We start from the raw sequence: 44,132 nt of genomic DNA, 5'->3' as shown, positions 1-44,132 counted from the left end.
GCATGTAGCGTGCAATCTGATGGGAACGGCGTCGCGATCTGTTCACTCATTGGCGCGCTCAGAGAAAACCTCATTTTACATAAGATATATTATCGGACTGGCGGATTTCTGTTCCTTCAGAGATGCTTACGTGCCGTCCGACGGGCATTGTCACCCGCTCAGCAACAGTCGCTCGCGGTGCCGCTGATCCCGCTCGGCCCGCCACGCGTGAAACTGCGCCAGAACGCTTTCGGCGTCCATACCAGTTCGTCGCTGATGGGCCTCAATGCGGACGCGTAGGCGTGCCGGCCAAGCCGTGCTGTTTCGGATCAGGGTGGCCTGCACCCAGCGAGGCACGTAGCTGAGCAGCTTCTCCAGAATGTGGCGCTCGCGAAACGGCAGATGAGCGCCCGACATCAGGCGGCTGACGGGCTCGTCGGCGAGGAGCGCTACCACCGCGCTGAGAATGTGAGCTCGGCCGTAAGGCGAAAGCTCATGGTAGGGCTGTTCGTCCCAGGTCTGTGGTTTGTGCTCCGGCATGATCGGCAGCACGGGGCAGTCGACCAGGTTAATGTAACTGGTCCTGAAGAGGCTCGGCGCCAGCAGCGCCCGGGTGAGATCGCGCAGCACGGTGAGGAACTGGCGGGCGGGCACCGGCTCCATCCCCGGCAAGCATGCGGGATGCCCGAGCAGCGCCTTGCGGACCTCCCCGTCAAACGCAAACAGGATCGAAAGCGCCGCAGCCGTCTCTTCCGGCTCGAAATACGCCGCTGGTGTCGGCTGCGTCCAGCGGCTTGCCCTTAGCGGGGTGCCGCAATCGCCGCACACGAACTCGATGCCATTCGACCAGATGAACCGCGGCGCGTGTCTCGGCCGACAACGCCGACAGTAATCCTGTCGCCAAGCGCGATGCTGGTGACAGAAGACGATCGGCAGCGCCGCCTCTGCGTCCAGGTAAGCTCCGCCCGCCTCGTGCGCTTCGGCAAGGCAGTAGCGGCACCAGGCGAGATCGAGTTCGCCTCGCGCTCGGCCGAAACCGTCGATGCTTGGCAACCAGTCCACCGCCAGCCCTGGCCAGCGGCGCTTGACCCCGAGATTGAGCACGACATCCAACGCGACCCGAAGACCGGCTGCGACGCTTCTCGCCTCGTGCGGATCCCAGCGGACATCCGGCTGCGCCTTCGGACCGGCCGTCCATAGTGCCTCCCGAAGCTCGGCGACCGATACATCGTAGAAGGCCGCGGTCCGTCCGAGCCAGGATGACGGCAACTCGTCGGAACGAGGACGCGGCGCGAACGGCAGCGCTCCCGCCACGGCTCAAGCAGCCGCCGTCGCCCGCCCGCGTCCACGGCGCTGGGCTAACGCCTTCATGCTGACGGAGGGAAGCACAAGGTCGTCGGCGTCGAGGTCACTCACTTCGATACGCTCGGTGCCGTTCTCGATTGCCCGCACAGCGAGCGTTTCGACGAGCCGGAAGATGCGGCCGGTGTTCCCGTCGCTGAGGTCGAGGATAGCGGTGCGGCATCGCTCCTCCTCCAGCTGAGATGGCTTGCGCAGAGGCAGGATCGCGGCGAGCGTGACCATCAGCAGCCGAAATGGCTCGTCGTTCTGCCACCGGACCAGCTCGACCGCGTCGAACCGCTCGGCCAGTGCCGCATCCGTGAGCAGCGCCGCGCGCGCCTCGTGGTTGCCGGTGCAGACGAGCGGAATCTGCAGGTCGTTGGCCAGATAGCGAAGCGTGTTGAGGAAGACGCGCTGCTGCCGTGGCGTGCAGGCCAGCATGTGGTTGATCTCGTCCAGGATCAGCATACGAGCACCCACCTGCCCCATGATCCGGCGGGTGAGCTGCCGGGCTCGCTGGACGTCGCCGCGCCCCGCAAAGCCGGCGCCAAGCTTCTCGAGAACCTCCCCGTAGAACTCGCCATCGGTCGGCTGTGGCGGCAGCTGAACGGCCACGACCGGGATCGTCGCCGTTCCCGTTGTGTCGTTGAACCCGCGCGGGTTCTCCGCCTCGAAGCGCTCGACGATGCGGGACTTCCCCATCCCGGTCTGGCCGTAGATCAGGAGGCACGGCATGCGCGTGCGCGGCGGGTAGCGTAGCATCGCATCCAAGGTCTTGCGCACGGTTTCCGCCTTCGGGAAGCCGAGCCAACGATCCATGCGGATCCAGGCAATTCGCTCCTTGTCGGCCCACATCGCACGCTCGCGGTAGTCCTCGGCAAGATGCGACAGATCGCTCATCTGGGCATCTCCTCGACGAGGTACGGTAGCGCCTGCCGATCACCGCCCTTATCCGTTCCCGAGGCACCCGGCAGAGCTGTGGCTCTGTCCTCCTCAATGGTGGGCTTGCCGCTGCTTCTGGCGCGCCGTGCATCAGCCAAGGCTGCCCTTGTCCTCTGGAGCGCGAGCCGTGCGGCCTTCGTCTTGTGAGCGGCTTCCGCTACGATCAGCCGCTGTGTCTCGACCGCCTGGAAGATCAGCGTCTCGTCGACCGCTTGCTGACCACGCTCGCGCAGGGTGCGAACCGCCTCCTTCTGTTCCCAGCGGGTGATCGCCGGCCGCCGGAGGTCACGATAGGGCACCTCGAGGTGCTCGCCATGCGGGAGCTCGAGCCAGATGCGAGAAAGGTCACGCGGGTCCCACCGGATCGGCATGGCCTGCCCGGGTCGCGTGTACCAGCAGGACAGCGCGTCATCCCAGTAGTGCGTATGGAACAGTTCGATGCCGTGCGGGGTCACCGCGCGTAGTTCGCAAGGCAGGAAGTCGAAGAGGAAGCTGGCGCGATCGACCGGCAGCCGCGCCAGCTCCGGCCGCCGTTCCATCGCTTCGGCCCAGGCGAGCGCCGGCGGGATGCCGATGCCGCGGTGTCGCTCTGCATGGTACGGCCCAATGATCTGTGCGGCGAGCCAGCTCTCCAACTCGCCCAGCGTCATGCACGCTTGGGCTTCGGAGTCGTATTCGCCTCGCTCCGCCACGTTGGAGAACGTCGTGCCGGGCAGAAGATGGACAGCGCCCATCACTGTCCCGATCAGCCGCTCGATATGGCCACCGAAGTGCGGACGCCGAACCGGACGATACTCGAGCGAGATCGAGTGGGCACGGCAGCCCCGTTTCAGAGCGTCGGAGCGGTGCTCGCGCGCATTGTCGAGGTGTAGCCGATCCATGAGACCCTGATTGTCCCAAGGTGCCTCCATGCCGCGCTCGGCCAACCAGGCGGTCTTGGGGAGAACGGCTTGGCGCATGCACATGCCAACCGACACGGCCGAGGGTGCAAGCATATCGAGGTGGAACCCCGGTACCGTGCGGCTCGCGATATCGATCATCAGCGTGAGCCACGGCCGACCGATGGGCTTTCGATACAGATCGTCGACGACGATCACGTCGACCAGCGTGTGATCCGATTGCACGAGCTCCAGCGCGTAGCTGGCATCCAACACGCCTCGCGTCGGCTCCCACTTGTCAGCGGCGGCTTTGGACCCTTGCCTACGGGCCGTGACGGTCTGGGGAGGCAGTCTGTCCAATCGTGCTTGGATTGCCTTGGTGCTGGGCACCTTCAGCCCGATCTTCTGCGCCTCATGTCGGAGCCAGCGGCGGAGCGCCTGCACGTTCGGCTTCTCGAGGGTGAGATAACACTCCGCGATGCCTCGGGCGATCAACTGCTCGGCAGCAGATGAGAGCCGCCGCTCTCCCCTCTCCCGCCCTCGCGGGCGCGGCAACAGCGAAGCGGCAACGGGCGACGCCCGATAAAGCTGGAGAAGCTCATGAAAACGGGCGCGACCCAGCCCAAGCTTATCCAGCGCTTCGGCGGCTGCGTTGCCCGGGATGCGGGTCAGCGCAGCAAGTGGGCGGATGATCTTCTCGCGGCGGTGCGCTTCTGCCCAATTAGCGTCGCTCGCCGTCTTCAGGTCCGCGGTTCGCATGGTACGACGCCTCGGCTGATCCAGCCTGGCAAGCGTCCGCTCTTTTGGGGAGAATGTCCACCATTTCAGGAGTGGACTGACGCCGGGCGACGCTCGCCGTGTGCGTCCACCGTTTCAGGACAACCGACATCGGCGTGGAGTGCTCTTCGAACCGGCTAAGGCCTAAACTGGAGAACATTCAGGTAGCGCCGATACGTAAGGGTCTGGACGACGTGATGCGACAGCTTCACGTTGATGTCGGCTCCGCGCGGACCGGCGACCAGCAGAACCGTTGGTTGAGGTTGGTGGCAATTGGGGTCATCTTCGTCGAGGTCGTGCTATGGACGTTGCTAGCGGGGCCGATCTTGCGGCGACGCCGAATAGCTGGCGATGGCCGGAAAGCATGGCGGCGCGGACGCTTGGCGGGTCCGCATTAGAGGGCGCGCGCCGATCGTCGACGGTGGACGGGCCTGACACCTGAAACGCGATGGTGGCGGGCGCGGTGATCGGCCGGGGCAACGAGGAAGCGCTTCAGCGCTGCCAGCGAGCGGCGAACAAGGTGGGCGAGCCAGCGCGATGCACGGCCAGGGTCAGTCCGGAGGAGCGGAGGGCGACGGACTGAATGATTATCAACGACAGCAGCGCGGCGAAGTCGCGTCGACCAGGCAAGCCAACCGAAGCGGCGCTGGCGTCTAATCCGGCGCGGATCGCGGGCACGATCGCGCCTCTCGCGCAGTCAGGAGAATGACGGGGCGGCGGGCCAACCCGCCGCCCCGTCAGTTCAGTAATTGTAGCTCGACCCGTAATAGCCATAGACCTGTTGGCCGTAGGCCCGATCGAATGCCGGCTCGTTGCCGGCGCTGTAGCGCGGGCCGCCTTCAAGCTGTTCCTTGGTAAGATTGACGACATAGCCGCCCTTGTCGGTGTCGTAGGTGAGCTGATCCCAGGGGAGTGGGTGATAGTCGTCGCCCATGCCCAGGAAGCCGCCGAACGACATGACGGCATATTCGGCCTTGCCCGACCGCTTATCGACCATGAAGTTGTAAACCGAGCCGAGCTTGTTGCCCTCGCGGTCATAGACGGCGGTGCCCTCGACCTTGTTGGAGGCGATCAGACGATCGGTTTCGTCGGTTTCAACATTGTTGTCAGCCATGCAAATTCTCCTTCCTTGGCCAGAACGAAGGAGCCCGGCAGGGTATCCGACCGAACGGTTGCAGCCGGACGGATTGCGAACCCGGTGCATCGCTCTTGGGTGTGCCGCTATCTAACTATCCGACGAGCGCCTGCGCCGATCTACGCAACAGAGCCGGTCATGATGTCCTGCCCTCGTCAATCTTGGTTTCAGCGCGTGCGTCGCGCAGGATTTTCATGCCGCCCTAGATCGCGATGAGGGCGGTCGCGAGCCCGACCAGCAGGTCGGGCCAGTTGCTTCCAAGCCAAAACACCAGCACGCCGGCGATCAGGATGCCCCCTTTCGAGATAATGTCGTTGAAGCTGAAGGTGGTGGCGGCGCGGAGGTTCACGTCCTTCTGCTTTAGCCGCTGAAGCAGCCGCAGGCAGATGTAGTTCACGACGCCGGCAACCGCCGACATGACCATCATCGTCGGCCCGATCGGTTCGCTGCCTTGATTATAGCGGCGGCCGACGTTGATCAGGTTGCCGCCGGCGAAAACCAGCAGCATGACGCCCGACGCGGTCGCGGCGCGCCTCTTCCAGGTCTGCCCGTGGCTGAGCGCTATGAGACTGAGCGCGTACACGGCCGTGTCCGACAGGTTGTCCACGCCGTTCGCGATCAGGGCGCTGGAGTCCGCAAAGAACCCGGCGGCGAAGAAGCCCGCCGCGATGGCGACGTTCAGCAGCAGCACGATCTAGAGCGTGCGTCGTTCGTCCGGTGCTTGACGATCGGTAGCGGCAGCCATCCTATAATCTCCATGAGCGTCAGCAGTGCGAGGGCGCCGACGAAAACGTTGAATTGACGGCGGGGATTCGAGTTTCCCTGCGGATTGCGAAGTGTCATAGCCGGCATCAGAGTGCGGCTTATGAGGCAAGCTCGCCGACCAACGTCGGGCGCCATCGTTTGGTCTGTCCTCTTTACTCAGGTGCGATCAAGCTTTCAGCCGATCCTGTAGCCGGCTTTCGACTTGGCGGATGTGGCGGCGCGGTTGCAGGAGCAGTGATTTAATTTCCGACGACCGATGGACCGCACATCGTGACGCCCGGACTGCGGGAAGACGAGCATGACAAAGATGTCTCAGGAACCGACCCTCGACGCGACGGCTCGATTGCTGCGCGATCCGTACCGCTACATCGCGACACGGTGTCGCCGGTTCGGGTCCGACGCCTTCCAAACCCGGCTTCTGCTCCGGCCGACCATTTGCATGAGCGGCCCCGAGGCCGCCGAGTTCTTCTACGACGAGGCGCGGTTCGCGCGTCAGGGCGCGATGCCCGAGCCGGTTCGGGCGACGCTGCTCGGCAAGAGTGGGGTTCAGGGACTCGATGACGAGGAACACCGCCACCGCAAGGCGTTGTTCGTATCGCTGATGACCCAGGACCGGGTGGCGGCGCTCGGCGCTCGATTCGGCGAGGAGCTTGCCGTCGCCGCGACCCGATGGCGCTCCAAGAGCGAGATCGTGCTATACGATGCGCTACACGAGCCTCTTGCGCGCGCCGTGTGCGCCTGGGCGGGCGTGCCGCTCGCCGAAACCGAAGTGCGCCGTCGAACCCGGCAGCTCGTAGCCATGTTCGATGCTGCGGCGAGCATTGGCCCTCGGCATCTACGCTCGCGTCTCGCCCGCGGGCGCGCCGAGCGCTGGCTTTCTAGAGTTATCCGCGACACCCGCGAGGGCCGCATCGAGACGCCGCCAGGGTCCGCCCTCGGCGCGATCGCCGCGCACCGCGATCTTGAAGGGCAGCCCTTGCCGCTCCGCATCGCGGCGGTCGAACTCCTGAACGTGCTGCGGCCAACAGTTGCGGTGGCGGTCTTCATCACGTTCGCCGCGCACGCGCTTCACCTGCACCCCGAGTGGAGGGCACGGTTCCGCGCCGGCGACGACAGCGGCTTGGATGCGTTCGTTCAAGAGGTGCGGCGCTTCTACCCCTTCTTCCCGGCTGTGGCGGCAAGGGTGCGCGCCGGGTTCACTTGGCGAGGCATGCACTTCCCGAAGGGGCGGCGCGTGATGCTCGACCTGTTCGGCACAAACCGCGATGCGCGTACCTGGTCGGAGCCGCACGAGTTCCGTCCGGAACGCTTCCGAGAGGAGGATGGCGGCGCATTCGGCTTCATTCCCCAGGGCGGCGGTGACGCGCGCATTCACCATCGCTGCCCGGGCGAGCCGGTCACGGTCGAGCTGATGAAGGTTGCAGTCCGTTTCCTATCGTCGGAAATCACCTACGACGTACCCGCGCAGTGTCTCGACATCGATTGGTCTCGTTTACCGGCGCTCCCGCATAGGCGCATGGTAGTTCGTGATGTTCGACCGGCGATAATTGGTTCAATGCTCGCGGTATGACGGACGCGATCGAATAGAAGTCAACGAGCTGGGCAGCGTGCGGGCGCAGCAGGACAGTAACCGCATTGATGTCGGGCCGGAGGAGGTGCGTTGCACCGTCCGTGTCGCACCTGCCGTTAGTTGAACGGTTATCAGCCATCGTCTATATGAGGAGCACATGCGGTCTCCTGTGAGGGAGAGTCCGTTTCCTGAGCGGCCCCCACCGAGTGGTCCGGCTTGTTAGTTAGTGCATTGTCGTCGCCGCCGCCATTGCCGGGCGTAGGTGGAGCGAAGCGGAACCGGAGGCCGGCAATGGCGGTGTCGCCGCTTCCGGGGCTGGCGGGCGGTAGCCAAGGCTGCTGTGCGGCCGGACGGTGTTGTAGTGACGGCGCCATGCCTCGATCAGCACCCTGGCCTCGGCCAGGCTGTAGAAGATCTCGCCATTGAGCAGCTCGTCGCGAAGCGACCCGTTGAAGCTCTCGTTGTAGCCGTTCTCCCATGGCGAGCCCGGGGCGATGTAGAGCGTCTTCACGCCGATCTGGCCGAGCCAAGTCTGGACGGCGGTGGCTATGAACTCGCTGCCATTGTCCGACCTGATGTGCGCTGGTGGACCGCGTTCAATGAACAGGTCGGCCAACGCGGCCAGCACGTCTTCGTGGCGGAGCTGGCGTGACACGACCAGTGCCAGGCACTCGCGGCTGGCCTCGTCGATGATGGTCAGGATGCGGAACTTGCGCCCATCGTGGGTACGCTCCTCGACGAAATCATAGGCCCAGACGTGCCCCGGATACTCTGGTCGAAGCCGGATGCAGGAGCCGTCATTGAGCCAGAGCCGGCCACGTTTCGGTTGGCGCTGCGGCACCTTCAGCCCCTCGCGCCGCCAGATCCGCTCGACCCGCTTGTGGTTCACCGACCAGCCCGCCGCATGCAGCAGCGCGGTCACCCGACGGTAACCGTAGCGCCCATACTGCTTTGCCAGCGCGACGACGTCGTCGGTGAGCGCCTGCTCATCATCTGCCCCGCACGGCACTTTGCGCTGCGTTGACCGGTGCTGGCCAAGCACGCGGCACACGCGCCGCTCGGACACGTCCAGCACCTCCCGGACCTGGTCGATGCAGCGCCGGCGCCGTGCGGGGCTCAGAAGTTTCCCTTTGCCGCCTCCTGCAGGATGAGCTTGTCCAGCGTCAGATCCGAAATCGCACGCCGCAGCCGGGCGTTCTCCTTCTCCAGATCCTTCATCCGACGCGCCTGGTCCGTCTTCAGGCCACCATATTCCTTGCGCCAGCGATAATAGGTCTGCTCGCTGACCGCGATCCGCCGGCATGCCTCCGCGGTCGTGCCGCCCTGGCCCAGCACGATCTCCACCTCACGCAGCTTGCCGATGATCTCCTCCGGCTTGTGCTTCTTCGCAGGCATTCGTTGTCCCTTCCTTGGTCCAGACTGTCATAGTCGATGGACCACTCAGAAGGGGGCAGCTCAGAAATCTCCAGAGCCAGACGGTGGGAAAATACGAGCAATTGCGCCGAGTGAGACCTGCTTTGAACCTTCCGGAACATCAATGAAGTTGTATTTTAGTCCGATCGATGTGGGGGAGAAGCCATTTGAGTATGATGTATTGGTAGCGTCCTTCTGCCTCATCCATGAATAGGTGTTTCCCTCGACCCGTAACTCGACCTTGTCGACAACGCCGTAGCGGAGCAGGGTCGGAAAGAAGATTGTCCGCTCGTGTTCATCGCCGTCGTGACGAAACTCGGCCTGGATCGCGGTCTCCAATTGGAAGCGACCCTTTCCCACGGTTGTGCTGCCGTCCGCAATGCCAGGCCGATCGGCGTTGATGTAATCATCGGACGGGTCTGCGATGGCGGGCGTTGCCATCGCGATCGTAGCCACCATCAGGAGAGCTGTTGAGGCGCAGAGGCTCCGTAGTGGCATCACGTAATTTTCCGTTCTCGGTTCAGGGTTATGCGGTTGGTCCAGCGATAGCTTGGATAACGCGACACTCGGCCATCGTTTTGGCCGAACAGCCGGCAGCGCTCATTGCAGCCAGTTCATCGCGCAGCGCGCCTAGCTGGCGAAGGCGCTCCTCAACATCGGCGAGATGACGTGATGCGATCTCAGTGGCTTCCCCGCAGTCGCGGTCCGGCTGATCGGCGAGTGCGAGCAAGGAGCGGATCTCGTCGATGGAAAAGCCGAGACGCCTACCGTTTCGTATGAAGTTGAGACGATCGGTGTCCGACGCCCCGTAAGTGCGCCGGCCTGAGGTCGTGCGAGCGGGGCGGCCGAGTAAGCCGATGCCCTCATAGAAGCGGATCGTCGTGACCTTGGTCGCGGTGGCTTTCGCCAGTTCGCCGATTTGCATTCGAATGCCCGCTTTCTGCTGCCGGAATTACAATGAGCTTGATTCTACAGCTACTGTAGAATGTAGGGAAGATTGATGATGCGGCACAGGCGATTGCCTGCGGCTGCAAATTCTGACGAGAGGTGCCCGTGCCAAGTGATCTGATCAGCGCCCAGCGCACACCGGCCGGCGATACTGGAGACGGAGAGCGCTTCGTCCAAGAGGTGAGACCCTTCTATCCCTTTCTCCCCGCCTTGATGGTGCGGGTTCAGCGGACTTCACGTGGATATCTAGAGATGGGCTGAACTCGGATGTTCGCGCTGCTGGCGAAGCGGTTCCTTGCCAGCGGCGTTCAGCTCAGGTGACCGGTTTATCGAGGACGAACGAATGAACGACAGCTTCGACATCATCGTAATCGGCGGGGGCACGGCAGGCTATCCCGCCGCCATCCGCGCTTCACAGCTCGGGATGAGCGTCGCGTGTGTCGAACGTGGCGCCACGCTTGGCGGCACCTGTCTCAATGTCGGCTGCATTCCCTCCAAGGCTCTTCTCCATTCGACGGAGCTGTTTGCCGACCTCAGCGAGGGGCTTGAGAAGCATGGTATCGGCGTCAGCGGCGTTGCCCTCGACTTGGCGCAAATGATCAGCCGCAAAAATGAGGTCGTCGCTGGGCTTACCAAGGGCGTCGAACACCTCTTGAAAAAGAACAAGGTGGAATGGGTGAAGGGAAGCGCCCGTTTCACGGCACACGATCGCCTCGCCGTCGATCTGGCCGAGGGTGGCGCTCGATCTCTGACGGCAACCAAGGGGATCATCGTAGCAACCGGCTCGGATGTCGCGCGGCTGCCAGGTATCGACATTGATGAGGAGCGCGTCGTCTCGAATACGGGCGCGCTCTCGTTGAAGAAGGTGCCGGATCATCTGGTCGTCATCGGCGGCGGCTATATCGGCCTTGAACTGGGCTGCGTCTGGCGTCGGTTGGGCGCCAGGGTGACTGTGATTGAGTTCCTCGAGAGCATCGTGCCCAGCATGGATCGCGAGATCTCGCGACACCTGCTTAAAACGCTGAAGCAGCAAGGGCTAGACTTCCGGTTCCAGACCAAAGTGACGAGCGTCGAGAAGCGCCCCGACGACCTGCTTATCGCCATCGAGCCGTCAAACGGCGGTGCAACCGAGACCCTCGCGGCCGACGTCGTGCTGGTCGCAGTGGGCCGTAGACCCTACACAGACGGCCTAGGGCTGGACCAAGTCGGTGTCTTGCTCGACCCCAAGGGCCGCATACCTGTGGAGCTTGGTTTCAAGACTGTTGTCCCCGGAATTTACGCTATCGGCGACGTTATCGCGGGACCGATGCTTGCGCACAAAACGACGCTGGATGGGGTGCGCTGCGTGGAGGGGATCGCCGGCCGCTATCCAGGGGTCGACTACAACACCGTACCCGCCGTCATCTACACCTCTCCCGAGGTCGCGAGCGTTGGCAAAACGGAAGAGGAACTGAAGGCAGCCGGCGTCGACTACAAGTCCGGCACATTCCCGTTCCTGGCGAACAGCCGCGCGCGATGCAACGGCGACACCCGCGGGCTCACGAAGCTGCTGGCAGACGCGAAGACCGATCGCCTGCTCGGCGCTCACATTATCGGGCCGGACGCCGGAACGATGATCCACGAGGCCGTACTGGCCATGGAATATGGTGGGACGACTGAGGACATCGCGCTGACGACGCACGCCCATCCCACCTTGCCGGAGTCGCTGAAGGAGGCCGCTCTCGTCCTGCTCGGCCAAGGCATGCACATATGATCCAGAGCAAGGGCGCCGAGGCCTTTCTTTCCATCTACCGCCAAGGCTTTGTGCGAGTCGCTGCCTGCCGGCCGCGCTGCCGGGCCGCCGATCCCACGTTCAACCTCGCACAAACCATGGAACTAGCCCGCGAGGGCGACGCTCAGGCAGTAGCGCTGATGGTTTTCCCGGAACTGGGACTTTCGGGCTACTCAATTGACGATCTCCTGCTTCAGCGCGCGTTGCTCGACGAAGTTGAAGCGAGGATTATAGATCTGGTCGAGGCAAGCCGGACGTTGAGGCCGGTTCTCCTCGTGGGAGCGCCGTTACGGCGCGAAGGTCGGCTCTACAATTGTGCTGTCGCCATCCACCGGGGTCGGATTCTTGGTGTGGTACCAAAAGGCCACCTTCCCAATTACCGTGAGTTTTATGAGAAGCGGTGGTTCGCCTCCGGCCGTGACGTGCGTGGCGAGATCTATGTTGGAGGCGAGCCAGTTCCTTTCGGAATGGATTTGCTGTTCCAGGCTGACGACGTCGACGGCCTGATCTTCCACACTGAAATTTGCGAGGACGTTTGGGCTCCTGCACCCCCAAGCGACTTTGCCGCGCTCGCCGGCGCGCTGATCCTGACGAACCTTTCGGCAAGCAACATCGTGGTGGGCAAGGCGGACACACGACGGCGCCTCTGCGAGCTGCAGTCCGGCCGCTGCTGGGCAGCTTACATCTACTCCGCGGCCGGATACGGAGAGTCGACCACTGATCTCGCTTGGGATGGCCAGGCCTGCATATACGAGCTGGGAGCTCAGCTCGCGGAAACGGAGCGGTTCAGCGTCGCGTCCCAGATGGTCATTGCGGACATCGACGTGGAGCGGTTGCAACTAGAGCGCATGCGGACCGGCACCTTCAACGAGGCCGCTATCGCAAACGGGATGCCGGACCGGCGATTCCGACGTGTGTCCTTCCATCTCGATCCCCCGATGGGCGATCTCGGGCTGAGACGGAACATCGATCGTTTCCCCTTCGTACCTGATGATCCGGCCCGTCTCGACCAGGACTGCTACGAGGCGTTCAACATCCAGGTCAGCGGGCTTGCGAGGAGGCTGGAAGCAACCGGTTTAGCCAAGATCTGCATCGGCGTGTCCGGAGGGTTGGATTCGACCCATGCCTTGATCGTCGCGGCAAAGGCGTTCGATTTGCTTGGGCGTCCACGTACCGACATTCTCGGATTTACAATGCCTGGCTTCGCCACCAGCGCCAGTACGAAGTCCAATGCCCACGCCTTGATGAGTGGGCTCGGTGTGACCGCCGAGGAGATCGACATCAAGCCGCTTGCCAACCAGATGCTAGCGGATTTGCAGCACCCGTTCGCAACCGGCGAACCGGTCTACGACACGACTTTCGAAAACGTGCAGGCGGGACTCAGGACGGATCTTCTGTTCAGAGCTGCCAACCAGCGTAACGCCTTGGTGCTCGGCACCGGCAACATGTCGGAGCTTGCACTTGGCTGGTGTACCTACGGTGTCGGCGACCACATGAGCCACTACAACGTGAATGACTCGCTTCCGAAGACTCTCATTCAGCACCTGATCCGGTGGACGGCTTCGAACCGGCTGTTCGATACCAATGTCACAGACGTCCTTCTGGACGTTCTCGGGACTACGATATCGCCCGAGCTCATCCCGCAGGCGAGCGAAGGAGAATCGCAGAGCACCGAAGGCAAGATCGGACCGTATGAGCTCCACGATTTCTGGATCTACTATTTCACCCGGTTCGGGCTGCGGCCCTCGAAGATCGCTTTTTTGGCATTCCACGCTTGGCAGGACGTTAGTGCGGGAAGCTGGCCGCCGGGGTTTCCCGAGGAGCAAAAGCGCGCCTACGAGGTGGGCGTCATCCGCGCCTGGCTTGAGGTGTTCTTACACCGCTTCTTCGCTAACCAGTTCAAGCGCTCTGCTCTGCCGAATGGACCCAAGGTCACGACCGGCGGATCGCTATCCCCACGCGGCGACTGGCGCATGCCTTCGGACGCGCATGGACAGGTCTGGATCGACGAGCTGCGTCGCAACGTGCCCGAAGGCCTTGACGTTATGGCCGATCCCTCGACGCAAACAGCGATTATTGTACCGGCTGAAGCCAAGCCTATCGTGCGGTAATGTTGCACTCGCTACGCTATTGCGGGCGTGGGCGGCAGTCTTCCCCGGCGGACGGGCTTAGCTTCAGACGCGGGCCGTCGCGATGCTTGATAGATCGGTTGTCGGATCCATCGGCACCCCGGCTTCCTTGCGCTCGGAATAGCGATCGATAAGCTGGTCAGCATGTGGACGGAGCAAGACGGTGAAGCGGACCAACTCCTCCATCACGTCAACGATGCGATCATAGTAACTCGAGGCCTTCATCCGCCCGGCGTCGTCAAACTCGTTGAACGCCTTGGCGACCGATGATTGATTGGGGATGGTGAACATCCGCATCCAGCGGCCGAGCACGCGCAGTGTGTTGACGCTGTTGAACGACTGCGATCCCGCTGACACCTGCATCACCGCCAGCGTGCGCCCCTGCGTAGGGCGCATGCCGCCCATGTTCAGCGGCAGATGGTCGATCTGCGTTTTCATGATGCCCGTGATTTGACCGTGTCGCTCGGGGCTGCACCAGACCTGTCCTTCCGACCATAGAGAGAGCTGCCGCAACTCATGAACGGCCGGGTGGTCGTCGCCCGCCACTTGATCGGGCAACGGTAGCGTCGACGGATCGAAAATCCTCGTCTCGCACCCGAAAAAGTGAAGAAGGCGCGCAGCTTCCTCGATGCATAGCCGCGAGAAGGAGCGCTCGCGCAAACTTCCGTAGAGCAGCAGGATGCGCGGTGCGGGATCAGCCGGACCGAGACCGAGCGCAGGCCGCTGGTGGGCATAGGCCGGATCGAGTGCGGGTAGATGGTCGGGTTCGGACAGGTCGCGAAGAGGCATTGAACATTCCAAAGTCAGATAGGGCCGGCGTTACGCACCACGCGGCGCGAGCAGGATCACGCAAGTTCCGATGAGACATAGGGCCGCGCCACCCACGTCCCAGCGGTCGGGCCGAACGCCCTCGACGCTCCACAACCAAAGCAGTGAGGCGCAGATGTAGATGCCGCCATAAGCGGCGTAGGCGCGCCCTGCCGCATCGCTGTCCACGCGGGTCAGCAGCCAGGCAAAGACGACGAGGGACGCTATGCCTGGCGCGAGCCACAGGGGTGACTTTCCCATGCGCAGCCAAGCCCAGAAGGCAAAGCATCCCCCAATTTCAGCAAGCGCCGCTGCGATGTAGATCAGGGCTGTCATCCAAGAGTGATCCTCAATGCCAAGGCGCCGAGCGTGATGAGCAGTACCGGCACGGTCAGCGTGACGCCGACGCGGAAATAATAGCCCCATCCGATCCGCACGCCCTTCTGACCGAGAACGTGAAGCCACAGCAACGTCGCGAGAGACCCGATCGGCGTCAGCTTCGGGCCGAGGTCGCAACCGATTACGTTTGCGTAGATCATTGCTTCCTTGACCGCGCCGGTCGCGTGCGCCGCGTCGATCGACAGCGCCCCGACCAGCACGGTCGGCATGTTGTTCATCACCGACGAGAGAATGGCCGCGATGATGCCCGTTCCGAAGGCCGCACCCCACACACCGCCTTGTGCCGTGCGATCGAGCAGCGCGGCGAGGTGATCGGTCAGGCCGGCGTTCCGCAGGCCGTAGACGACCAGGTACATGCCGAGCGAGAAGATCACGACCTGCCACGGCGCGCCTCGCAGTACCTTCCGTGTCTCGATTACATGGCCGCGCCCGGCGATCACCAGGAGCAGGATCGCGCCGGCAGCGGCAACTGCGCTTACCGGTACGCCGAGGGGCTCGAGTAGGAAGAAGCCGGCGAGCAGAAGCGCCAGGACAACCCAACCGGCGCGGAAGGTCGCGGCATCACGAATAGCCTCATGGGGCGCGCGCAGCGCTCCGACATCATAGGCTTGTGGAATGTCACGGCGGAAGAACAGCATCAGTGCGCCCAACGTGACGGCGATCGACACGAGATCGACCGGCACCATCACGGAGGCATATTCACCGAAGCCGACTTTGAAGAAGTCAGCCGACACGATGTTGACGAGGTTGGAGACGACCAGCGGCAAACTTGCCGTGTCGGCGATAAAGCCGGCCGCCATGACGAACGCCAGCGTCGCCTTGTCCTTGAAGCCCAGCGCGCGCAGCATGGCGATGACAATCGGCGTCAGGATCAGCGCCGCGCCGTCATTGGCGAACAACGCGGATACTGCCGCGCCCAGCAGCACGATGAGAACGAACAGCCTCAGGCCATGCCCTCTGCCCCAGCGTGCGACATGGAGTGCTGCCCATTCAAAGAACCCGGCCTCGTCGAGCAGCAGACTGATGACGATGATCGCGACGAAAGCAGCGGTCGCGTTCCAGACGATGCCCCACACCACCGGCACGTCCGAGAGAGTGACGACGCCAGCGAGCAAGGCGACGACGGCACCGCCCATCGCGCTCCATCCAATGCCCAGCCCTTTCGGTTGCCAGATGACGAGCGCGATCGTGGCGACAAAGATCAGGACGGCAAGAAGCATCAGGCGACGCGCTGACCCGAAGCGTTCACGACTTGCTCGCCATCCTCCTTGACGAACGCGCCTTGCTGGCCTGTCTGCAGCAGATCGAGGACCGCTTCCGACGGGCGGCATAGTTTCACGCCCAGCGGTGAGACGACGAGCGGACGGTTGATGAGGATCGGGTGCGCCATCATGGCGTCGATCAGCGCGTCGTCGGAGAGCGACGTGTCACCCAGCCCCAGCTCCGCATAAGGCGTTCCCTTCTCGCGCAGCAGATCGCGCGGGGTGATGCCCGCACGGTCTATCAACTCGACTAGCAGCGCGCGCGAGGGCGGGGTCTTTAGATATTCGACCACGTGCGGCTCAATCCCCGCATTGCGAATCAGGCCAAGGACATTGCGCGACGTGCCGCACGCGGGGTTGTGGTAGATGACGATATCGGTAGCCACAGGGTGTCCTTTCAGCAGCAAGGATCGAGTTCCGCGAGGAGCGGCGCACACAGCTCGGGCGATCCGGCGCAGCAATCCTTGACGAGGAACAGCATCAGCGCGCGCAAGCCGTCCAGGTCGGCGCGGTAGACGATCGAGCGGCTGTGCCGGTCGGACCGGACCAGACCGGCACGTGCGAGAATACCGAGATGCGCCGACATGGTGTTCTGTGGCACGTTGAGCTGACGAGCAATCTCACCCGCGGCCAAGCCATCGGGTTCGTGCCGCACCAGCAGACGGAACACGTCCAGGCGTGTACCTTGAGCCAAGGCACCCAATGCAGCGATAGCCGAATCACTTTCCATATATCCAGCATAATGGATATTAAGTGTCGGGCCACGCCTTATTGGTGGACCGTTACCGCGTCATGTTGTTCTTCGAGGCCACCTTCATCCAAGCATCGAGCCGATATCCGACGCCCCAGTTGGATAGGCGAACATGGTTGATCGCAAGTCGCCTGCCGTGAGATGGTGCCGGATTGCGAGCGCAAACAGGTTGATGACCTCTTCTGCGTGGGGTCCGACCAGGTGAGCGCCGACTATGCTGTCGTCGCCTTCATCGACCAGCACCTTGAACCCATAGACCGGTTCGGCCGCTTGCTTCGCGGTATACCAGCCAGGCACGAAACTGCTGTTCACGCGAAAGCGTATTCCTCGCTTGCGCGCTTCGGCTTCGCCGAGGCCAACCGACGCAATGGGAGGAAGTGTGAAGGCGACGCTTGGGACGCCCCGATAGTCTGGCTGGAGGTGATTTCCCTCCAGTATGTTGCCGGCGACCACCTTGCCATCGTGGCTCGACACCGGCGTCAGTGGCGGCCCCATCTGGGCCGCGTCGCCGGCTGCATACACTGCCGGGTTGGACACGCTTTGCAGATGCTCGTTAAGCGTGAGGCGGCCGTGCTCGTGCGCGATCCCCGCCGCATCCAGGTCGAGTGCTTCGAGCGCCGGCCTGCGCCCGGCGGCATGAACGACCAGGTCGGCCGCGAAGCTCTTGCTTTCCCCGCCCGTGGAGGCGCGGACTAAGAAGCCGTCGCCTGTCTTGTCGATCGCCTCGACCACCGTATCGAGCTGCACGTCGATCCCTGCGTCGCGCAGGCGCGGCGTCAGCCAGCCAACCAGATCGGGGTCGAAGCCGGTCAACATGCGCGGCCCGCGCTGGAGGATCGTCACCTCCGCCCCGGCGTTCGCCGCAATCGTCGAAAACTCGGCCGCGATGTAGCCCCCCCCGACGACCACGATGCGCCGGGGCAGGCGCTCCATTGCCAGGAATGCCTCATTGTCGATGACATGCTCTTCGCCGGACAATCCGAGCGGGACCGGCTCGGCACCGCTGGCGATGAGGACGTGTCGCCCGGTGAGGGTCTTTCCCTCCACGACAAGGGTGTTCGCGCCGGTGAAGCGGACCGAGCCATAAAAGGTTTCCACCCCCGCGTCATGGTAGCTCTGTTCCTGCTTGCCCGGCACCGGATCGGTGAAGGTGCGCTTGAACGCCATCAGCTCGCGCCAGTCGATGCGGTCCTCGCCCACCACCCCGTTGCGGCGCATCCGGCGCGCGTTGTCGATGACGGCCGCACCGTGGCGCAGCATCTTCTTGGGGTCGCATCCGCGCAGCGCGCAGGTGCCGCCATAAGGTCGGCAGTCGATCACGGCGACGCTCTTGCCTGCCTTGCGGACGCGCATGGCCGCGACCCGCGCCGCGGTTCCCGCGCCGATAACGACCAGATCATAGGTTTCGGGCATGAGCTTCTTCCCTGCTGCGGGTGTAAATGGCGCTCAGGTGTTGATCGCCAGACGCGATCAGGTGCAACAGCTCGCCGTTGATCCGGACGCGCGCGCCTCCTGAATCGGGGGGCATGGCACGTCCCCGAACGAGCAATAGACGCAGCAGTCCCCGGCATTGGGGCGGAGCACCGCAGCGCAACCCTTGCAGTCGTAGAAGAACTGACAGGCATCGGTCGGCATGGTGTCTGTCGATTGGTGGCCGCACTTCGGACAGGTCAACGTGGAGGTAAGCAGCACTACAATATCCACTTCATCAGCAAAGGCTCAATCGAATCCCAAATAGCAGCCAACCCGACCAGCGCCGTCGCAGCGATCAGAAGGCCGATGGCGCGGCGCGGCGCGGCATCGGCCGCGCAAGCGTCTCCCGCCGTGCAAGCCGTTTCGCGTTTGCGCCACCACATGATCCAGGCGACCACGAGTGCGACCCCGCTCAGTACAAGAAGCGGCGTCCGGATGCTCGCCAGCTCGGCGAGGCTACCGGCGAGCCCGGCACCCACGCCGATCGAGGCGAGCGCAAGCGGCAGGACGCAGCAGGCAGCGGCAGCCGTAACCGCGCTCAAGCCCAACGCACCCGCGATTGATGCGACACCCCAAACGGGCGGCGCATCCGGTGCCGAGGGTCGCCTTGCGGCGGTATCCGTCATTATCTGTTCCTCGACGGGACCGGATTGCTGAATCGCCGCCCCGGAGGGGAAACCAGATCGACAATCGAGACCCCGATCATCAACACCAGCCCCGCATAAAGCACCCATTCCGCCCGGATGCCACGAAGCGACATTAGCAGGGCGGCAATCAGGACGAGCACAGGGCCAATAACCCCAAGGGCTAGGCGGAGCCAAGTTTTGTGTCGAAATCCGCTGCTAAGGTTTGCCGCCAAAACGACGAGAGCGGAGAGCGGCAATATGTACCGGATGAAGGGGCCTTCATACTGACTTAGAAAGCTTAAGCCGATCCCGGCACCGAGGCTGCCAAGAGCCGGAAAGCACGCTGCACAACCGAAAGAGGCGATGATCGCACCGATCACGCCCGTCTTGTCGGCTGTCCGCGTCAGAGCGTCTTCAGTAGGCACATCGTTTCCTTTTTCCCGCTCCGCCGAAGCGACACGCACGTCGTCTAGCTTCTCGACAAGATCCTCGTCCTCGTCGCATATGCACCCTCCAGTAACTGTAGGGTCAAGGGCCATGGCTCTAAAAATCGGTGACCTCGCGAACGCGACCGGCACGAAGGTGCAGACGATTCGCTATTACGAAGAGATCGGATTGCTGCCTCCGCCCGCGCGAACCGAAGGCAACTTCCGAACCTATGACAAGGGGACCCTTCGCCGGTTGTCATTCATTCGCCGCTCGCGCGGCCTTGGGTTCAGCCTTGATCGGGTCCGGGAGCTACTTGGGTTAGCCGACCATCGCGATTGGTCATGTACCGCAGTCGAGACGATCGCCCGTGAGCACCGTAAGGCAATTGAGCGCAAGATCGCCGACCTATCAGCGCTTGATCACGAGTTGGCCCAAATCATTGAGAAATGCGGGCACGGGACGGTTGCCGAGTGCGGTATTCTTGAAGCGCTGTCTCCGTCCTAAGTCACCTCTGAGAACAGGTGTCAAAAACGGACGTGGCTGTTGAAAATCTCGCGTTCGAATTGATGTTGCGCGATTAGGGCACTGAGCGCTCTTTCAGGCCCCATCCGGCGGGCGTGTGTTAAAAACCTATCGAACGATCCCGATTTGATGCGCCGGCCCGCCGGGGGGATGGCCGGGCCGGCGCCTGCAGCTGGCTTAGCGACGGGGGAGCTTTGCCAGGGCAGCCTTGTAAGCCGCGTAATGCGTGCCTTCGTCGACCGCGATCTGGCGGAACATCTGCGCTACCTTCTTGTCGCCGGCCGCTTCCGCCTCCTTGGCGAAATTCACGTACATCGTGACATTCTCGTAGTGCTCGCCCCTCATGGCATCTTCGAGGTTCACATTGTTGCTGCTGCCGAGCCGCAGCGCCTGCGCTTCGCGATCGAAGTGCTCGTTGGCCTCGACGTTGGCCGATGCGCGGAAGAGCTTGGCGAGTTCGGGCTTTCCCGCCGCCTGCGCCTGGTCGGCGTACCGCAGATACTTCAGGTTGGCATAAGCCTCCCCGTGCATCGCGGCTTCGAGGTTCGCCCGCGTGCTGGCGGCTAGCGGGCGGGTCGGCGCCGACGGCGCGGCGGTCACGCTGACGGCGAAAATGGTCGCGGCACCGGCGGCAGCGACGATCAGGGACTTCATCATGGTCGATACTCCATTGCCGCCGGAAGTGCGGCTGCCCCGCTATCGACCTCGGTCCTGACGACGACCTGACAGGTCCGCGGCAACCGCATTTTCGAGCCGTCGGAAAAACGCGCTGTGCCGTCAGGTTTCGGTCAGGCGGTGCTGCGATCTCCCGGTCATCGAGGCTATCCCGCCTCTGACAGGAGCTCGTTCGATGATCCGATTTGCCCCCTTGAAGGTCGCAGCCTTTCTCGCCGTCGTCGCAGCTGCGCCGATGGCGATGGCGTCGCCCGTCTGCACCAAGGCGCCCCAGGCCAAATGGATGACGCCGGCACAAATGAAAGGCCGCGTCGCCAAGATGGGCTATCGCGACATCAAGGTCTTTCAGGTGTCCGGCAGCTGCTACGAAATCTACGCCCACACCAAGGACGGCAAGCGCGCCGAGGTCTATTTCAACCCGGTGAACGGCGCGGTCGTTCAGAACAACGTCGACTGACGATGAGCCACGTCGCTCCAGCGGCTCCTTCCCGAGACCCTGCTCGCAACCGCGGCAGGGTCAAGGTCTGGGACCCGATCGTCCGCATCTTTCACTGGACCGTGGCAGGAGGTGTCATCGCCAACCTGACGTTCCTTCGGCATGAGGAGACGCCGCATATCTATGTCGGCTACGTTGTCGTCACGGCGCTGGCGATCCGGCTGATCTGGGGTGTTATCGGCCGCCGTCACGCGCGGTTCGCCAGCTTCGTGCCAGGCCCGTTCGTGTTGCTGCGCTATTTTCGCGCGATGGCTGCCCGGCGCGAGCCGCGCTACATCGGGCACAACCCGGCCGGAGGCGCAATGATCGTCGTCCTCCTTGTCCTGCTGGCGACGGTGGGGACCAGCGGATGGATGATGGGACTCGACCAATTCTGGGGTGTGAACTGGGTCGAGACGTTGCACGAAACCGCCGCCAATGTTCTGATCGGCGCGGTAGCCCTGCATGTCATCGGTGCGATCGTCGAGAGCGTGCGGCACCGGGAAAACCTGCCGCTGGCGATGGTCACTGGCTACAAACGTGCACCAACGGGGACCGACATCGACCATGCGCCTGCTGCTGATTGAAGACAACTCCCGGCTCGGCAGCCTGGTTCGGGACGGCCTGATCCCGCAGGGTTTCGCGGTCGATTGGGTCGAGACCGTCGAGGACGCCGAGCTGGCGATGACGGTGGCGACATATGACCTGCTACTGGTCGACCTTGGCTTACCCGATGGAGACGGCTTGGACATCGTCCGCCGTTCCCGCCGGGACAAGAATGCGACGCCGATCCTTGTCCTGACCGCGCGAGGTGGCCTCGACGACCGCGTCACCGGACTCGACGCGGGCGCCGACGACTATCTGGTGAAGCCGTTCCAGATTCCCGAGCTCGCGGCGCGGTGTCGTGCCCTGCTGCGACGACCCGGGGCGTCGCTCGGCACCCAGCTCGCCGCGGGCAACGTCGTGCTCGATTGTGCCTCACGGTCGGCCGAGGTGGGCGGCGTCGCGATCGACGCGACGCCGCGTGAAATCAACCTGCTCGAAGTTCTGCTCCGCCGCGCCGGACACGTCGTCGCCAAGCCGGCGCTCGAGAATACGCTATATGCGATGGACGCCGAGGTAACGCCCAATGCGTTGGAAGCGGCAGTATCGCGGCTGCGCAAGCGCCTGACCGCCGCCGGCGCGGACGTGCAGGTCCGCACCGTGCACGGCGTCGGCTATGCGCTGTTCGCGCCGAGCGTATCTGGTGAATAAGATGGACGCGGTTCGGCCAAGGCGACGCCCCCCTACGCTGTTCCGACAGATTGCGGCGCGTCTGGCGGCGTTCACGCTGCTGTTCGCAGCACTCGACGTCGGGATCGTCGTGTTCACCTACAGTCGCCAGCCCGAATCTCTCGCGCAGGAATTGCTGACGCTTGAAGCGACGAAGGCTCAGGCAGGCGGCGTGCTGTCGCCCGACCTGCTAACCGGACCGCCGGGGGCCGAATCCTGGTCCGCGCGCTATGTCGAACCGGGATCACCCGAACTCCGGCGGGTAGGGGAAACCGGGATCGACGGCGCGTCAACCCTGGTCGACTGGACGCGGCGCGAACAGACTCCTCGCGGCTATCGGATATCGGGCGTTCGCGCGATCGATCGCGGCGAGGAGCGGCGATGGCTGGCGATGCAGTTCGAGGGCGACGGCATCCGCCCCTATGTGCCGGTGATCGTGAACGAGATCATTCAGCACGTGATGCTGCCGCTGATCCCGTTGTCGCTGTTGCTGTTGCTGTTCAACGTCTTCGCCGTCCGCCGGGTGCTCCAACCGCTTCGCCATGCCGAGCGCGAAGTGGACGCGCTGGAACCCGACAACACCCTGCTTCGCCTTTCGGAGCCGAGTGAGCCGCGAGAGGTCAACACGCTCGTCAGTGCCGTCAATCGGGCGCTCGGTCGGCTCGATGCAGCGATGGCGACTCTGCGGGAGTTCACTGCCAACGCCGCACATGAGCTGCGCACACCGTTGTCGATCATGCAGCTATCGCTCGATCGGCTCCCCGCAGGCAAGCAACGGGACGAACTGCAGGCCGATGCGCGGCACCTGACCCGTCTCGTCGAACAGATGCTCGATCTCGCCCAAGCCGACGCGCTGGCCGTCGATGGCCACGTTGCCATCGATATCGCCGACATCGGCCGGGACGTCGTGGCCGCGATGGCGCCAAAGGTGTTCGCGGCGCAGCGTGATCTACGTTTCGAGAGCTTCGGCGACACCGCGGCGATCGGGCACCCGGAAGCGATCTTCCGCATCTATCGCAACCTGATCGACAATGCGCTGTCACACGCGCCCGGCGTCACGCCCATCGACGTAAGCGCGGGACCCGGTCCACAGCTGACGGTCCGTGACTACGGGCCGGGGATTGCAGAGGTCGATCTTCCGCACGTGTTTGACCGCTTCTGGCGCAAGGATCGCCGCAGCTCTACCGGAGCGGGCCTAGGCCTTGGCATCGTGCAACGGTTGACCGAAGCGCATGGTGGAACGGTCAGCGTCGAAAACGCGACAGGCGGGGGTGCTTCGTTTCGCGTCCGACTCGAAGTCTAGCCTTGAAATTACGGGAGCCATCGCTTTCGTCAGCTGTTCGTCAGGCCCGTGCCGCAACGCACCTGGCGTAGCTACATCGCTCCATCATCCCTGCACTGCTGTCCGGAGCCAAATACAATCCAATTCCCGCCCACTCGGCGGCTCACCGAGTTCGACATACTTTAGGATAGCCAATGACGACCGACGCCATCGATCACGCGCCAGGAGAACATCATCTCGTCCACCGTACAGGCTGGCTTCGCGCAGCGGTGCTCGGTGCCAACGACGGAATCATTTCTGTTTCAAGCCTGATCGTCGGTGTCGCAGCCGCGCCAGGCTCGACTGCGAGCACAGTCCTTGTTGCGGGGGTAGCAGCATTGGTCGGGGGTGCACTGGCGATGGCGGCGGGCGAATATGTTTCGGTCAGTTCGCAGGCGGATACCGAGAAAGCTGACCTTGCGCGAGAATCGGCCGAGTTGGAACGTTCGCCCGTGACCGAAACGCGGGAACTGGCCGCAATCTATGAAGGGCGTGGCGTCGAGCCGTCGCTAGCGATTCAGTTGGCCGAACAGATGATGGCACATGACGCTCTGGGAGCGCATCGCCGTGATGAGCTTGGCCTTGCTGACGACGGCGCATCGCAGCCGATGCAGGCCGCGGTATCCTCGGCCTTGGCATTTGCCGCCGGCGCGATCCTACCCGTGATCGCTGCATTAGCACCGCGTAGCGCTGTGCTTTATGCGGTGCCAGCAACGGCATTGGTGCTGCTTGGCGTGCTGGGTGCGCTTGGAGCGAAGGCGGGCGGCGCCCCGATCGGGCGCGCCATAATCCGGGTGGTTTTACTGGGTGTCCTTGCGATGGGGATGACGGCCCTTATTGGGGCTTTCACCGGGACGGTGGTTTAAAAGCTTTTCGTTGTGCGCGGCGATGCGACACTAGTCGGCACCGCTACGTCCCAAAAACGAGTAAGCAAACGCATCGCCACCCACGCCTATGGTCAGCCCCCCCCCCTTTCGCAAAGCTGATCGTATCCGGCACCACGCTAATTTGTTGCCGAAGTTTCCCGAAGCCTCCATCGTAACTGTCTTTAGCCGTGAAGCGACCGGGCACTCACAGCGCACACCAACCGCCAGAAAAACGACCGGTTTTCTGGCGGTAGCGGTTTTTGCCTCATCGAAGCTTCCTAGCGGTCGGAATACCCGTTGCGGAAACCACCGGCACATTGCAGGGTGTTAGATATCTTTTCTGGCGGGGTGATGATGCTCATCGGATATGTGAGGGTATCCAAGGCTGACGGATCGCAGACGCTGTCACCGCAGCGCGACGCGCTGCTATCCGCCGGCGTCGATGCCTCACGCATTTATGAGGATCTCGCGTCGGGTCGTCATGATGCGCGTCCTGGCCTGACTGCCTGTCTCAAGGCGTTGCAGCCCGGCAATACACTGGTGCTCTGGAAACTGGATCGCCTCGGACGTGACCTGAGGCATTTGGTCATCACCGCCGAGGCGCTGCGTGAGCGCGGCATCGGGTTGAAGGTACTGACTGGCGCCGGCGCGCAGATTGACACCACCACCGCCAACGGCCGCCTGGCTTTCGGCATCTTTGCCGCCTTCGCCGAGTTCGAGCGCGAGCTTATCGCCGAGCGCACACAGGCCGGCCTTGCTGCGGCACGCGCGCGGGGGCGCATGGGAGGGCGGCCCCGCAAGATGGACAAGGCAACGCTGGCGATGGCGATGGCCGCCATGTCCGATCGTAACGCGATCGCAGCTGATGTCGCGCGCCGTCTCGGGATGACGACGACGACACTCTATATGTACGTGAACGGTGACGGCACGCCCAAGGCGCCGGGCCAGGCACTGCTTGACGGTGTGCCGTACCGCAAAGAACGACTGCGCGCCGCGTGATGAAGCACGCCGCGCTTCAGCGATCAGGCATATTGCCGAGCGGGCGAGACGATCACGTCATGTTCGATCGACCGGGCCGAGATGGCGGCCGGGGTGAGGGCTGCGGGAACGCAGACACCTCTGCGCGGCTTGCCGATCAGCCGACGTGGTCGCGCCAGTATCATCAGGTTCATTACCGCCGCGCCGATCAGGAACTCTTCTTCCGCTCCGCGGATGCCGCGCAGGTGAAGCCGCCTCATGCCATGCTTGCCCTTGGCGTCGGCGAAGAACCGTTCGACCCCGCGCCGCAACCGCATAGACCGCTTGTAGAGCCCGGTTTCCACTTCGGCTCTGGCAAGATCGCGAACGTCTTCATCGTCCAGTCGAACCAGGGTACGACGCCGCGACGTCGTGCATTTCTTCCGAAGCACGCACGCCTCGCAATCCCGAACATCCGCCGCGTAACGGTGTACGCCGGTGGGAGGATGGAAGGCATGGTGCCGGAGCGTCTTGCCGGTCGGGCAGGTAAAGCTGTCGGTGCCACGATCATAGCTGAAGGCCGTTCGCGGCAGCTTGCCCTTGGTCTGCTGCGTCCGGTCGATCACGGGGATGTGTGGGGTTGCGCCGTGATCCCGCACGAAGCCGAGGAAGTTCGCGCTGCCATAGGCTTTATCGGCCGCGACCCGCTTGGGGCGATAATCAAACCGATCGGCCGACCGCTCGAGCATGACGCGCCCCGCATCAACTTCCTCCGCGAAGCGAGCTGGTGTCGCCTCGACATCGAGCGCGACGCCACTCGGGGTGTCGACCAGCGCATTCAAGGCGTAGCCGAACCGGCCACGCACCGTTCGCGCCGACCAGGCCGCGGCAGGGTCCGTTCGAGAGATGCCTTGGCAGCTTTTCGACCGCGCCATTTCAAAGACGGCATCTCCTGTGTCGTGCACCCACTCCCTAACCGCGCGCGACGCGTTGGCGACATACGGCAGGTAGCCGGGAACGGTCTTGCGCTGCCAGCTCGCATCAGCCGCTATGAACGACGCATCGATCGCGGCGTCTTTTCCGCCAATCAGTCCTTCTCTGATGCAGCGTCTCACCGTGCTCTCGAACAGGATCCGGAACACGTTGGCATCGCGGAAGCGACCATGGCGGTTCTTGCTGAACGTGGAGTGGTGCGGAACCTTGTCTCCCGGCGCGAGACGGCAGAACCAGCGATAGGCCAGATTGTAGCGCAGCTCCTCACACAGCCGCCGTTCGGACGCGATCGCGAAGATGCGGCCGATCAGCGTCATGCGGATGAGGAGTTCGGGATCGATCGATGGTCTTCCCCGTGCGCTGTAATGACCGGCCAGTGCCTGTCTCAACTCGCCGATGTCGAGCCATCGATCGACGCGACGCAGCAGGTGGTCTGTGGGCAACATGGCTTCTACGGTGCGGAAGGACGCCCCTTCCCGCTTACTGCGACAGGCTGGTCCCATCATAGCGACGCTCCTTTCGATAGGGGTGAAACGAAGGAGCAACCCGGCATGTCCGGCATTTTTCAACAGGCCCGATCGTTTGCGAGAAATGCGGTTGCGCTCGCGCAAAGGGAGCCGCGCGGCTCAATCGGCGCCCGTGGCTGACTGCGAGCATGTCGCGGGTGGGTTAGACGGCTCCGTCGTCCACTGTTTCAGGTGCAAGTCCACCGTTTCAGGTGACGATCGCTCGGGGCAGAATGTCCACCCTTTTGGGGAAACCGACACCTCGCTAAACGCAAGCTGACGAAAAATTGCGCGGAAGGGTGGGGTGAGTGTGGTAGCAGGATGGCACAGTGCAGGGGCGGGGGGTTCGGCGGGGAGCCTGATCGTCCCTGCACCGCTCGCACTGCCCGACCAGCCCTTCCCCGATCTGGCCACCGATGATCGCGCGCGCGTCGATGATTATGTCCGACGGGCATCGTCCGATGCGACGCTGCGCGCATATCGATCTGACTGGCAGTTGTTCTGTGCGTGGTGTGACGAGCGCGGCTATCAATCCTTGCCCGCCAGCGCTGCTGTTGTTGCAGCGTTTGTGACCTTGCTGGCCGAGAGTGGCTATGCGCCATCCGCGCGCGGTCACCCTTCGGGCGGGCGCTACGCCGATCCTTATGCGCCGCGGCCCCTTGGCCGCTCCACCATCAGTCGCCGGCTCGCCGCCATTGTGTTCGCGCACCAGGCTGCCGGTGTAACACCGCCAACCCAACACGCCGACGCTGCGCGGCTGAGCAAGGCCATGCGCGCGATCCGCCGCGACAAGCGTGACGACGTCGTTGCCAAGAAGCGTCCGGCTGACGGTGATGTGCTGCGCGATATGCTGCGAACCATCGGCGGTGATGATCTGCGCGCCCACCGTGACCGGGCGCTGTTAGCCTTTGGTATGGCTGGCGCCTTCCGGCGCTCGGAACTCGTTGCGATCACGGTCGGCCGGGTCGTCGAAACCGGCCGCGGGCTTTTGGTGCTCGTGCCATCGTCGAAGACCGATCAGGAGGGTAGAGGGCACCGCGTGGCGATACCCGACGGCCAGCGTCTCGGGCCCGTGCGGCATTACCGGGCATGGCTGGAGAAGGCCGGGATCGGGGAGGGGCCTGTGTTCCGCAAACTCACGCCGCAAGGCCGTCTCACGGACAAGTCGATGAGCGCACAAGGTGTCGCCCTTGTCGTCAAAGCCGCCGCGAAGGCGGCCGGTTATCCGGCAGCCGCCTTCTCGGGTCACTCGCTACGCGCGGGCTTTCTCACCGAGGCGGGACGACAGAACGCCAATCTGTTCAAGATGCGCGAGCATAGTCGCCACGCCTCGATCGATATGGTCGCCGAATATGTCCGCGATCATGAGCGCTTCCGCGAGCATGCCGGCGAGAGCTTCTTGTGAGCACCAGAATGCGGCGCGCTCGCCCGCGTGTTCGGTCCACGCGACGCTATAAAGGATGCTCCCCCACGCATCGGCTCCGCGCGCGACGCCGGAGTCCGACCGCGACCGCGCTGAACGATCCCCGAGCCGTGCCGGCGGCCGCTGTTCCGGCTTTATCAACTCCTGCTTTGCCTGCCGAGTGCGACCCGATAGGACCCCTCAATGCGACTACAGACCTTAAAATCGTGAATGCTTACGTAGATGCTGATGTGACCGCAGCGCCGGTACCGGTCCGCGCGGCGATCCGCCCGCTGGAGGATCGGCGCATTCTGGGTGCCTATTATACTCCGGAGCGCCTCAGCCAGCTCCTGACCGATTGGGCAATCCGTCATGTCGATGACACGGTGCTGGAGCCGAGTTTCGGGGGTTGCGGGTTTCTGGCCACCGCGCGCGACACGCTGACGCGGCTCGGCTGTCTGAACCCCGTTCGGCAAATCCATGGCTGCGACATCGATCCGGTTGCGTTCGAATATCTGCGCGCCGTGTTCGGCGACGCGGCCGATACCGGCGGCTTTATCGAGCGGGATTTCCTCGACTGCACGGGTATCGAAACTTGGCCGGATCACTTCTCGGTGATCCTGGCAAACCCGCCTTACATACCGCATCACCGGATCGGCAAAGCCCGGGTGCGAGAACTGTGGGCGCGCGAGCAAGGCATAGCCGGCGTCAAGGGCCGCGCCAGCCTCTGGGCCTACTTTCTTTCGCATGCGGTCAGTCTCCTCGCCGAAGGTGGACGCATGGCCTGGGTCCTTCCGGGGGCGTTTCTTCAAGCCGACTATGCAGCGCCGATTCGGCGCTATGTCGGGCAGCACTTCGCGCGGTCAGCCGCTTTCATTATCCATGAACGCCTGTTTCTGACTGAAGGGGCGGACGAGGAAACCGTGATCCTTCTGGCCGACGGGCACGGCTTGCCGGCAACGCGCGGACTTGAGATCGGAGAGGCGGGAACACTCGCAGCGCTCGAGGCGCTCATTGTCGCATGGGGCGCTGATGCCTGGGCCGGTCGAACGGGTGACATCACGCCTGCAATGCTGAGCTTCACCAATGACGCTCAAGATCTGTTCAATCGACTGGCGACACAGACCACCACGGTTCGGCTCGGTGACCTTGCCAAGGTGCAGATCGGCCTAGTGACCGGCGATAACGGCTTCTTCGTCCTTGATCGCGTCGCTTGCCTGGCCGCGAACCTGGACGATAGCGATTGTTCACGCGTGCTCTCAAAATTCCGGGCGGCAAGCGGGATCAGTCTGAGCGCCACGGACCTCGACGGCTATGACAGGACAGGGGGAAGGTCGTTTCTTGTGCAATCGGGCGCGACGTCGATGAGCCCGGCGCTGTCTACCTATCTGGAAAGCTACCCGATCGAGCGACGCGAGCAGGTCAGCACCTTTCGCAAACGCCCGCATTGGTCGACGATCAGCGACGGCAAGACTCCCGATGCCTTCTTCCCGGTGATGCACCACCATGGGCCTAGGCTCGTGCTCAATGCCGATGCGCTCAATTGCACCAACACCATCCACCGCGTCTTCTTCCTCGACAATACCCCAATCGAACGGCAGCGGCTTGCAGCCTTGTCGATGCTGACGACGTTCAGTCAGATCTCGGCGGAGCTGTGCGGTCGGCGCTACGGCTCCGGGGTGCTCAAGCACGAACCACGCGACGCCGACCGTATTCAGCTCATGATGCCCGACGCCGTCGACCCCGACGATCTCAACCAGGTCTATGCCAACGCCGATGCGGCCTTGCGCAACGGCGACAGCGACGGGAGCCGTGCCATCGCTGATGCCGCGCTGCTGCGGTGGTCGAGTATCGCGCTGGCGTCTAACCAGCAGACCGCGCTGGTCAACGCGCTTGCGGCAATGCGCGAACGTCGGCGCCCGGATCGCAGGGTCAGGCCCAGCGCCCGTTCCACATCCGAGCAAGAGCCGTTGAATCGCTGATCGCGAGGGCCTGCGACAGCCGATTGACGTAGTCGGTATAGCATAGCTTCTGCAGGCTCTCGCTCGCTCTGCACCATACCGTGTCCTCACACACTAATGTGTTTCATCTTACTGCGGAGAACTTATTTGACATAACAAAACATAAGATGCCAATTTTCGTTAGCGATCCTAATCGCTCTTCGAGATTTTGACCGTTCATGACGGGGTTGGATCAATGAAAAAATTGAGGTGGCCTTCGCCAATGCAGGCGGCCTATTAAGAAGCGGTGCTGCAGAAGACGCCAAAAGAAAAGCCGATGAAGTTGTGGTGGAGGGAGCCGGTGTCGTGAGCTTATCTAGAGACCCATCCACCGCCACAGAAAGTGCATTCGCATATAGGTGTCCGATGGTGCCCGAGAGGAAAAAATTCGCTCTCAGCCCTTTCGTTCGACGGGGCGTCAGATTAATAATAGGCTGCATCTGTAATCAGCGGTTAAGCGCGCTTCAATAGGAAGAAAATAGGACGTGCCTGGTTTCTCGGTAGACACCAAACTGTTTCGAGAACTCGGAGAGCTCCTGGTCGGCCGCGAATCGACCGCGCTAATCGAGTTGATCAAAAACGCTTATGATGCTGATGCCACTAAAGTAACCATATTTGGAGAGCGTCTAAAATCAGATGTCTCTGGTCGTATTACTATCGCCGACAACGGGGTTGGAATGACATCCCGCGAGTTCTCATCGGGGTTCCTACGCATAGCTGGCCGGTCAAAAACATCTGGTGAGCGGCGTTCGCCTTGGTTCGGGCGCCGTTATACGGGGGAAAAGGGCGTTGGTAGATTGGCGGCGCATAAGCTCGCGCATGCTGTGGGAGTGAGCACTCGTAAGTGGTCGGGAACTGAGTATAAGAGAGAAAGAGGCTTCCTGTCCGACGGCGCTACGCTCGCCCGGATCGATTGGGATGCAATTGAAGCCCTTGAATCGATATCTGATATTGACGGAAGTTCCGCCGTTCGCATGTTTGATCTGCCCTCACATCGCGGCTTGGCAGGTACCACTCTTAGATTAGCACCGCTTCGAAAGCAGTGGACGGATAGAGATTTGTCGTCCTTCTTCGATGAAGTTGCAACCCTTACCCCCCCAAGGGTTCTGATTGACACCCCAAGCGCTGATATTCTCCCGAGCGGCTCTCTCCTTCAGACTGTGCAACTCCGCGATGCGACGCGCGGTGGTGATTTTTCGATCGAGTACGCTGGCGACCTACGACCTGATGATTCAGATTTGCCGGCTGCGCCCGAGAGCAGTTCATGGGTTATCGAGATAGACTGCGATCTTGCTGCAAGAAGGTTGCAGATATCTGTTCAACCAACGCAGCGGACATTAACGGAATATCCCGATGCACAAGGTTTCAAGGTAGATCGACCGCTCGACGCCGGCGAACCAAGCGTAAGTTTTCAAGCTAGAATATTTCAGCGGGAGTATGAAAGTTGGCCAGCACGATATCGCGGCGTTAGGGTATATTACGAGGGTTTTCGCGTTCTTCCGTATGGTGATATGCGAGACGACTGGCTTGAGCTAGACCGAGATTACCGGTCCCGTGGCCGATCTGAACTAGGTCGACTTCGGAGCCGTGCAGAGTGGCAGCTCCCCGCGGGCCGGGAGCAAGAGGGGCTCTCTGTTCAAGGCAACTCTTCATTTTTTGGTGCCGTTTTGCTTACACGAGAGGGTGCTGATGATCTGAAGATGCTTGTTAACCGTGAAGGTTTCCTGCCAAGTGATCAATTCGACTTTATAATGGATACCGTCAGGCTGGCAATCGATCTACAGGTGCGTGTGCGATATGCCACCACCTCAGTAGTGAAGCAGGCACGGCGTCAGTCAGTTATTCGTCAGCGGAGCGCTGCTCAACGCGCTCCGAGTGGGCAGGCGCCGTCAGCATTTCTTTTGCAGGAGATTCAGAGCGACGCCGTTCAACGGTTGCAGGCGGCACGCAATGAGATATCCGCTGGCCGTGGACAAGCAGCAAGCGCTTTGTTGGATGAGGTGACATTTAAGCTATCGGAAGCATCGGATTTAACATCTGAGGTTTCCACAGAAGCTACGATGTTCCGGGTAGTGGCGTCATTAGGTTTGGAACACGCCGCATTCGTTCACGAGGTGCGCAGCCTTTCGATAACTGCACAGACAATTGCATCGACGCTTGATGATCTTGCTCAGAAAACTGCGAACCGCGAAGTTTCTGTTGCCCTGAAAGCTGCTGCGCTTGACGCCCGAGAAATGCGTGAGCGTCTGCGCCGTAATGCCGTGTATTTAGCGGACGTTACGGGAATCGAGGGTCGACGTCGGCGTAGCCGGCAAAACTTTGCCGACCGATTAAAGAGGGTAGTCGACTTTTATAAGGCGGCGATAGAACGCAAAAATATCCAACTATCGATAGACGTGCCCAGCGATATCACAACGCCGCCACTATTTCCGGCGGAACTAACGGCAATCATGAGCAATGTCCTAAGTAACGCTATTAAATTCGTGAATGATGGTGGGGCAGTGGCGGTGCGGGCCCGTGACAGTGAAAAGTATATGGTTGTCACAGTAGAAAATACTGGTCAGGCTGTTGATCTTATTGGCTCTGAAAGATTTTTCGAGCCCTTTAGGTCGACCACGGTTAGTGTCGATGAAGCGCTTGGACAGGGGATGGGATTGGGATTAACAATCACACGGAGTCTTTTGGATGAATACGGCGCGGTAATCCGCTTCAAAAGTCCATCTGTCGGCTTTGCGACAGCGATCGAAATGGAGATCCCTCGCCGATGACTGAAAATCTAAAAGTTCTACTGATAGATGACGAAGCAAGCTCTCATCTTCTTCCAGCTGTAGTAGAGCCAGTCTTAGCTAAGCCAAATGATGCAAGCTTCACACGCATTGTGACAGAAGCTCTGGCACACGTTGACCTGGTATTGCTAGATCACAACCTCGACCTGAGTCCTGAGTTAAGCTTGACGGCTACCGACGGTCCAAGCCTCTTGGGTCATCTTAGATCATGGGCACGGCTTACTGGTAATGCCCTACCGCCCGTCGCTATTTATACTAGTGAGGAAGAGGCTTACGCAGCGGAAGTCCCGGCGGTCGGGCCGGCCGTTCCACTTGCGGGCTCTTTCGTAGGGCGTGAGCCTCAGCTCGCTCCTGTTCTCGACGTAGAGTGGCTCATTCTTAAAGATGCGGCTTTTTCCAAGTCAACGATTGTTGAGCTTGCGCAGGCGAGCGTGCGGTTGAAAACCGTCGCGGGCAACGGTCGTGTTAGCGCCGCGGAATTGGCGGCTTATTTGTGCCTTCCCGAAAATGCGCTTTGGAATGTTTCGGCGCTAGAGCAGCTCGTTCGATCACGACCGCCGCTGACGGAGCCCGGTAAGGAGGGAAGTGATGGCAGCAGAGGAGTGGCTGGCGTCCTGCGCTGGATCTTGCATCGCATTCTTCCCTATCCGGGCCTACTGATGTCGGACCAATACGCTGCGTGGACTTTAGGGGTAGGCGTTGACGACCTAGATAACCTGCTTATTGGCGACAAGGATTTTAACCAAGATCTTGCAACCTGCGTTTTCAAAGGGCCAGTCGCTAACGTCTTCGGTCGACGTTGGTGGGCAGCAGGCTTGAACTTCATGGCGTGGACGATGCGATCCGCCGTGGATGAGGCTTCCGATGAGGCGGTAGCCCTCGAACAGCTTACCGGAACTCCGATTAACATCAGAGACAGTTCAGGACGAGTTGTAGGTCACGACCCAGACTTAAGAGAAGACGAGTTTATAGACTTGGATGACGCCGTTCAGCTTCATCCGCCTGGATGGCCGGCTGAGGCGATCGAACCATGGATCCGTCGTTCTGAAGCTCAGAAAGAACCGCTTATCTGGGCGATGGTGGATCCGGCCGATAAGCAGGAGGGGGAATGACGTTTACCTTCTCGGCTTCACACATGCGGGAGGATCTACGCGCGCTCGCCAGCGCATCGTCACCGTATCTTTTAGGCGGCTCAGTAAGGCGGATCGAGGTGTTATGTACCGATCTTGAAAATGCTGTCAGAAAAGCAGATCGAGATGGGGGAGGGATTTTTGATTGGAAGACTGCGCCCGCCAGTCCGATCGAGATCATCCCCTCAAAAGTCTGGAAAGGTGATAGCGAAGTAGTAGCGCCTTTGCGCGCGATAATGACTCTCGATTACCGTTGCTCATACGATGCTACATCCAAAAGGGTGATCGTTGAGGAGGGCGTCACAGTAGTAAAGCTAAGAACCGATACCTTTGAGGCCGCGACCGGCCATGGAGAGAAAACATACCATTTTGATGCTGGTGTCGGCGGCTGGTCAAATTCGGCCGGCGGGGGGCAGGCAGGACATCCCCCGCTACATTTCCAATTTTATGGCGCAGTGAACGATCTTCCCCGCTTGCCGAGCTTGATTGTTCATCCTGTCGATATATTAAATCTAACGATACTTGAGCTTCATCAAAAAAACTGGCGCGTCCATTCGACAAAAAACGAGACAAAAACAAAGTTAAGGCGCGTGCCTAAGAGACAAACTGACCGCTTGATTGCTGCAGCAGATCTTTGGAAGTCAGTGTTCTCCCATAACCCAGGAATTGGTATTATTTCCCTGCATCATGCTTGGAGGGCTCCTCTGAACTTTTAGGTGGTGCGGTGCTGTCCCCCGTCGACGTCGGGGTTGTGAGTAATTGCGGGTACCATTCCTAGGGGCCAAACTCAATCAGCCTCTTGAGGGGTGGTGGTTTTCCTTTTTCACCGGTTTGTAGATCAGGAGGAGTGAGGCATGGCACTGTTCTGGTTGTCGGATGAAGCATGGGTAGCAATCGAGCCGCATCTACCCAGGAACTAGCCCGGCGCGCGGCGGGTAGGCGACCGGCGGGTGATTTCGGGCATCGTTCATGTGCTGAAGGTCGGCTGCCGCTGGTGTGATTACCCAGCCGATTACGGGCCGTCGACGACGATCTGCAACCAGTTCAACCGCTGGTCGCGCCGTGGCTTCTTGCTCAAGCTGCACGACGCACTGGGGGATGCCGGCGTGGTCACCAGAAGTACCGCGATCGACAGCCCCTACATCAAGGCGCAAGGCGCGGCCTTCGGCAGAAAAAGGGCGCCAAATCCCGGCGATCGGTCGCTCGCGCGGTGGCAGGACGACCAAAATCGATGCGCTCACCGACGTTATCGGCCGCCCCTATGCGTTGATGCTGACGGCCGGCAACGTCAGCGATGTGGAAGCGGCACCTGCGCTTCTCAAACGTGCTGGCCGGATGCGTTACCTCTTTGCTGACAAGGGCTATGACGCCGACCGGCTGCGCCGCTCGCTCCGCGACGCTGGAGCCGTTCCCGTCATTCCGGGGCGACGAAACCGGAAGCGAGCCATCCGATACGACAAGGACCGATACCGTGGCAGGCACCTCATCGAGAACGCCTTCTGCCGTCTCAAGGACTTTAACCGCGTCGCCACTCGCTACGACAAACTCGCCTCCATATTCCTCTCAGGCGTCGCCATCGCAACCGCGCGCCCATTCTGGCTCTGATTGAGTCTCAACCCTGGCGGCGGGTCGAATAAGCGGACAGCTTTACAGTGCCGTGCTGCGGCGGGTGCCTGTCGATGGCGGTCTTCATAGGGTAGCAGCTCGACAGTCTTTGATACATGTAGACCTCAAAAAGACTCCACGCGAATTTGGCGTCTGATTCTTGAGGCTCTTTCCGCACGGAAAAAGGATCAGCGTTTTAAGGTGCCGGATGGATATACCCAAAAGGCACCAATTGAAACGATCGACGCTGAGGGCGGAAAGGCGAGGGGGCTCTGGCGGTCGATGAGCCTCGTGCCAGACTTTACATACCGATTTGTGCAGCATCGAGCAGCGTTAAGCCACACTCGCCTTCGGAGCACGTTCTAGATCCTTCCGTCGCTCGCCGGCTGCCAACGTCTTTTTACGATGAGCCGCGATGAACCCTCGCAGCTCCATCAAATCCGTTTCCATTTGCGCTCGGCCTGGCGCATCGATTTGCTTCCCCGCCGCTTGGTCGTGACCAGAACGCTCAGACGCTCGCTTCATAGCAAAATAGATAACCCGATAGTCCTCGTCATCGACATCGACCATCTTCAAACTCTGAGTCTTAACGTCCGTCCCAAACCGTTCTACGACCCCGCCGAGGACAATTTCCTCGACCGCCCGTTCCCAGGTTTCACGCAAATCGGTGTAGAACTGTTTGGCAATCTTTCGAAGCTCGTCACTATCCGGCGCTAGGTTATCGGGAACAGCTTTGAGCTGTGCATCTAGTGCACGCTCACGCTCTTTGACCTTTTTCGCAATCCAAGGTTGGTCGTCGACCGAAACAAGGCCGAAACCTTGCTCCGACTGCTGAATCAGACAAGGTAGCGCAGGCACCTGAGGATACCTGTCGGCACATGCACGAAGCACTTCCTGATAAAACAAAAGATTGTGCGTGAAGATGATGACCTGCCGGCCGCCTGCAGCCTCGGCCACGAAGCGATTTGCGACGCGTCGCATCCGCTGGTGATCGAGGCTGGTGACCGGATCGTCGACAATGATCGCGCCCTTACTCTCGCTGACGTGTGCATCGGCGAGGAAACACGCAATTGCTAGCGCTCGTTGTTCTCCTTCGCTGAGCACGCTCGATTTCTTGGCCCGGCCACCGCTGTCGAGCGCCACCTCAAAAAAGCTTTTTCCGGATGCGCTCTGTTCGGTGAAGCGCAATGGCACATGCTCAATGCCAAGAGACGCAATCTCACGCTTGATACGAGCGCTAAGCTCAGGAGTAACAAGTTCGCCCCGAAGTGCCGAGGCAAGCTTCGACACAGGGCGCGTATTCAGGGCAGATACGCAAGACAAATAGCGTTGCCGGTCGGCGAGTCCGTCCCGCCTAGCGATCAAATGATCGACGCATCCCGCCAGCGTTTCGCGGTCCCGCAACTCGAGTTCTAACGCAACCGACGCATCATCGACACCGCCGCCCTTTTCGAGTGCATCGGCCCGCTCGATCATGCTCTCCCCCGCGCTCTGAAGCGCGAAGATCGGCGCGATCACCGGCAAAGCATCCACGGGAGCCCCGCCACCAAGATGTTCTAACAACCTGTTGCGGTGCTGGAGCAGTGCTTGGCTTGCTATAGCAGCAGCGTCGGCCGTTATTCGAGATTCATCGTCATGATCGCGGAACTCCGCAAGCGCTTGGCGAACTTGTTCCTCGGTATCGATTTCCAGCCCGCGCAGCTCCGTCACGCGAGCAGCTACAGCTTTCTTGGCTACTTCGACCGCAGCAGCTGCCTCGCCCGCGATGAAAGCATCGAAGGCGTTCATGCGCTCGCTTGCAGCTTCATCCAATGGCCTTTGGCAGAGCATGCAAGGATCGCCGACGGCAAACGCACCGTCGTCTGGAACGATGTTGGCTTCGGCTGCAAACCGGCGTGCAAATTGGAAAAGTGTCTGCCAGGTTTCGCTACCAGTGGCGGCTATAGGAAAGCGACCAGCCTGCTCCGCTGCGAAGGCATCCGCTGCAATTCGCGCCTGCCCCAGAGACTGGAGCAGATCCGCGTCACGCACGATAGCAGGTCGCCCTAGCGGTACGATCGTCGCGACGAGACGGTCAGTGACGGCTTTCACGGCATGCCCAAGGCGCCGCAAGGTGCGCGCCTGTGCGGCCGGGCCAGAAACAAGCTGGCGGCGTACCTCAGAGAGTTGCACCGCTGCTGCGTCATCCCACGAGGCAGCAGCACGCAGTTGATCGGCTGTCGGAAGCTTAGCGAGCGTGGTCGACGTCGTGAGCAATCCGACTAGTGCGCCAGCCACTGTGCTCGGTGCGAGCTGGACGGGGATCGCGCCACCATGCGTTACATTCAATCGGTCAGCTGCCGTCTGGCAGCGCTCGGCAGCAAGGCCATACAGCTGGCCCATGACCGTGAGGCATCGCACTTCGGGCGGCAAGAAGAGTATCTCTGCCTTGTCCTCGACATAGAGCCGCGCGTTCGCCGTATCGAGGAAGGTCATCTGGACGCATGCGTCAGGAAGCTCCGAACCCTCGGCCCAGTTGTGAGAAACAGGCTCCGCGTCGCCGGTCTTTGTGGAAAAGGTGACCTCTGCGGGGCCGCTGGTCACAAAATCAAAAACGTTGCCTTGAAGAACGATCGGAACACGAGACGTACAGAGCCGTCTTGCCGCCCTGGCGTAGCCGCTTTTGCCAGATCCATTCTCGCCGAAGACGATGGTCAGGCCATCAAGCGCAAATTTCAGCTCTTGGCCCGTTGCAAGCCGATCAACATGGGCCAGTGGCCCGATCGAACATAGCAGGGGAGTCTCAACGGCTTTTCTTACTGCTGCGACGCACCCTTCTTCAAAAACCATGCACTCTGGTTCGCCAGCGGATGCAATTCCGTTGGCAGCCTGAACGCGGATCGCGATCGCGTCAGCGTCCTCAGCGGTCGCCACGCCGGCGATAGCGGCGCGATGCAAGGCATCAGCGATCCACGCCTCCTGCCCGGCAACCCACTCCTGCAGCTTCCCCAATTTACCTCCCCCTCGGACTATGAGGCATATTTACCCGCCGGTTCGTGACCTATTTAGCTCAAAAAGGCGGCCCAGTATTTCGTCCTCGCCAAGCCGACCGCCACGCCAATCGTCTCCCCAACCGTAGGCATCGGCAACAGCGCCATCGAGCGCCGCATGCGCATCGAGCAGCCACTGGCGCGGTTGGTTGTAGAGGTTGGTGAGTGTCCGCTCACCCAGCTCTGCAGCCGCACTCTCACTACGGGGCACGATGCAATCGGGGAAACCGCCGACCACCTCGGGCCGCGAGACAGCAAGGTCGCCGGGATTTAACCAAGCTCTTCTAAGGTCATCCAGACGGATAGCGGCCGTAGCGATGGCAGCCGCGTGCGGATGATCGCCTTGCTGAGCGACTGAGACGTCCAGGGTGAGTCCGTCCGGAAACGGGAAGGTCTCGAATCCAAGAGACGGCGTATATTGAGGATCGTTCCCGACGCCGTGCCACCCGCCAAGCGCAAGTGACCATAACTCGTGGAACTTCGAATGGAGGATACCGAAGGTAACGTCGTCGTCCCGACAAACGATGACCACTCGGCTGTCAGGTATGACCGAGGGCGGAGCCCAGACAAACAGCCTGTGCTTGGCGACGCGGGGAGTGAAAATAGCACGAGTCAGCCCGGCTACGGCCTTTCTTATGCCCGGCACGGTTTCGCCATGCTGCCACCAGAACGTCCTCCGCCGCTCGCGGCGGTTGCCGTCACGAAACGGTTTCACAACAGCGCGAACGTGTTCGAAGGGAGCCTCGTAGAGTGCGGCATCGCCCTGCGACATCGTCCCGAAGTCGATGATCCACCGGTCGGAGGGCCTGCGGGTAATATCCCTGCCGTTCATTAGCGGGCGCACGACGTCGGCGTTTGGGCGCCCATTGGGATTGATCGGCATCTGCAGCCAACGCCTCGCCTCAGCGCCCTCAACGTCGAAGCTGCCGACCTTCACAGGACCTTGAAATGCGACATCCCGATTTTCCGCGAGTGGCCGCGCCGTCGTCAGGTCGACGCCGCCACGCTCGCCGGAAAGGTCCGCGAATATGGATGAAACCGGTAGCCCGTCGAGCATGACCGCGCTGTCGGCCCTTCCCTCGAAACAGACGAGCGAGACGCGGACCGCTGCCCCCTCAACGGTCCACTCTTCGTCACCCCAGGCTTCAAAGATACGTCCGCGCTCCACCACCGGCTTGAGAACTTCTCGGTTCTTGCCGCTACGGATGCTGTTTGTGGCCACGAACCCCACTCGGGAGGCGACGCCTTCGTCGACCATCAACCAGGCTTTGGCGAACCAGTAGCATACTAGGTCCACCCCACCGGGAACGGTCGGCCAAGCGCGTCGCAACGCGACTGTGTAATCCTCTCCCAGCTCGCCGATCATCTTTTTGTTGCCGAGGAAGGGCGGATTTCCAACCACCGCGTTCGCTTGGGGCCATTCTGCGGCAGAGCCATCATCAGCAAGAACGGCATCGCGGCACTCGATAGTCTCGAGAGGCCTTAGAATAGGATTGCGTGACGCAGCGAAGCCATTGCGGCGCATCCATTGGATCTCGCCGATCCACACCGAAACACGTGCAAGCTCGGCAGCATAGGGATTTAGCTCGATCCCAAGGACGCACTCAGGGCCGACGCGAGGGAAGCCCCGCGACAGGCCTAAAGTTTCGGCATCGAGATTAGCCTTGTGCTCTATGTCCTTCAGCGCCCTAAGGGCGACGTAGAGGAAATTGCCTGATCCACAGGCGGGATCCAGCACACGAAAGGCGGCAAGCCGCTGAACGAAGCGCTCATGAACAGCCTGTGCTTCTTTGAACGCACGCGTGCGCCTGCCGAGATCCGCCCCGCGGAGCAGCTTGTCACTAGTCTGACGAGGCGCGGTTTCCACCAGCTTGGTCATGTGAGCGAGCGCTTCCGCCCATTCGGCCTCTAACGGCTCAATAACGACCGGACGGACGATCATCATGATCTTGTCGCGATCAGTATAGTGAGCGCCAAGCTGGCTGCGTTTCTCAGGATCCAAGCCGCGCTCAAACAGTGTGCCGAGGATCGACGGATCGATCTGTGACCAGTCCTTTCGCGCTGCGCGAAGGAGCTGCTCAATATCCTCGCCATCGACAGGCAGCGCCGCTTCGTCGGAGAACAATCCGCCGTTGAACCATTCGATTGACGTGAATCCTACGGTGCCGCCAGGTCGGGCCATCGCGCCAAAGAGCATGGACGCGTGGTCTACAAACCTCCCGGGATCGCTTCTGCTAACCTCTAGCATCTTTGTGAACAGATGGTCCGGCAGAAGTCCGACGTCCTCGGCGAACATGCAGAAGACTAGCTGATTTACGAAATGCGCGACCTGGCGTGGGTCGAAACCGCGGTCACGCAACCGCTGCGCGATGCCGGCGAACTCCTTGGCGGTCTCTTCGGTCAGCTCCTGCCGCGACTTCGCGGGCTTGAACTGGTCGGGATCGATGAAAGCAGCTCTGAGTCTATCACGGATTGCTCCGTCGGTGAGGTCGTCGAGAGCAAACTCGTGCGTTTCTTGGACGCTGTTGGTCCAATTTGTCCGGATAATAATCCGATCCATATCCGACACGATCAGCAGCGGTGGGTTCTCCAGCGCCACTGAATATTGAAGGAGTTGGCCATAGGCCCGGTCCAGGTTCGCGTGCCGCCCCTTGTACTCCCAACCGAAGCAGCCGCGCCGCCAAACGTCAGCCCAGCCATTACCACCGTTGGTCTTGTTCGCCCCCTTTTCGAACGTGAACCATTCGCCCCTTGGATCGGCGGATACTGGGTCCTCGATACCGAGTAGGGCACACAGATCGTTAAAGTGACTCTGTGATGCCGATCGCTCCTTCAGCTCAGCATTGCGCCACTTCTTGAGAAATTCCTGCGGTGTCATTTTGCCCCATAACCGGGCAAGGACGCTCGAAACCCCTGCCTCTGCCTCCATGTCTAATGCGCCGGGCTGTCTCGGCAACCGAAGAGCGCGAGGACGTGACCTTTGTGGGAGCGTCTCGAATGAACGAGGGCCTTCCGAGCCGCGTGCGGGCAGCCGGAAGGGCTGGGGCTGGGAGGCATTCTCGGCATCGGTGAACACGTGCACGTCGCGGGCGCTTGGCACGTTGCAGCTGCAATCTAGCGCTTTGAGCTCACCGCAAAAAGCAGATCTTCACTCCTCAATGGAGCTGTGCGGCGCCGTTTGATAGGGTGCGGTATGGTCTTCCTTGGCTAGGGCTCCAAGCAGACCGACGGGCTATTTGGGTCCAAATTTTGGACGTTTTTTTCCGGCGCAAATCGGACCGGCCAGCGCAGGAACGCGAAGGGTATACCCATAACGCACCGGCCCTCCGCGGCCGAGTGCCTCTGACCATGAGCTGCGTGTTTAGTGTTAGTCTTGCGGCCTCTGAGCGCCCCGGCTGTCGGCCCGCGCTCTGGGAACAACCGCGACTCAACCTACATAGGAAACGCATCATCACGACGCTGCCTTGGGAATCGGAAATATGTCTACTGCTGTGCCGGATGTTTGGGAAACCAGTATCCATCGGCTTCCCCCGAGGGTTCGAGGGCCGAACGACCCGCTGCCCGTCCAGACCGGTTTCGAAACAGAGAACCTAGACGACAGTCACCTGATGGTGGTTTGGGCAGAAACGAAAGGTAAGCTACCCCCGGACGCCGGCATTATTGTGCGAGGAAGTATCCTAACGGCAAAGGATTTCCCCCGAGCGATTGCCGAGTTTGGCGCACATACGAACTTCGGCAAGCATGAGGTGAGCCTTTCAGAGGGAATGCTCCGTGTTGAGGAAGACTGGTTTAGGCGTGGAATCGCCGGTATTGCGCTCGCGCGCTTGGTGCGATGGGCTAAGCTTTACCATCCCAACAGGGACGTATATCAATATAACATTGGTACATACCCAAAGGAAAAACGAGAGTACCTCAGGCGGCTTTATGGTGCATTCAATATAACCTGGAACCTAACACCAGAGCCGGGGCCGGGGGAATCATGGTATTCGGACCCGGTAAAGGTTCATCAATTAAAGATACCTGCGCTGCCAGAGGCGCAACCGACAGCGGTCGAACTCATGGCTTTGATAAAAAAGCGAGATGACGAGAACCGCATACTAACGCTTAAACTGAGTGACGCTGAAAACAAGATCAAAGAGATTGGCGAGTCATCATCTAACGTTAAGAGCGGATTACTAAGAAAGGTATTTGGTTAGATCAGAGGCTAAGCGTAGAGGATAGTCCTTAGATGGTGTGGTGTCGTTTTGCACTATCATCGGCGAGGGTTATAAACGACTCCTTCGCAGCATCAAACCAACGGCGTGCGTTGTCATCGTTAAGCTGCGAGGGAGCTGATGCGGGATACGGGACGTTCAGCCGAGCATATCCATATTGGTAGCGCCAAGCGTAACGGCGTTCTGCTCGACTCGCCTGCGTGTTCCGCAGGATGACTTGTGTCTCATGATCCATGTTTGCCTTGATAAAAGCTGTAGATGGGAGGCTTTCCGAAGGTCGATGAAAGACAACGGTCGGCATGCCGCCACTATGTATCTTGCAACAGTAGGCGACCGTGTATGGTATTGATCGCTCCGTTAAGCGCACCATCTGTATGGTATCAGGATCGTCAAAGATTGCTCTTTTAAGAAACAAGCCACGACGACTCAACGAATACTGAAAGCAATGTTCGTCCCAAAGCCAAATTTGATTCGACCCAAACGTCATAAGGTCGCGGATCCAACCTACGCTGGAGGACTGCGTCATCATTCGCTCGTACTGGTGCGCGTTGATGATCCATAGTGTGGAGGTTAGGTCCGAGGCATCCCGATCGGTCCGTTGCTCAATGGAAGGTAGATTAGTCGGGCTTGCCTGCAACTCGATGTGAACCTTCTGCCGCGCGATGGAAAAAGCGATGTCAGGCTTTCTGAGGCCGAAGGATGTTCGGATAAACGGCTCTCTATCGATCGGGAGGCACATCAATTCCGAAAGAATGTAGCTTATTTCGATTGCCGCCTGAGTATGCCAGCGTCCTTCAAGGCCCAATGGGTTGTTGGCGCTGAAATGGTCAAAGCCGTTTTCCTCAGACCGCCAAGGGCAGGGGGGATTGTCCGAAGCCTTACCGCGATGCGAGAAGTGGGCGACTCGATCGGGTCCAGCTCGTGCGGTCAGCGGCTGTCCGCAAGCGCAGCAACGCAGAGCTGAGCGGTCCAGAATGGTGCCGG

At 61.3% G+C, this 44,132-nt stretch carries 38 protein-coding genes and 1 pseudogene (1 of these 39 only partly in view); 17 read left to right on the top strand and 22 right to left on the bottom strand.

Translation table 11 applies throughout. The features are described 5' to 3' along the window. Nucleotides 1-150: 150 nt before the first annotated feature. The 5 genes from J2Y58_RS13105 to J2Y58_RS13085 all read right to left on the bottom strand — a co-directional run bounded on the left by J2Y58_RS13105 (nt 151) and on the right by J2Y58_RS13085 (nt 5,746). Nucleotides 151-1,293 carry a TniQ family protein gene (locus J2Y58_RS13105; protein WP_242417500.1) on the bottom strand — a complete coding sequence of 381 codons (1,143 nt, stop codon included), beginning with the start codon at nt 1,291-1,293 and terminating at the stop codon, nt 151-153. Between the two features lie 3 nt (nt 1,294-1,296). Continuing rightward, nucleotides 1,297-2,220 carry a TniB family NTP-binding protein gene (locus J2Y58_RS13100; RefSeq protein WP_147035902.1) on the bottom strand — a complete coding sequence of 308 codons (924 nt, stop codon included), beginning with the start codon at nt 2,218-2,220 and terminating at the stop codon, nt 1,297-1,299. Continuing rightward, nucleotides 2,217-3,899 carry a Mu transposase C-terminal domain-containing protein gene (locus J2Y58_RS13095; protein ID WP_147035901.1) on the bottom strand — a complete coding sequence of 561 codons (1,683 nt, stop codon included), beginning with the start codon at nt 3,897-3,899 and terminating at the stop codon, nt 2,217-2,219. Before J2Y58_RS13095 ends, J2Y58_RS13100 begins: the two co-directional genes overlap by 4 nt. A 760-nt stretch (nt 3,900-4,659) precedes the next feature. Then, nucleotides 4,660-5,031, bottom strand: coding sequence for a PRC-barrel domain-containing protein (locus J2Y58_RS13090; protein ID WP_205499165.1), 372 nt, complete (start codon nt 5,029-5,031; stop codon nt 4,660-4,662). A gap of 223 nt (nt 5,032-5,254) precedes the next feature. Then, a complete protein-coding gene (locus tag J2Y58_RS13085; protein WP_310103767.1) occupies nt 5,255-5,746 on the bottom strand; it encodes a cation transporter in 492 nt (163 codons plus the stop codon). 369 nt (nt 5,747-6,115) lie between these two features. Between J2Y58_RS13085 and J2Y58_RS13080 the strand changes: the two genes are divergently transcribed. After that, nucleotides 6,116-7,387 (top strand): cytochrome P450, encoded by a 1,272-nt coding sequence (locus J2Y58_RS13080; RefSeq protein ID WP_310103757.1) that lies wholly within the window; start codon nt 6,116-6,118, stop codon nt 7,385-7,387. A 223-nt stretch (nt 7,388-7,610) separates the two neighbouring features. On the opposite strand, the gene J2Y58_RS13075 is transcribed toward J2Y58_RS13080, so the two are convergent. The 3 genes from J2Y58_RS13075 to J2Y58_RS13065 all read right to left on the bottom strand — a co-directional run bounded on the left by J2Y58_RS13075 (nt 7,611) and on the right by J2Y58_RS13065 (nt 9,725). After that, a protein-coding gene (locus J2Y58_RS13075; protein WP_310103756.1) for an IS3 family transposase occupies nt 7,611-8,782 on the bottom strand; the annotation gives its coding sequence in 2 pieces (ribosomal slippage) (nt 7,611-8,518 and nt 8,518-8,782; 1,173 coding nt in all). A 60-nt stretch (nt 8,783-8,842) separates the two neighbouring features. Next, nucleotides 8,843-9,259, bottom strand: a complete 417-nt coding sequence (locus J2Y58_RS13070) for a transporter (protein WP_310103754.1) — start codon at nt 9,257-9,259, stop codon at nt 8,843-8,845. Nucleotides 9,260-9,326: 67 nt separating this feature from the next. Continuing rightward, complete coding sequence (locus J2Y58_RS13065; protein WP_145147252.1) at nt 9,327-9,725, bottom strand: helix-turn-helix domain-containing protein; 399 nt, start codon at nt 9,723-9,725, stop codon at nt 9,327-9,329. A 366-nt stretch (nt 9,726-10,091) separates the two neighbouring features. Here J2Y58_RS13065 and lpdA point away from each other — a divergent pair, with 366 nt between their 5' ends. Both lpdA and J2Y58_RS13055 read left to right on the top strand, forming a co-directional pair. Then, a complete protein-coding gene (lpdA, locus tag J2Y58_RS13060) occupies nt 10,092-11,501 on the top strand; it encodes a dihydrolipoyl dehydrogenase (protein WP_159513015.1) in 1,410 nt (469 codons plus the stop codon). Then, entirely contained in the window at nt 11,498-13,630 is a 2,133-nt protein-coding gene (locus J2Y58_RS13055) for an NAD(+) synthase (protein WP_310103750.1), read from the top strand. Before lpdA ends, J2Y58_RS13055 begins: the two co-directional genes overlap by 4 nt. 63 nt (nt 13,631-13,693) lie before the next feature. Here the strand turns inward: J2Y58_RS13055 and arsH are convergent, their stop codons facing one another. The 9 genes from arsH to merC form a co-directional block, all read right to left on the bottom strand. Continuing rightward, complete coding sequence (gene arsH, locus J2Y58_RS13050; RefSeq protein WP_159513013.1) at nt 13,694-14,437, bottom strand: arsenical resistance protein ArsH; 744 nt, start codon at nt 14,435-14,437, stop codon at nt 13,694-13,696. A gap of 30 nt (nt 14,438-14,467) precedes the next feature. Then, complete coding sequence (locus J2Y58_RS13045; protein WP_151989808.1) at nt 14,468-14,791, bottom strand: YnfA family protein; 324 nt, start codon at nt 14,789-14,791, stop codon at nt 14,468-14,470. Next, complete coding sequence (locus J2Y58_RS13040) at nt 14,788-16,074, bottom strand: arsenic transporter (RefSeq protein WP_151989809.1); 1,287 nt, start codon at nt 16,072-16,074, stop codon at nt 14,788-14,790. Before J2Y58_RS13040 ends, J2Y58_RS13045 begins: the two co-directional genes overlap by 4 nt. Next, nucleotides 16,074-16,502 (bottom strand): arsenate reductase (glutaredoxin), encoded by a 429-nt coding sequence (gene arsC / locus J2Y58_RS13035; protein WP_151989810.1) that lies wholly within the window; start codon nt 16,500-16,502, stop codon nt 16,074-16,076. Before arsC ends, J2Y58_RS13040 begins: the two co-directional genes overlap by 1 nt. A gap of 11 nt (nt 16,503-16,513) precedes the next feature. Next, nucleotides 16,514-16,846, bottom strand: a complete 333-nt coding sequence (locus J2Y58_RS13030; RefSeq protein ID WP_151989811.1) for a helix-turn-helix transcriptional regulator — start codon at nt 16,844-16,846, stop codon at nt 16,514-16,516. 84 nt (nt 16,847-16,930) lie between these two features. Continuing rightward, complete coding sequence (locus tag J2Y58_RS13025; RefSeq protein WP_151989812.1) at nt 16,931-18,280, bottom strand: NAD(P)/FAD-dependent oxidoreductase; 1,350 nt, start codon at nt 18,278-18,280, stop codon at nt 16,931-16,933. Nucleotides 18,281-18,337: 57 nt separating this feature from the next. Further along, nucleotides 18,338-18,502, bottom strand: coding sequence for a GDCCVxC domain-containing (seleno)protein (locus J2Y58_RS13020; RefSeq protein ID WP_302675749.1), 165 nt, complete (start codon nt 18,500-18,502; stop codon nt 18,338-18,340). 56 nt (nt 18,503-18,558) lie between these two features. Next, the gene (locus J2Y58_RS13015) at nt 18,559-18,966 is read right to left on the bottom strand and encodes a mercury transporter MerT (protein ID WP_151989814.1); all 408 of its coding nucleotides are present in this window, start codon (nt 18,964-18,966) and stop codon (nt 18,559-18,561) included. Further along, nucleotides 18,966-19,373 carry an organomercurial transporter MerC gene (gene merC / locus J2Y58_RS13010; RefSeq protein ID WP_056638677.1) on the bottom strand — a complete coding sequence of 136 codons (408 nt, stop codon included), beginning with the start codon at nt 19,371-19,373 and terminating at the stop codon, nt 18,966-18,968. Before merC ends, J2Y58_RS13015 begins: the two co-directional genes overlap by 1 nt. Before the next feature lie 130 nt (nt 19,374-19,503). Here merC and J2Y58_RS13005 point away from each other — a divergent pair, with 130 nt between their 5' ends. Further along, entirely contained in the window at nt 19,504-19,899 is a 396-nt protein-coding gene (locus J2Y58_RS13005; RefSeq protein ID WP_151989816.1) for a helix-turn-helix domain-containing protein, read from the top strand. A 195-nt stretch (nt 19,900-20,094) separates the two neighbouring features. On the opposite strand, the gene J2Y58_RS13000 is transcribed toward J2Y58_RS13005, so the two are convergent. Beyond that, nucleotides 20,095-20,574: an acyl-ACP desaturase gene (locus J2Y58_RS13000; protein ID WP_064311304.1), complete on the bottom strand. Its 480-nt coding sequence runs from the start codon at nt 20,572-20,574 to the stop codon at nt 20,095-20,097. Nucleotides 20,575-20,767: 193 nt separating this feature from the next. On the opposite strand from J2Y58_RS13000, the gene J2Y58_RS12995 reads away from it, so the two are divergent. The 6 genes from J2Y58_RS12995 (at nt 20,768) to J2Y58_RS12970 (ending at nt 25,525) form a co-directional block, all read left to right on the top strand. Continuing rightward, nucleotides 20,768-21,049: a PepSY domain-containing protein gene (locus J2Y58_RS12995; RefSeq protein WP_064311305.1), complete on the top strand. Its 282-nt coding sequence runs from the start codon at nt 20,768-20,770 to the stop codon at nt 21,047-21,049. A gap of 2 nt (nt 21,050-21,051) precedes the next feature. Continuing rightward, nucleotides 21,052-21,654 (top strand): cytochrome b/b6 domain-containing protein, encoded by a 603-nt coding sequence (locus J2Y58_RS12990; protein WP_066489955.1) that lies wholly within the window; start codon nt 21,052-21,054, stop codon nt 21,652-21,654. After that, on the top strand, nt 21,635-22,321 hold the full coding sequence (locus J2Y58_RS12985) for a response regulator transcription factor (protein WP_064311306.1): 687 nt from the start codon (nt 21,635-21,637) through the stop codon (nt 22,319-22,321). Before J2Y58_RS12990 ends, J2Y58_RS12985 begins: the two co-directional genes overlap by 20 nt. 1 nt (nt 22,322) lies before the next feature. After that, a complete protein-coding gene (locus J2Y58_RS12980) occupies nt 22,323-23,642 on the top strand; it encodes a HAMP domain-containing sensor histidine kinase (protein WP_231738904.1) in 1,320 nt (439 codons plus the stop codon). Between the two features lie 173 nt (nt 23,643-23,815). Continuing rightward, nucleotides 23,816-24,526, top strand: coding sequence for a VIT family protein (locus J2Y58_RS12975; RefSeq protein WP_066489936.1), 711 nt, complete (start codon nt 23,816-23,818; stop codon nt 24,524-24,526). A 354-nt stretch (nt 24,527-24,880) separates the two neighbouring features. Next, nucleotides 24,881-25,525: a recombinase family protein gene (locus J2Y58_RS12970; protein ID WP_037477107.1), complete on the top strand. Its 645-nt coding sequence runs from the start codon at nt 24,881-24,883 to the stop codon at nt 25,523-25,525. 23 nt (nt 25,526-25,548) lie between these two features. On the opposite strand, the gene J2Y58_RS12965 is transcribed toward J2Y58_RS12970, so the two are convergent. Then, nucleotides 25,549-26,982, bottom strand: a complete 1,434-nt coding sequence (locus J2Y58_RS12965) for a transposase (RefSeq protein ID WP_231376780.1) — start codon at nt 26,980-26,982, stop codon at nt 25,549-25,551. 310 nt (nt 26,983-27,292) lie between these two features. Here J2Y58_RS12965 and J2Y58_RS12960 point away from each other — a divergent pair, with 310 nt between their 5' ends. From J2Y58_RS12960 to J2Y58_RS12935, 6 genes and pseudogenes are all read left to right on the top strand, one after another. Beyond that, on the top strand, nt 27,293-28,387 hold the full coding sequence (locus J2Y58_RS12960; protein WP_310103729.1) for a tyrosine-type recombinase/integrase: 1,095 nt from the start codon (nt 27,293-27,295) through the stop codon (nt 28,385-28,387). A 248-nt stretch (nt 28,388-28,635) separates the two neighbouring features. After that, nucleotides 28,636-30,366 (top strand): N-6 DNA methylase, encoded by a 1,731-nt coding sequence (locus J2Y58_RS12955; RefSeq protein WP_310103727.1) that lies wholly within the window; start codon nt 28,636-28,638, stop codon nt 30,364-30,366. Nucleotides 30,367-30,869: 503 nt separating this feature from the next. Next, a complete protein-coding gene (locus J2Y58_RS12950) occupies nt 30,870-33,152 on the top strand; it encodes a sensor histidine kinase (RefSeq protein WP_310103724.1) in 2,283 nt (760 codons plus the stop codon). Further along, a complete protein-coding gene (locus J2Y58_RS12945) occupies nt 33,149-34,282 on the top strand; it encodes a hypothetical protein (protein WP_310103720.1) in 1,134 nt (377 codons plus the stop codon). Before J2Y58_RS12950 ends, J2Y58_RS12945 begins: the two co-directional genes overlap by 4 nt. Continuing rightward, nucleotides 34,279-35,016, top strand: a complete 738-nt coding sequence (locus tag J2Y58_RS12940; RefSeq protein ID WP_310103718.1) for a hypothetical protein — start codon at nt 34,279-34,281, stop codon at nt 35,014-35,016. Before J2Y58_RS12945 ends, J2Y58_RS12940 begins: the two co-directional genes overlap by 4 nt. 138 nt (nt 35,017-35,154) lie before the next feature. Further along, nucleotides 35,155-35,905: pseudogene (locus J2Y58_RS12935) on the top strand (IS5 family transposase). A gap of 333 nt (nt 35,906-36,238) precedes the next feature. On the opposite strand, the gene J2Y58_RS12930 reads toward J2Y58_RS12935, so the two are convergent. Both J2Y58_RS12930 and J2Y58_RS12925 read right to left on the bottom strand, forming a co-directional pair. Beyond that, on the bottom strand, nt 36,239-38,896 hold the full coding sequence (locus tag J2Y58_RS12930; protein WP_310103716.1) for an AAA family ATPase: 2,658 nt from the start codon (nt 38,894-38,896) through the stop codon (nt 36,239-36,241). Between the two features lie 30 nt (nt 38,897-38,926). Further along, the gene (locus J2Y58_RS12925) at nt 38,927-41,863 is read right to left on the bottom strand and encodes a class I SAM-dependent DNA methyltransferase (protein ID WP_310103714.1); all 2,937 of its coding nucleotides are present in this window, start codon (nt 41,861-41,863) and stop codon (nt 38,927-38,929) included. Between the two features lie 550 nt (nt 41,864-42,413). On the opposite strand from J2Y58_RS12925, the gene J2Y58_RS12920 reads away from it, so the two are divergent. Then, nucleotides 42,414-43,130, top strand: coding sequence for a hypothetical protein (locus J2Y58_RS12920; protein WP_310103712.1), 717 nt, complete (start codon nt 42,414-42,416; stop codon nt 43,128-43,130). A 28-nt stretch (nt 43,131-43,158) separates the two neighbouring features. On the opposite strand, the gene J2Y58_RS12915 is transcribed toward J2Y58_RS12920, so the two are convergent. Beyond that, nucleotides 43,159-44,132 carry the 3' portion of a competence protein CoiA family protein gene (locus tag J2Y58_RS12915; RefSeq protein ID WP_310103711.1) on the bottom strand. It continues 106 nt past the right edge of the window, so the window shows 974 of its 1,080 coding nt (coding positions 107-1,080); its start codon lies off the right edge, out of view; the stop codon is at nt 43,159-43,161.

Origin of the sequence: Sphingomonas sp. BE138 (genome assembly GCF_031456125.1) — a bacterium.
GTDB lineage: Bacteria > Pseudomonadota > Alphaproteobacteria > Sphingomonadales > Sphingomonadaceae > Sphingomonas.
Note: the sequence above shows the minus strand (reverse complement) of the source record. Positions and strands in the feature narration are given on the sequence as shown.

What these genes read in the sequence shown, in the direction of transcription:
- J2Y58_RS12970 (WP_037477107.1), top strand. Translation starts at nt 24,881, where the DNA reads ATGCTCATCGGATATGTGAGGGTATCCAAGGCTGACGGATCGCAGACG.
- arsH (WP_159513013.1), bottom strand. Translation starts at nt 14,437, where the DNA reads ATGCCTCTTCGCGACCTGTCCGAACCCGACCATCTACCCGCACTCGAT.
- lpdA (WP_159513015.1), top strand. Translation starts at nt 10,092, where the DNA reads ATGAACGACAGCTTCGACATCATCGTAATCGGCGGGGGCACGGCAGGC.
- J2Y58_RS13095 (WP_147035901.1), bottom strand. Translation starts at nt 3,899, where the DNA reads ATGCGAACCGCGGACCTGAAGACGGCGAGCGACGCTAATTGGGCAGAA.
- J2Y58_RS13080 (WP_310103757.1), top strand. Translation starts at nt 6,116, where the DNA reads ATGACAAAGATGTCTCAGGAACCGACCCTCGACGCGACGGCTCGATTG.
- J2Y58_RS12965 (WP_231376780.1), bottom strand. Translation starts at nt 26,982, where the DNA reads ATGATGGGACCAGCCTGTCGCAGTAAGCGGGAAGGGGCGTCCTTCCGC.
- J2Y58_RS13090 (WP_205499165.1), bottom strand. Translation starts at nt 5,031, where the DNA reads ATGGCTGACAACAATGTTGAAACCGACGAAACCGATCGTCTGATCGCC.
- J2Y58_RS13100 (WP_147035902.1), bottom strand. Translation starts at nt 2,220, where the DNA reads ATGAGCGATCTGTCGCATCTTGCCGAGGACTACCGCGAGCGTGCGATG.
- J2Y58_RS13025 (WP_151989812.1), bottom strand. Translation starts at nt 18,280, where the DNA reads ATGCCCGAAACCTATGATCTGGTCGTTATCGGCGCGGGAACCGCGGCG.
- J2Y58_RS13015 (WP_151989814.1), bottom strand. Translation starts at nt 18,966, where the DNA reads ATGACGGATACCGCCGCAAGGCGACCCTCGGCACCGGATGCGCCGCCC.
- J2Y58_RS13040 (WP_151989809.1), bottom strand. Translation starts at nt 16,074, where the DNA reads ATGCTTCTTGCCGTCCTGATCTTTGTCGCCACGATCGCGCTCGTCATC.
- J2Y58_RS13030 (WP_151989811.1), bottom strand. Translation starts at nt 16,846, where the DNA reads ATGGAAAGTGATTCGGCTATCGCTGCATTGGGTGCCTTGGCTCAAGGT.
- J2Y58_RS13045 (WP_151989808.1), bottom strand. Translation starts at nt 14,791, where the DNA reads ATGACAGCCCTGATCTACATCGCAGCGGCGCTTGCTGAAATTGGGGGA.
- J2Y58_RS12920 (WP_310103712.1), top strand. Translation starts at nt 42,414, where the DNA reads ATGTCTACTGCTGTGCCGGATGTTTGGGAAACCAGTATCCATCGGCTT.
- J2Y58_RS12985 (WP_064311306.1), top strand. Translation starts at nt 21,635, where the DNA reads ATGCGCCTGCTGCTGATTGAAGACAACTCCCGGCTCGGCAGCCTGGTT.
- J2Y58_RS12990 (WP_066489955.1), top strand. Translation starts at nt 21,052, where the DNA reads ATGAGCCACGTCGCTCCAGCGGCTCCTTCCCGAGACCCTGCTCGCAAC.
- J2Y58_RS13055 (WP_310103750.1), top strand. Translation starts at nt 11,498, where the DNA reads ATGATCCAGAGCAAGGGCGCCGAGGCCTTTCTTTCCATCTACCGCCAA.
- J2Y58_RS12940 (WP_310103718.1), top strand. Translation starts at nt 34,279, where the DNA reads ATGACGTTTACCTTCTCGGCTTCACACATGCGGGAGGATCTACGCGCG.
- J2Y58_RS13005 (WP_151989816.1), top strand. Translation starts at nt 19,504, where the DNA reads ATGGCTCTAAAAATCGGTGACCTCGCGAACGCGACCGGCACGAAGGTG.
- J2Y58_RS12980 (WP_231738904.1), top strand. Translation starts at nt 22,323, where the DNA reads ATGGACGCGGTTCGGCCAAGGCGACGCCCCCCTACGCTGTTCCGACAG.
- J2Y58_RS13020 (WP_302675749.1), bottom strand. Translation starts at nt 18,502, where the DNA reads ATGCCGACCGATGCCTGTCAGTTCTTCTACGACTGCAAGGGTTGCGCT.
- J2Y58_RS12995 (WP_064311305.1), top strand. Translation starts at nt 20,768, where the DNA reads ATGATCCGATTTGCCCCCTTGAAGGTCGCAGCCTTTCTCGCCGTCGTC.
- J2Y58_RS13065 (WP_145147252.1), bottom strand. Translation starts at nt 9,725, where the DNA reads ATGCAAATCGGCGAACTGGCGAAAGCCACCGCGACCAAGGTCACGACG.
- J2Y58_RS12945 (WP_310103720.1), top strand. Translation starts at nt 33,149, where the DNA reads ATGACTGAAAATCTAAAAGTTCTACTGATAGATGACGAAGCAAGCTCT.
- J2Y58_RS12925 (WP_310103714.1), bottom strand. Translation starts at nt 41,863, where the DNA reads ATGGAGGCAGAGGCAGGGGTTTCGAGCGTCCTTGCCCGGTTATGGGGC.
- J2Y58_RS13000 (WP_064311304.1), bottom strand. Translation starts at nt 20,574, where the DNA reads ATGATGAAGTCCCTGATCGTCGCTGCCGCCGGTGCCGCGACCATTTTC.
- J2Y58_RS13070 (WP_310103754.1), bottom strand. Translation starts at nt 9,259, where the DNA reads ATGGTGGCTACGATCGCGATGGCAACGCCCGCCATCGCAGACCCGTCC.
- J2Y58_RS12975 (WP_066489936.1), top strand. Translation starts at nt 23,816, where the DNA reads ATGACGACCGACGCCATCGATCACGCGCCAGGAGAACATCATCTCGTC.